Origin of the sequence: Pseudomonas sp. NFIX49 (assembly GCF_900115915.1) — a bacterium.
Lineage (GTDB): Bacteria > Pseudomonadota > Gammaproteobacteria > Pseudomonadales > Pseudomonadaceae > Aquipseudomonas > Aquipseudomonas pharyngis.
On the sequence record NZ_FOYE01000007.1, the window covers coordinates 56860 to 114530 of the forward strand.

General features: G+C 61.9%; 40 protein-coding genes and 2 pseudogenes (2 of these 42 only partly in view). 28 read left to right on the forward strand and 14 right to left on the reverse strand.

What is annotated here, in order from left to right:
- Window positions 1-721, forward strand: the 3' portion of a protein-coding gene (locus BMZ46_RS20420) for a GNAT family N-acetyltransferase (RefSeq protein ID WP_074690929.1). 197 nt of this gene lie to the left of the window's left edge; only the last 721 of its 918 coding nucleotides appear in the window; its start codon lies off the left edge, out of view; the stop codon is at window positions 719-721.
- Between the two features lie 40 nt (window positions 722-761).
- Here the strand turns inward: BMZ46_RS20420 and BMZ46_RS20425 are convergent, their stop codons facing one another.
- Complete coding sequence (locus BMZ46_RS20425; RefSeq protein ID WP_039768142.1) at window positions 762-1295, reverse strand: hypothetical protein; 534 nt, start codon at window positions 1293-1295, stop codon at window positions 762-764.
- Window positions 1296-1677: 382 nt separating this feature from the next.
- Here BMZ46_RS20425 and BMZ46_RS29865 point away from each other — a divergent pair.
- The 20 genes and pseudogenes from BMZ46_RS29865 to BMZ46_RS20520 all read left to right on the forward strand — a co-directional run.
- Window positions 1678-2808, forward strand: a pseudogene (locus tag BMZ46_RS29865) (cache and HAMP domain-containing protein); the annotation flags it as partial.
- Window positions 2809-3141: 333 nt separating this feature from the next.
- Window positions 3142-3669 (forward strand): annotated as a pseudogene (locus BMZ46_RS29870) (methyl-accepting chemotaxis protein); the annotation flags it as partial.
- 164 nt (window positions 3670-3833) lie between these two features.
- Window positions 3834-4280 carry a DUF411 domain-containing protein gene (locus tag BMZ46_RS20435; protein ID WP_007957572.1) on the forward strand — a complete coding sequence of 149 codons (447 nt, stop codon included), beginning with the start codon at window positions 3834-3836 and terminating at the stop codon, window positions 4278-4280.
- Window positions 4280-4714, forward strand: coding sequence for a YqaA family protein (locus tag BMZ46_RS20440; RefSeq protein ID WP_074690927.1), 435 nt, complete (start codon window positions 4280-4282; stop codon window positions 4712-4714). The genes BMZ46_RS20435 and BMZ46_RS20440 overlap by 1 nt, the downstream gene beginning before the upstream one ends.
- 85 nt (window positions 4715-4799) lie before the next feature.
- Window positions 4800-5825, forward strand: coding sequence for an alpha/beta fold hydrolase (locus BMZ46_RS20445; RefSeq protein ID WP_074690926.1), 1026 nt, complete (start codon window positions 4800-4802; stop codon window positions 5823-5825).
- A 13-nt stretch (window positions 5826-5838) separates the two neighbouring features.
- Window positions 5839-6792: a D-2-hydroxyacid dehydrogenase family protein gene (locus BMZ46_RS20450; protein WP_074690925.1), complete on the forward strand. Its 954-nt coding sequence runs from the start codon at window positions 5839-5841 to the stop codon at window positions 6790-6792.
- A gap of 529 nt (window positions 6793-7321) precedes the next feature.
- A complete protein-coding gene (gene glgA, locus BMZ46_RS20455) occupies window positions 7322-8908 on the forward strand; it encodes a glycogen synthase GlgA (protein WP_039768136.1) in 1587 nt (528 codons plus the stop codon).
- 18 nt (window positions 8909-8926) lie between these two features.
- A complete protein-coding gene (gene treZ / locus BMZ46_RS20460; protein WP_074690924.1) occupies window positions 8927-10729 on the forward strand; it encodes a malto-oligosyltrehalose trehalohydrolase in 1803 nt (600 codons plus the stop codon).
- A complete protein-coding gene (gene malQ / locus BMZ46_RS20465) occupies window positions 10726-12804 on the forward strand; it encodes a 4-alpha-glucanotransferase (protein ID WP_074690923.1) in 2079 nt (692 codons plus the stop codon). Before treZ ends, malQ begins: the two co-directional genes overlap by 4 nt.
- A complete protein-coding gene (locus BMZ46_RS20470; protein ID WP_074690922.1) occupies window positions 12801-15578 on the forward strand; it encodes a malto-oligosyltrehalose synthase in 2778 nt (925 codons plus the stop codon). Before malQ ends, BMZ46_RS20470 begins: the two co-directional genes overlap by 4 nt.
- Window positions 15579-15607: 29 nt before the next feature.
- A complete protein-coding gene (locus tag BMZ46_RS20475) occupies window positions 15608-15940 on the forward strand; it encodes a DUF2934 domain-containing protein (protein WP_074690921.1) in 333 nt (110 codons plus the stop codon).
- A 107-nt stretch (window positions 15941-16047) separates the two neighbouring features.
- Window positions 16048-18207: a glycogen debranching protein GlgX gene (gene glgX / locus BMZ46_RS20480; protein WP_074690920.1), complete on the forward strand. Its 2160-nt coding sequence runs from the start codon at window positions 16048-16050 to the stop codon at window positions 18205-18207.
- Window position 18208: 1 nt separating this feature from the next.
- Complete coding sequence (locus tag BMZ46_RS20485; protein ID WP_074690919.1) at window positions 18209-19207, forward strand: acyl-CoA dehydrogenase family protein; 999 nt, start codon at window positions 18209-18211, stop codon at window positions 19205-19207.
- Window positions 19204-19962 (forward strand): PIG-L deacetylase family protein, encoded by a 759-nt coding sequence (locus BMZ46_RS20490; protein WP_074690918.1) that lies wholly within the window; start codon window positions 19204-19206, stop codon window positions 19960-19962. The genes BMZ46_RS20485 and BMZ46_RS20490 overlap by 4 nt, the downstream gene beginning before the upstream one ends.
- On the forward strand, window positions 19959-20558 hold the full coding sequence (locus BMZ46_RS20495) for an SAM-dependent methyltransferase (protein ID WP_074690917.1): 600 nt from the start codon (window positions 19959-19961) through the stop codon (window positions 20556-20558). Before BMZ46_RS20490 ends, BMZ46_RS20495 begins: the two co-directional genes overlap by 4 nt.
- On the forward strand, window positions 20555-21214 hold the full coding sequence (locus BMZ46_RS20500; RefSeq protein WP_074690916.1) for a glycosyltransferase family 2 protein: 660 nt from the start codon (window positions 20555-20557) through the stop codon (window positions 21212-21214). The genes BMZ46_RS20495 and BMZ46_RS20500 overlap by 4 nt, the downstream gene beginning before the upstream one ends.
- A 183-nt stretch (window positions 21215-21397) precedes the next feature.
- Complete coding sequence (locus BMZ46_RS20505) at window positions 21398-22159, forward strand: PIG-L deacetylase family protein (protein WP_039768126.1); 762 nt, start codon at window positions 21398-21400, stop codon at window positions 22157-22159.
- A 91-nt stretch (window positions 22160-22250) separates the two neighbouring features.
- Window positions 22251-23048 carry an endonuclease/exonuclease/phosphatase family protein gene (locus tag BMZ46_RS20510; RefSeq protein ID WP_074690971.1) on the forward strand — a complete coding sequence of 266 codons (798 nt, stop codon included), beginning with the start codon at window positions 22251-22253 and terminating at the stop codon, window positions 23046-23048.
- A 121-nt stretch (window positions 23049-23169) separates the two neighbouring features.
- Entirely contained in the window at window positions 23170-25758 is a 2589-nt protein-coding gene (locus BMZ46_RS20515; RefSeq protein WP_074690915.1) for an autotransporter family protein, read from the forward strand.
- Between the two features lie 323 nt (window positions 25759-26081).
- Window positions 26082-27152 carry an autotransporter outer membrane beta-barrel domain-containing protein gene (locus BMZ46_RS20520; RefSeq protein WP_074690914.1) on the forward strand — a complete coding sequence of 357 codons (1071 nt, stop codon included), beginning with the start codon at window positions 26082-26084 and terminating at the stop codon, window positions 27150-27152.
- Window positions 27153-27399: 247 nt separating this feature from the next.
- On the opposite strand, the gene glgB is transcribed toward BMZ46_RS20520, so the two are convergent.
- From glgB to BMZ46_RS20535, 3 genes are all read right to left on the reverse strand, one after another.
- Window positions 27400-29640, reverse strand: a complete 2241-nt coding sequence (glgB, locus tag BMZ46_RS20525; RefSeq protein WP_074690913.1) for a 1,4-alpha-glucan branching protein GlgB — start codon at window positions 29638-29640, stop codon at window positions 27400-27402.
- 2 nt (window positions 29641-29642) lie between these two features.
- Entirely contained in the window at window positions 29643-32984 is a 3342-nt protein-coding gene (gene treS / locus BMZ46_RS20530) for a maltose alpha-D-glucosyltransferase (protein WP_039768123.1), read from the reverse strand.
- Between the two features lie 165 nt (window positions 32985-33149).
- On the reverse strand, window positions 33150-35147 hold the full coding sequence (locus tag BMZ46_RS20535) for an alpha-1,4-glucan--maltose-1-phosphate maltosyltransferase (RefSeq protein ID WP_074690912.1): 1998 nt from the start codon (window positions 35145-35147) through the stop codon (window positions 33150-33152).
- A gap of 218 nt (window positions 35148-35365) precedes the next feature.
- Between BMZ46_RS20535 and BMZ46_RS29380 the strand changes: the two genes are divergently transcribed.
- Window positions 35366-35524, forward strand: coding sequence for a hypothetical protein (locus tag BMZ46_RS29380; protein WP_165369575.1), 159 nt, complete (start codon window positions 35366-35368; stop codon window positions 35522-35524).
- Here BMZ46_RS29380 and BMZ46_RS20540 read toward each other — a convergent pair whose 3' ends face one another.
- Entirely contained in the window at window positions 35525-36061 is a 537-nt protein-coding gene (locus BMZ46_RS20540; protein ID WP_074690911.1) for an MgtC/SapB family protein, read from the reverse strand. It lies immediately after the preceding gene.
- 123 nt (window positions 36062-36184) lie between these two features.
- Here BMZ46_RS20540 and BMZ46_RS20545 point away from each other — a divergent pair, with 123 nt between their 5' ends.
- From BMZ46_RS20545 to mapR, 3 genes are all read left to right on the forward strand, one after another.
- Entirely contained in the window at window positions 36185-36433 is a 249-nt protein-coding gene (locus BMZ46_RS20545; RefSeq protein ID WP_007952135.1) for a DUF3203 family protein, read from the forward strand.
- A 195-nt stretch (window positions 36434-36628) separates the two neighbouring features.
- A complete protein-coding gene (ccoG, locus tag BMZ46_RS20550; RefSeq protein ID WP_074690910.1) occupies window positions 36629-38059 on the forward strand; it encodes a cytochrome c oxidase accessory protein CcoG in 1431 nt (476 codons plus the stop codon).
- A gap of 222 nt (window positions 38060-38281) precedes the next feature.
- Window positions 38282-39691, forward strand: a complete 1410-nt coding sequence (gene mapR, locus BMZ46_RS20555; RefSeq protein ID WP_039772397.1) for a GntR family transcriptional regulator MpaR — start codon at window positions 38282-38284, stop codon at window positions 39689-39691.
- Window positions 39692-39850: 159 nt separating this feature from the next.
- Here mapR and BMZ46_RS20560 read toward each other — a convergent pair whose 3' ends face one another.
- The 7 genes from BMZ46_RS20560 to tpx all read right to left on the reverse strand — a co-directional run bounded on the left by BMZ46_RS20560 (window position 39851) and on the right by tpx (window position 52844).
- Window positions 39851-40597, reverse strand: coding sequence for an SDR family oxidoreductase (locus BMZ46_RS20560; protein ID WP_039772394.1), 747 nt, complete (start codon window positions 40595-40597; stop codon window positions 39851-39853).
- Window positions 40598-40682: 85 nt separating this feature from the next.
- Window positions 40683-42764 (reverse strand): putative bifunctional diguanylate cyclase/phosphodiesterase, encoded by a 2082-nt coding sequence (locus BMZ46_RS20565; protein WP_074690909.1) that lies wholly within the window; start codon window positions 42762-42764, stop codon window positions 40683-40685.
- Between the two features lie 321 nt (window positions 42765-43085).
- Complete coding sequence (locus BMZ46_RS20570; RefSeq protein ID WP_074690908.1) at window positions 43086-44555, reverse strand: efflux transporter outer membrane subunit; 1470 nt, start codon at window positions 44553-44555, stop codon at window positions 43086-43088.
- The gene (locus BMZ46_RS20575; protein WP_074690907.1) at window positions 44552-47659 is read right to left on the reverse strand and encodes an efflux RND transporter permease subunit; all 3108 of its coding nucleotides are present in this window, start codon (window positions 47657-47659) and stop codon (window positions 44552-44554) included. The genes BMZ46_RS20570 and BMZ46_RS20575 overlap by 4 nt, the downstream gene beginning before the upstream one ends.
- A 112-nt stretch (window positions 47660-47771) precedes the next feature.
- Window positions 47772-50864 (reverse strand): MdtB/MuxB family multidrug efflux RND transporter permease subunit, encoded by a 3093-nt coding sequence (locus BMZ46_RS20580; RefSeq protein ID WP_039772386.1) that lies wholly within the window; start codon window positions 50862-50864, stop codon window positions 47772-47774.
- Complete coding sequence (locus tag BMZ46_RS20585) at window positions 50861-52168, reverse strand: MdtA/MuxA family multidrug efflux RND transporter periplasmic adaptor subunit (protein ID WP_074690906.1); 1308 nt, start codon at window positions 52166-52168, stop codon at window positions 50861-50863. Before BMZ46_RS20585 ends, BMZ46_RS20580 begins: the two co-directional genes overlap by 4 nt.
- Window positions 52169-52343: 175 nt before the next feature.
- A complete protein-coding gene (gene tpx, locus BMZ46_RS20590) occupies window positions 52344-52844 on the reverse strand; it encodes a thiol peroxidase (protein WP_074690905.1) in 501 nt (166 codons plus the stop codon).
- Window positions 52845-53114: 270 nt separating this feature from the next.
- On the opposite strand from tpx, the gene BMZ46_RS20595 reads away from it, so the two are divergent.
- The 3 genes from BMZ46_RS20595 to BMZ46_RS20605 all read left to right on the forward strand — a co-directional run bounded on the left by BMZ46_RS20595 (window position 53115) and on the right by BMZ46_RS20605 (window position 56328).
- The gene (locus tag BMZ46_RS20595; RefSeq protein ID WP_074690904.1) at window positions 53115-53540 is read left to right on the forward strand and encodes a YciI family protein; all 426 of its coding nucleotides are present in this window, start codon (window positions 53115-53117) and stop codon (window positions 53538-53540) included.
- Window positions 53541-53689: 149 nt separating this feature from the next.
- Complete coding sequence (locus BMZ46_RS20600) at window positions 53690-55336, forward strand: J domain-containing protein (RefSeq protein ID WP_074690903.1); 1647 nt, start codon at window positions 53690-53692, stop codon at window positions 55334-55336.
- Window positions 55333-56328 (forward strand): DUF3829 domain-containing protein, encoded by a 996-nt coding sequence (locus tag BMZ46_RS20605; RefSeq protein WP_074690902.1) that lies wholly within the window; start codon window positions 55333-55335, stop codon window positions 56326-56328. The genes BMZ46_RS20600 and BMZ46_RS20605 overlap by 4 nt, the downstream gene beginning before the upstream one ends.
- A 49-nt stretch (window positions 56329-56377) precedes the next feature.
- On the opposite strand, the gene BMZ46_RS20610 is transcribed toward BMZ46_RS20605, so the two are convergent.
- Both BMZ46_RS20610 and BMZ46_RS20615 read right to left on the reverse strand, forming a co-directional pair.
- Window positions 56378-57049, reverse strand: a complete 672-nt coding sequence (locus BMZ46_RS20610) for a DUF3313 domain-containing protein (RefSeq protein ID WP_064596259.1) — start codon at window positions 57047-57049, stop codon at window positions 56378-56380.
- Window positions 57050-57205: 156 nt separating this feature from the next.
- Window positions 57206-57671, reverse strand: the 3' end of a protein-coding gene (locus BMZ46_RS20615; protein ID WP_074690901.1) for a hypothetical protein. The gene runs 509 nt beyond the window's last position; only the last 466 of its 975 coding nucleotides appear in the window; its start codon lies beyond the right edge, outside the window; the stop codon is at window positions 57206-57208.

The following is a 57671-nucleotide window of genomic DNA, read 5'->3' on the forward strand; positions in this document are numbered from 1 at the left end:
GATTCGCGACAAGGAGTCGCGCATCGCCGAACTCGCATTGAGCGTGGTGGATCCACAGAGTCGTGGCCAGAAAGTTGCCACCCGACTGAGCCGGCAATTGCTGATTCATGCCCAGGCGCTCGGATGCCACGGCGTGACGATCAAGCAGATGACCCATCATCCCTACACGCAACGGATGGCCGCCCGTCTGGGGTTTCACAACACCGGGCTGCTACCCGATCATGCCCCTTCGCCCTTTGGCGAACCGGTGCCGGAGTCGTTGGTGCTCGGCTATCTCCAGATCGACGGATACCAGCGACCGTTGCCAAGCCTCGCATGGCCGGATGGCTGTCGCGAGTTCATGCAGCAGATGGTCGACAAGTTCGGGACACGGGACAACCCATCACCCTGGGTCGGCGACCCCATACAACTGGATCAGCGCTGGGGGCGCTATGACGGCTTATTGGAATCGCTTGACGACGGATTGCTCAAGCAACTGCAGCAGTTGCCGGACCATTGGCTGATTTCGATCAGGCTCAGACTCGCGCAGGGTTTCGACAGTGCCTGGCGCCAGTTGTCGACCATGGACTTCACCTTCACCGGGCTGGCGCCCGATGAAAAAGGCTCGGGATGGCTGGCGCTGTTTCATCGCGGGTTCCAGCCAGGAACGCTGACCTTGCACTGTCCGCGGATGCAACGTCTGCAGGCAGACATGCGGCGTCGGGAACTCAATGTGCCATGAACGACGAGGCCCGCTCCGTTAACCGGGCGGGCCTGCGTGATCACGCCTTGGCGCTGACACCCTTGTCGGTAGGAGGCTTGCGCTCCCCACCCTGACCATAAGTCTGCAGGTTCTGCAGCACATAAATGGCTTTCTTGTACTCGGGGATCAACGTATTGGCGTACTTGTTGCCCTTGAGATTGTTGTTCTGGATGGTATCCAGTTGCGTTGCGAAGTACTCCAGCGCATTGAACTTGGCGTCCGGATCCTTCTGAATGCCGAAGCGATCAAACTTGTCGCCGGCGTTGAGCAGAGTAATGGACGTGACTTCGGAAATCAGGCCACGGCTGCGCAGCATTGCACTGAGGCTGCCCAATTGTTTGGCCGAAACATTGGTGGGATCGAAACCCTTGATGTTCTTGTGCAGCCCCTGCTTGTCCATCTCGGCGATGCTGATTGCGTTGGGATCGTTGCCGACCATAGCCAGCATCTGCTTGACCTTCACGCTTTGGGAAACCGGTTTGCTCGAGCTTCCTGTGTCTCGAACCAGCAAACCCGCCTTGGGTTGCCAGGCACCGGTATAGCCGATAGTCATGAGCAGGCTCCTTGCGAGGAAAACATGAAAAATTCCTTGTTGGACGACTTTTGAGTTGCCCGGAGTATCGGCCGGCAAACTAATGGCACCAACTCCTTTCTGCACTTTTTTACAATTTTCGTACATTCACGATACAAACCGACAACAGCCCCGGAAATACGAGACCAGAGCGTTCATGACAATGTGATGAAAGTGGGTTTATCGCTCTAATGTTCGGGACAGTCAGTTCTCGTGTATCAGGCCGGATACGTTCCATCGGTCGGGATTGCATCTTTTAGGACGCAAGTACCTAAAGCTTCCCGACGTCGCGACGATACGTTAGGAAACCCGCGCTGTTTTTCCCCTCCCCACAATAAGAATCCCTGCTCAAGGACCGGTTTCCATGCCCGCATTCCGCACCATTCAGGCTCGCTACACGCTGTTTCTGGTTCTATTCATTCTGTTGTTGTCGGTGCTGACCGTGGTTGGCATCAGCCAGCTGGTCGCGCCCAAGCTGCGCCATACCGAAGAACAGGTGGTGCTCAATCGCATTGCTGAAGTGGCCGAGCAGATCCAGGGCGAACTGAACAAGGTCCAGGCGCAACAGCGCAGCATCACCCAGACCATCCCGCTGCTCGACAGCGCAGCCATCGACACCGTGTTGCCGGGGCTGGTGGATCAATACGGCGAGCTCAAAGTATTCGGCGGCGGCATCTGGCCGTTGCCCGGCCAGCGTGAGGCCGGACGCAACAAGTTCAGTACGTTCTGGCACCGTGATGCCTCCGGCAAACTGGCGGTAAACACCTTCTGGAACAGCGACGCGGCGCCCAACTATTACGACCAGAGCTGGTACAAGGGCGGCATGCAAACCCCGCGCGGCCAATGCGCCTGGGCCGCTGCCTATAAAGATGACGCCAGTGCCGAACCGCGCACCAACTGCGCCATGGCCATCCAGAAAAACGGCAGCGCCTGGGGCGTCTCGACCATCGACGTGACTCTCGGTTTCTTCAATGACCTGGTCGCGCGCAAGGAAAAAGACCTCAACGCCGAAATGCTGATCGTCGAGGCTGACGGCAAGATCATCAGCAACAGCTCGCGCATCAGCGGCCCGATCGTACTGAAGAACATCAGCGAACTGGCCGGCGGCTCGACCTTCGCCAGCCAGGTCAAGGCCGGGCTGCAAAACCGCGAGCAAGCGCAGCGCGTCGAATTCGACAACAACGGTGAAGCCAGCACCTTCTTCATGCGTCCGATCGAAGGCACGCCGTGGTTCCTCGCCACCGCGCTGCCGACCAAAATGCTCACCGCCCAGCGTGACGACGTGCTCAGCAGCCTGAGCCTGTTGCAGATTCCGCTGGTGATCCTGCTGGTGCTGTTGCAGGTCTACGCGATCCGCCAACTGGTCTCACGCATGAAAGCGCTGAAAGCCAATATCGATTCGCTGTCCAGCGGCGATGCCGACCTGACCCGGCGCATCACCATTCGCGCTGAAGATGAACTCGGTGCCATCGGGCACTCGGTCAATACCTTCATCGCCTACCTGCAGAACATGATCGGCGAAGTCACCCAGGCCACCGGCGCCATGGCCTCGAGCCTCGACAACCTGCAACGCACCTCGGCGCACACCAGCCAGATTCTGCTGCGCCACGCTTCGGAAACCGATCAGACCGTTACCGCGATCAACGAAATGAGTTCGACCGCCGAAAGCGTCGCGCAAAACGCCGCCGAAACCGCCGCCTTCACCCAGCGCGCCAATGAAAACGCCGACCGCTCGCGCGTGGTGGTTGGCGAAGCGTCAAGCAGCGTGGTGGCGTTGATCGACGAAGTGTCCAGCGCCACCCACAAGGTCGAAAGCATGCAGCAGGACGCCCAGCGCATCACCGAAATCCTCGGCGTGATCGGCGCCATTGCCGGCCAGACCAACCTGCTGGCGCTCAACGCGGCCATCGAAGCGGCCCGCGCCGGTGAACAGGGTCGCGGTTTTGCCGTGGTAGCGGACGAAGTACGAGCCCTCGCCGCCCGCACCCAGGCCAGCACCTCCGAAATCAACGAAATGTTGACCCGTCTGACCCAGGGCGTGAGCTCGTCGGTCAGCGCCATGGAAAACACCCAGGCCAGCTGCCAGTCGGCCGCCGATGCCACGGCGCGAGTCAACAGTGGCCTCGACGAGATGGCCGGCTCCGTCAGCCATATCAACAGCCTCAGCACCCAGATCGCCACCGCCGCCGAACAGCAAAGCGCGGTCACCGAGGAGATCAACCGCAGCATGGTGCAGATCCGCCACATGGTCGATGAACTGGTGGAAAGCGGCCAGGCCAGCGAACTCAACACCCGCCAGTTGCTGGAAGCCAACAGCCGGGTCAGTGCGATCATGGGGCGCTTCAAGGTTCGCTGACCGTTTTGTCATCTTGCGCTCAGTGGCCTGTCAGCTTTGATCTACGATCATGTTGGCAGGCCTGCCTTGTATCACTTGGAAACACTCCGTTGATGCCCGGCAGGAAAAACCGGTCAAAATGCCTTCCTTTTTTGACCGTTCCTCCTCTGAGCCGAGAGCCCTCCATGCGAAACCATCTGCGTCTGGCCGCCCTGAGCGCCCTGTTCATCTCCTCCCTGGCGCAAGCCGCCGACCTTATCCCGATCGAAGTCCACCGCGACGCCAACTGTGGCTGCTGCAAAAAGTGGATCAGCCATCTGGAAGCCAATGGCTTCAAGGTCGAAGACCACGTCGAAAGCGACATGAGCAGCTTCAAGCAGCAACACGGCGTACCGCCACGTCTGGCGTCCTGCCACACCGCCATCATCAACGGCAAATTCGTCGAGGGTCATGTACCGGCGGAACAGGTGCTGGCCCTGAGCAAGCGTGACGACCTGCTGGGCGTTGCCGCACCGGGCATGCCGATGGGCTCGCCGGGCATGGAAATGGACGGCATGAGTGATGCGTATCAAGTGATCGGCCTGAAGAAAGACGGCGCCGATGTGGTGGTGGCGGATTACCCGGCCCATTGATGACGGCGGGTTATCTCGGGCTGTTCCTGGCCGCGTTCGGTGCTGCGACGCTGTTGCCGCTGCAATCGGAAGCCGTGCTGGTCGGGCTGCTGGTCAGCGAGCGCTATTGGCTTTGGGGGCTGCTGGCCGTGGCGACGCTGGGCAATGTCCTCGGTTCACTGGTGAACTGGTGGCTGGGGCGTGGGCTGGAACGCTTTCAGGACCGGCGCTGGTTTCCGGTCAGCCCCAGGCATATGGAGCGAGCCCGCGTTCACTATCAGCGTTACGGTCACTGGTCGTTGCTGCTCAGCTGGTTGCCGGTCATCGGCGATCCGCTGACGCTGATCGCCGGCGTCATGCGCGAACCCCTCGGGCGATTTCTGTTGATCGTCACCCTCGCCAAAGGCGCCCGCTACGGGGTGCTGGCGATGCTCACCCTCGGCTGGCTCGGTTGAACGATCGGACCCGGGGATTGCCTGTGTTTAACGTCGCCCTAATCCGGCCGTTCCAGCATCGGCCGATTTCTTGTGGAGTTGTCCTATGTCCGTATCGCTGACCCGCTGGCTACCCGGCCTGCTCATGACCGCCGCCCTGCCCCTGCTCGCACACGCCGAGGGCCCTCAATACGGCCCGCAATTGCAGGGTTTCGAGTATCCCTACACCCTCAAGCACTTTGCCTTTCAGTCTCAGGGCAAGTCGCTGCAGATGGGTTACATGGACGTCGCCGCCCACGGCAAGGCCAATGGGCGCACCGTGGTGCTGATGCACGGCAAGAATTTCTGCGGCGCGACCTGGGACAGTTCGATCAAGGCCCTGAGCGAAGCCGGTTACCGGGTGGTCGCCCCGGATCAGATCGGTTTCTGCACCTCCAGCAAACCCGATCATTATCAGTACACCTTCCAGCAACTGGCGGCCAACACCCAGCAATTGCTCAAGGCGCTGGGCATCCAGAAGGCCACCCTGCTCGGCCACTCCACCGGCGGCATGCTCGCCACCCGTTACGCGCTGCAATACCCGGATCAGGTCGAGCAACTGGCGCTGGTCAACCCGATCGGCCTGGAAGACTGGAAAGCCCTTGGCGTGCCTTACCGCAGCGTCGATCAGTGGTATCAGCGCGAACTGAAAGTCACCGCCCAGGGCATTCGCGACTATGAACGCACGACCTATTACGACGGCCGCTGGAAACCCGAATTCGACCGCTGGGTGGACATGCTCGCCGGCCTGAGCAACGGTCCGGGCAAGACTCAGGTCGCATGGAACTCGGCGCTGATCTACGACATGATCTTCACCCAGCCGGTGTACTACGAGTTCAAGGACCTGAAGATGCCGACCCTGCTGCTGATCGGCACCTCCGACACCACCGCCATCGGCAAGGACATCGCGCCGCCCGAAGTGAAGGCGAAAATCGGTCACTACGAGGTGCTTGGCAAGCAGGTGGCGAAACTGATTCCTCAGTCCACGCTGGTGGAATTCCCCGGCATGGGCCACGCCCCGCAGATGGAAGAGCCGGCGAAGTTCCACGAGGCGCTGCTGGGCTGGCTGGACAAAACCAATCCCGTTCGTTGAAGAGGTAACGCTGATGGCGGTGCAGATTGCGGTGATCGATGACTGGCAGGACGTCGCGCGGGGCGTAGTCGACTGGTCGGTGCTCGACAGTCTCGGCGAAGTCACCTTCGTCCATGAGTACCCGGCGGACAACGCCACGCTGGCCGAACGTCTGGGCCGGTTCGAAGTGATCTGCGTGATGCGCGAACGCACACGCTTCGACGAAGACCTGCTCAAACGCTTGCCGAACCTGAAGCTGCTGGTCACCGGCGGCATGCGTAACGCGGCGCTGGATATGCCGGCCGCGGCCCGCCTCGGGATCAAGGTCTGCGGCACCGACAGCTACAAACACGCAGCGCCGGAACTGACCTGGGTGCTGATCATGGCCGCCAGCCGCAATCTGCTGAACGAGGCCAACGCCCTGCGCGCCGGCCAGTGGCAGCAAGGTCTGGGCGGCGACCTGCACGGCAAGACCCTGGGCATCCTCGGGCTCGGCAGCATCGGCCAGCGGGTGGCGCAGTTCGGTCAGGCGTTCGGCATGCGCGTCATCGCCTGGAGCGAAAACCTCACCGCCGAACGCGCCGAACAGGCTGGCGTCACCTATGTCAGCAAGCAGCAATTGTTTGAACAGGCTGACGTGCTGTCGGTGCACCTGGTGCTCAGCGATCGCAGCCGGGGCCTGGTCGATGCCCAGGCGCTGGACTGGATGAAGCCGACCGCCCTGCTGGTCAACACGGCGCGCGGGCCGATTGTCGACGAAGCGGCGCTGATCAAGGCCTTGCAGAAACAGCGTATCGGCGGTGCGGCCCTTGACGTGTTCGATCAGGAACCGCTGCCGGCACTGCACCCGTTTCGCACCCTCGACAATGTGCTGGCCACGCCTCATGTCGGCTACGTCAGCCGCCAGAACTATGAGTTGTTCTTTTCGCAGATGATCGAAGACATTCAAGGGTGGTCAGCCGGGGAACCTATCCGCCTGCTCAACTGAGTCATCTCGTCTTCGCGGGCAATCCCTGCCCGCGAAGCAGCACCCACTGTCTGCCCGCCAACACAACTGTCCGCACCGCAACAGTGCGCCCGCACTTTCCCGGCGCCCGAAATCGTGACCGGCCGGTCACCACTTTGCACCATCGACCCCACCAGACATGCACTTCGTCGGGGCGCCTCCCCTCCCGAAGCCACGGATTTCGTGAGCCTGCAACAGATTGTCGAACAATTCATCCAATCGCCCTGGCCCGCTCTAGGATCTGGCCTAGACTGGTTTTCGCGGGGTAAAACCGGCCAGTCACAAAGTCAAAAATTCGTCGAAACTTTTGCAGATCGCGGCGGGTCATCTGATAGGCAGGGCCAAAGCGACTGGTTCAAGTCTTGCAATGGCCCCCTCACCCATTCTGCTTGCACGTGTCGGGTAGCGTTTTGCTCACTCATGCGTGGCGTGTTTGCGCCCGGCCACAGGACCTGGCCATGGACATCGCATGTTCAAGACAAGAATCAGATCAAAAAGACGGGAGATTCATATGATCAGTGCGGCATTGGAAATTCAGGGAGAACGGGCTCATCAGCCGATGGGTGAATCGAGCACTTTAAGCGTTCCCGGCAGCCGATCGATCAGCGTCCCGATCACCAAGACACTGACGCCGATAGCCAGTCAGAACCCCAACAAGAAAAAAGTGTTGTTCGTGACCTCGGAAATCGCCGATCTGGTGAAAACCGGCGGTCTGGGAGACGTTTCTGCCGCCCTGCCCCGCGCGATGGCACATCTGCATGACGTGCGGGTGTTGATCCCGGGTTACCCGCAAGTGATGAACAGCGAGAATCCGATTCACATCATCGGTGAACTGGGTGGCCACGCCGCGCTGCCACCTTGCAAGATCGGGCGCATGGACATGCCCGACGGTCTGGTCATTTATGTCTTGATCTGCCCTGAACTCTACGCCCGTGACGGTGGCCCGTACGGCGCCAACAACGGCCGCGACTGGCCGGACAACCACATCCGTTTCGCCCGTCTGGGCCTGGCGGCTGCCGATATCGCCGCCAACCTCGCGCAAATCCACTGGTGCCCGGATCTGGTGCACGCCCACGACTGGCCGGCCGGTCTCGCGCCTGCCTATATGCACTGGCGCGGGCAACGCACGCCGACCCTGTTCACCATTCACAACCTGGCCTATCAAGGCGTGACCAGCCTGGGTTCGTGCCCGGAACTCGGGATTCCGGCCCATGCCCTGCAACAGGAAGGCATGGAGTTCTACGGCAAGATGTCGTTCCTCAAGGCCGGCATGGCCTATTCGAGCCATATCACCACGGTCAGCGCTACTTACGCGCAGGAAATCACCACACCGGATTTCGGCTGCGGTCTCGACGGTTTTCTCGCCGCCAAGACCCAGCAAGGTTTGCTCAGCGGCATCCCCAACGGCATCGATGAAAGCTGGGACGCCGCCACCGACCCGCACCTGTTCGCACCGTTCGCCATCGGCGACTGGGAAGGCAAAGCGGTCAACGCCGCCCACGTTCGCGAACTGTTCGGCCTGGAACAATCGGAAGGTCCGCTGTTTGCCGTGGTCTCGCGCCTGGTCTATCAAAAAGGCCTCGACCTGACCGAGGCGGTGTCGGAATACATCGTGCAGAACGGTGGCCAGATCGCAATCATCGGCCGTGGCGAGCCGGAAGAAGAACAAGCCATGCGCGAACTGGCGCTGCGCTTCCCCGGCCAGATCGGCGTGCGCATCGGCTTCAACGAAACCGACGCCCGGCGGATGTTCGCCGGCAGCGATTTTCTGCTGATGCCGTCGCGTTATGAGCCGTGCGGTCTGAGTCAGATGTACGCCCAGCGTTTCGGCTCGCTGCCAGTGGCGCGCAACACTGGCGGGCTGGCCGACACCATCGAAAACGGTGTCACCGGTTTCCTGTTCAACGAATCGACCGCGGACAGCTACCGCGAAGCCCTGAGCCGCGCGTTCAAGGTATTTGCCTTTCCCGAACTGCTCAACGCCATGCGCTGCCGGGCAATGGCCGCGCCATTCAACTGGTGCAAGGCGGTCGAACCCTACGCCGAACTCTACGAACAACTGGTGGCCAAGTCGCTGGGAAAAACGCACCACAAATAACCAGGGAGCTTTACAACAATGCCGTCACGGACACCTGAAAGCTGGCCCCACGGCGCGATCATGCTGGATGCCGACCACACACAATTTGCGCTGTGGGCGCCGGATGCGTTTTACGTCAGCGTCGAGCTGGGCAACGGCCAGTCGCTGCCCATGCTGCCCCAGGGCGATGGCTGGTTTGTCATCAAGACCCGCTGCCCTGCCGGCAGCCGCTACCGTTTCAACATCGACGGCGAACTGGAGGTGCCCGACCCGGCCTCCAGGGCGCAGGACGGTGATATCGACCGTCACAGCGTGGTGGTCGATCCCCACGCCTATCCATGGCAACACGTAACGTGGCGAGGTCGGCCGTGGAATGAAGCGGTGATCTACGAGTTGCATGTGGGTGCGCTAGGCGGATTCGATGAGGTCGAAAAGGATCTGGCCCGACTGGCCGCCCTGGGCATCACCGCTATCGAACTGATGCCGATCGCACAATTCCCCGGCTATCGCAACTGGGGGTATGACGGCGTACTGCATTTTGCGCCACAAGCCTCCTATGGCACTCCGGAACAACTCAAGCATCTGATCGACAGCGCCCATGGCCACGGTCTGGCGGTGATTCTCGACGTGGTCTACAACCATTTCGGCCCGGACGGCAACTACCTGCACCGCTACGCCAAGGGCTTTTTCCGCGAAGACAAACACACCCCGTGGGGCGCGGCCATCGACTTTCGCCGTCGCGAAGTGCGGGACTTCTTCATCGAAAATGCACTGATGTGGCTGCTGGAATACCGTTTCGACGGTTTGCGCCTGGATGCCGTCCATGCAATAGAAAGTCAGGACTTCCTGCCCGAACTGGCGCAGCGTATCCGCCAGCAGGTCGACCCCGCCCGTCATGTATGGTTGACCGTCGAGAACGAACTCAACCAATCGAGCCTGCTGGAAGAAAATTACGACGCCCAATGGAATGACGACGGCCATAACGCTTTGCATGTGTTATTGACGGGCGAAACCGATGCCTACTACGCCGACTACGCTCTGCAACCGACCGAACAACTGGCCCGCTGCCTGAGCCAGGGCTTCGTGTTTCAGGGGCATATCACCCGCCACGGCGAACCACGGGGCGAGCCCAGCGAGCATCTGCCGTCCACTGCCTTCGTACTGTTCCTGCAAAACCATGACCAGATCGGCAACCGTGCCTTCGGCGAGCGCCTGCATCAGTTGGCCGATCCGCGCGCGCTTGAGGCGGCGACGGTGCTGCTGTTGCTGTCGCCGATGATTCCGCTGATGTTCATGGGCGATGAATATGCCGCCGAGCAACCGTTTCTGTTCTTCACCAGCCACCACGGCGAACTGGCGAAACAGGTACGAGAAGGCCGTCGCAACGAGTTCGCTGCATTCAGTGCGTTCACCGACCCGCATAAGCGCGAACGGATACCCGACCCCAACGCCGAATCGACCTTCCACGCCTCGCGGCCAACGCGGTCCGGTAATGGCACACCGCGCCAGCAGGCAACGAATGAGCTCTATCGTCACCTGCTGCAATTGCGTCACCGCTACATCATCCCGAACCTGTCCGGCACCCAGGCCCTTGGCGCGCAGATGTTGGGCCGTGGTGCGGTCAGCGCACGCTGGCGACTGGGCGATGGCAGTGAGTTGCGAATCGACCTGAACCTCAGCGGGACGGCGGTGGTCAACCCTCCACGGACCGGCGCGGTGTGGCTGTTTCAACAGCCTCCCGCTGCCGAGATGTCGGATAAGGGCCTTCTGCCCCCGTATTGCGCGCTCGTCAGCCTCACGGCCGCAACCCCTTTGCCCCCCCTGGATGGAGAGCGCCTATGAGCGATGCGCAACTGGAAATTCTCGCCAGCCGAGCCGGCCTTGCCGTCGACTGGATCGACGCCAACGGTCGTCCGCAAAAAGTCGCCCCGGCCGTGCTTCGCAATGTGCTGATCGGTCTCGGCCACCCGGCCGGCACTGCCCAGGAAATCGACGCCAGCCTGCTTGAACTGCAACAGGTACAGGAAAATCGCCAACTGCCGCCATTGCTCACTGCCGATGTCGGCGTGGGCGTGGATCTGGCCCGCTATTTCGAACCAGAAACCCCTTGTGAGATTCACCTTGAGGATGGCTCGCGCTTGAGCCTGCGGCTTGATGCGGAGTCGATACTGCCCGGAGAGATTCCGGTCGGCTATCAGCAAGTGCACATCGCCGATCAGCAATTCACCCTGGCCGTGGCGCCGGAACGCTGCTTCAGCGTGGGCGACGCGGTGGACAGTCCGATCCCGCGCGCTTGGGGCCTGAGCGTGCAGCTTTATGGTTTGCGTCGCCCTGGCGATGGCGGTTTCGGCGATACCCAGGCCCTGGAAGAACTGGCCCGGGTGGCCGGCGAACGGGGTGCCGATGCACTGGCGATCAGCCCATTGCATGCGATGTTCAGCGCCGACACCGGGCGCTACAGCCCTTACTCGCCGTCCAGTCGGCTGTTTCTCAATCCGCTGTACGCCGCACCGGGGGCCATCCTCGGCGAGCGCGCGCTGCGTGATGCGATTGACGCCGCCGGCCTGACCGACCAGTTCAAGCAACTGGAAGACCTGAAACTGGTCGACTGGCCGAAAGCGGCCGAAGCCAAATTGAAACTTCTGCAAGCCTTGTACGACGGTTTCATCAACGGCGAACACCCGCTGCATGCCGACTTCTCCAGTTTCCGCGATGCCGGCGGTGAAGCGCTGGAAAACCACTGCCGCTTCGAAGCCATCCAGGAAATGCGCGCCGCCCGTGGCGAGAGCCTCGACTGGCGCGAATGGCCGGAACACTGGCACGACCCGCGCGGCGCAGCGCTCGGCGCATTTGCCGAGGAATACGCCGAGCGCATCAGCTACTTCGCGTTCTGCCAATGGTTGATCCACCGCTGCCTGGAGCGCGCCCAGACCGCCGCCCGCAGCGCCGGCATGGGCATCGGCCTGATCGCCGACCTGGCGGTGGGTGCCGACGGCGCCGGCAGCCAGGCCTGGAGTTTTCAGGACGAACTGCTTGCCTCGCTGACCGTCGGCGCGCCACCGGACATCCTCAATCGCTCCGGACAGGGCTGGGGTATTTCCGCGTTTTCCCCGGAAGGCCTGGTGCGCAACGGTTTTCGCGCGTTTATCGAGATGCTGCGCGCCAACTTCGCCCACGCCGGCGGCCTGCGCATCGACCATGTCATGGGCCTGCAACGGTTATGGGTCATCCCCAACGGTTCCGCCCCGGCAGACGGTGCGTACCTGTATTACCCGGTGGACGACTTGCTGCGTCTGCTGACCCTCGAATCCCATCGTCATCAAGCGATCGTGCTCGGTGAAGACCTCGGCACCGTGCCTGATGGCCTGCGGGAAAAACTGATCGCCCGCGCCATGCTCGGCATGCGCGTGCTGCTGTTCGAACAGGACAACACCCATTTCAAACCGATCCTCGACTGGCCGGACAACGCCCTCGCCACCACCAGCACCCACGATCTGCCGACGCTCAACGGCTGGTGGCATGGCCGCGACATCGACTGGAACGCGCGGCTCGGGCTGGTCGATGCCAACGGCGAAATCGACTGGCGCCGTTACCGCGAACGCGAGCGTGAAGGCCTGCGCAGTGCCTTGAGCCAGGACCCGCAGAACTTTCGCGAGGAATCCCACGAGGCCGATCAGGTGGTCGACGCCGCTGTGCGTTTCCTCGGCCACACCCGCGCTCCGCTGGTATTGCTGCCGCTGGAAGATGCGCTGGGTCTCGACGAACAGGCCAACCTGCCCGGCACCATCGACACCCACCCGAACTGGTCACGCCGCTTGCCGGCCACCAGTGAGACGCTGCTCGACGGTGTCGACGCCGCAAGACGCCTGGAACTATTGGCGTGTGCCCGCCTTCAGGCAGCCGAGCGTGACCAATGAGTGCATTGCCTATCCCGACCCTGCGCGCCACGGTCCGCCTGCAATTTCATCGCGGTTTTACCCTCGATCAGGCGGTACCGCTGGTGCCGTATTTCGCCCGACTCGGCATCAGCCACATTTATGCCTCGCCGCTGCTGGCCGCGCGCGCCGGCTCGATGCATGGCTACGACGTGGTCGACCCGACCCGGGTCAATCCGGAACTTGGCGGCGAGCCAGCGTTGCGTCGTCTGGTCGCCAGCCTGCGCGAGCACGGCATGGGGCTGATCCTCGACATCGTCTCCAATCACATGGCAGTCGGTGGCGGGGACAACCCGTGGTGGCTAGACCTGCTCGAATGGGGACGGCTCAGCCCCTACGGCGAGTTCTTCGACATTCAGTGGCACTCGCCCGACCCATTGATGGAAGGCCAGTTGCTGTTGCCGTTTCTCGGCAGTGACTATGGCGTCGCGTTGCAGGACGCGACTCTGCCGCTGGTGTTCAACGCCGAGAGCGGCACCTTTCACGTCAAGCATTACGAGCATCACTTCCCGATCTGCCCCGGCGACTACGGCGAACTGCTCAGGTCCGCTGACACACCGAACGAAGCCCTCAGGGCCCTCGCTGAACGTTTCAGCGCGCTCAGTTATCAGACCGACGCTCGCGCGCTGGCGATTCCGCTCAAGGAAGAACTTCAGCAACTCGCCAGCGACCCGCAGATTCGGCAGGCCATTGAGCGCAACCTGACGCACTACGATTCGAAGACCGAAGACGGTTTTCAGCGCCTGCACCAATTGCTGGAGCGGCAAAGTTATCGTCTGGCGAGCTGGCGCACGGCGGCGGATGACATCAACTGGCGGCGCTTCTTCGACATCAACGAACTCGGCGGTTTGCGGGTCGAGCGTCCGGCAGTGTTCGAGGCCACCCACGGCAAGATTTTTCAGTTGATCGGCGAGGGCCTGATCGACGGCCTGCGCATCGACCACATCGACGGTCTCGCCGACCCGCGCGGTTACTGCCGCAAACTGCGCCGCCGCCTCGACCATCTGGCACCGGGCCGGCACTTGCCGATCTACGTCGAGAAGATTCTCGGCGACGGCGAGACCCTGCCCACCGACTGGGCCGTGGATGGCAGCACCGGTTACGAGTTCATGAACCAGCTGTCGCTGCTGCAACACGACCCGGACGGCGAACATGTGCTCGGTGACTTGTGGCAACGCCGTACCGAGCGCCCCGCCGCGTTCATCGAAGAAGCCCAACTGGCGCGCCAGCAGATCCTCAACGGCTCGCTGGCCAGCGATTGCGAAAGCGTCGCCCAGGCCCTGCTGCAAGTGGCACGCGACGACCTGATGACCCGCGACCTCACGCTCGGCTCGATCCGGCGGGTGCTACAGGCGCTGATCGTGCACTTCCCGGTCTATCGCACCTACATTACCCCGATGGGCCGCTCGGCCCGGGACGAGGTGTTTTTCCAGCAGGCCATGGACGGTGCACGGCAGACATTGAGCGAAGCCGATTGGCCAGTGCTGGACTCCGTAGCCGGTTGGCTCGGTGGTCAGCCATGGCGGCGCAAACCCCGTGGGCGCTCGCGCAAAATCCTGCGCCATGCCTGCGTGCGCTTTCAACAGCTCACTTCGCCGGCCGCCGCCAAAGCGGTGGAAGACACCGCGCTGTATCGTTCGGCGGTGCTGCTGTCGCGCAATGACGTCGGCTACAACACCGAGCAGTTCAGTGCGCCGGTCAGCGACTTTCACGCGGTGAACCTGCAACGTCTGGAGAGCTTTCCCGACAATCTGTTGGCCACCGCCACCCACGACCACAAACGCGGGGAAGACACCCGCGCGCGGCTGGCCGTGCTCAGCGAGCGCAGCCATTGGTACGCCGAACAGATCGAGCTGTGGCGCGCCCTCGCCCGACCGCTGCGCAATGACGATCAGCTGCCGTCGTCTGCGGACGAACTGATCCTTTATCAGGCGCTGCTCGGCAGTTGGCCGCTGGAGTTGCGTGACGACGATCAGGCGGGCTTCGCCGATTACGCCAAACGTGTCTGGCAGTGGCAGCAGAAAGCCCTGCGCGAAGCCAAGCTGCAAAGCAGCTGGAGCGCGCCGAACGAAGCCTACGAAAACGCAGCCCAGGCGTTCACCGAACAACTGCTGCTGGCTCCTGAAGGCGAACTGCTGCGCGGGGCGCTGGCCAAGACCGTCAGCAGCATCGCTGCTGCCGGCGCCCTCAACGGTCTGGCGCAAACCTTGCTGCGCATGACCGTGCCGGGAGTACCGGATCTGTATCAAGGCAACGAGTTCTGGGACTTCAGCATGGTCGACCCGGACAACCGCCGGCCAGTGGACTACGTCGCCAGGCAACAGGCGCTGGAGGCATCGGGGCCGGTCCAGGAACTGTTGGCGAACTGGCGCGACGGGCGAATCAAGCAAGCTTTGATCGCCGAGGTGCTGCGCCTGCGCGCCGACCACACCGAGTTGTTTCGCCAGGGTTCGTACCAGGCCCTCGAGGTGCTGGGCAGCCAGGCGCACAACGTGCTCGCGTTTGCCCGCGAGCATGGGGAGCGACGGATCATTGTGATCGTGCCGATCCGTTGCGCAACATTGCTGGAAAACAGTGCTGTGCCGATGGTTGACGCGCTGCGCTGGGGCGATACAAGGGTGGTTTTACCGTTCGACGCCTCTGACGAAAATCCGAAGGGACTTTTTTCGAGCACCGCAGTCACAAAAAACAGGGAGCTGCAGGTCAGCGCCGCGCTGGGGGATTTCCCGGTCAATCTGCTTATCCAACACGTCTAGCAGCATGAGTTCAGTTCAGGAGCATTGCGATGAGTACCGACGATAAACGCATCCGCGAATTCGCCTATCAGATCTGGGAATCCGAAGGAAAACCCGAGGGCCAGGAAGCCCGCCACTGGGAGATGGCGCGCAAGCTCGCCGAAGCCGAGGCGCTGGCACCGAAAAAATCGCCCAAGGCTGCCGGCAGTAAAACCGCCGGCAAGACCGCCACCAGCAAAGCAGTCGATGGCAAGGCACCCGCTTCCAAACCCAAGGCCACGACGGCCAAGGCCAAGCCTGCCAGTGCCGCGAAAGTGATTCCCCCGGGCGAAAAAGCCACCGAGAAAAAGCCCCGCACGCCGCGCAAGCCGCCTGCGGTCTGACGCCCCCCTATCATTGATTTGAATAACCGTGTGGCGAGTTCGCTCGCCACCGAGGGCTTACTCGTCCTCGAAAAACACCTACCCCCCGATTTTTTGCAGGAGCACCTATGACCCGTCCAAAGAAAGCCGAGCCCGCCGCGCACGCCGAACCCTCGCGCATCCGTGAAGGCCTGCCCTTCCCGCTCGGCGCGACCTGGGATGGTCTGGGGGTGAATTTTGCGCTGTTTTCCGCCAACGCCACCCGGGTCGAGCTGTGCATTTTCGACGATGCCGGCGAAGTTGAGCTCGAACGCATCGAGCTGCCGGAATACACCGACGAGATCTACCACGGCTATCTGCCCGATGCGCATCCGGGACTGATTTACGGCTACCGGGTCTACGGACCCTATGACCCGGCCAACGGCCACCGCTTCAACCACAACAAGTTGCTGATCGACCCCTATGCCAAGCAATTGGTGGGCGAGTTGAAATGGTCCGAAGCGCTGTTCGGCTACACCATCGGCCACCCGGACGCCGACCTCAGTTTCGACGAACGCGACAGCGCGCCCTTCGTCCCCAAGTGCAAGGTCATCGACCCGGCCCACACCTGGGGCCACGACCAGCGCGTCAGCGTGCCGTGGGACAAGACCATCATTTACGAGACCCACGTGCGCGGCATCAGCATGCGCCACCCTTCGGTGCCGGAGAATGTGCGCGGCACGTTTGCCGGGTTGATGGTCGACGATGTGCTGGAGCACATCCGCAAACTCGGGGTGTCGACCGTCGAACTGTTGCCGATCCATGCCTTCGTCAATGACCAGCACTTGCTGCACAAGGGCATGACCAATTACTGGGGCTACAACAGCATCGCGTTCTTCGCCCCGGATCCGCGCTATCTGGCCAGCGGCAAGATTGCCGAGTTCAAGGAAATGGTCGCGCACCTGCACGACGCCAATCTCGAAGTGATTCTCGACGTGGTCTACAACCACACCGCCGAAGGCAACGAGCAAGGCCCGACCCTGTCGATGCGCGGGATCGACAACGCCTCGTACTACCGTTTGATGCCGGACGACAAGCGCTTCTACATCAACGATTCCGGCACCGGCAACACCCTGGATCTGAGCCATCCGTGCGTGCTGCAAATGGTCACCGACTCGCTGCGCTACTGGGCCAGTGAAATGCACGTCGACGGCTTCCGTTTCGATCTGGCGACCATCCTCGGTCGCTATCACGACGGCTTTGATGAACGTCACAGTTTCCTCGTGGCCTGCCGCCAGGATCCGGTGCTGCGTCAGGTGAAAATGATCGCCGAGCCCTGGGACTGTGGCCCCGGCGGTTATCAGGTCGGCAATTTCCCGCCGGGCTGGGTCGAGTGGAACGACAAGTTCCGCGACACCGTGCGTGCCTTCTGGAAAGGCGACGACGGCCAACTCGCCGACTTCGCCAGCCGCATGACCGCCTCCGGGGAAATGTTCAACCAGCGCGGTCGCCGGCCTTATTCGTCGGTCAACTTTGTCACTGCTCACGACGGTTTTACCCTCAACGATCTGGTGTCGTACAACGACAAGCACAACGAGGCCAACGACGAAAACAATCAGGACGGCAGCAACAACAACCTGTCCTGGAACCACGGCGTCGAAGGCCCTACCGACGATCCGGAAATCAATGCACTGCGCCACCGGCAGATGCGCAATTTCTTCGCCACCCTGCTGCTGTCCCAAGGCACGCCGATGCTGGTGGCCGGTGACGAATTCGCTCGTACCCAGGATGGCAACAACAATGCCTACTGCCAGGACAGCGAGATCGGCTGGGTCAACTGGGACCTGAGCGAGGACGGCAAGGCGCTGCTGAAATTCGTCAAACGCCTGATCAAGTTGCGCCTGGCGTATCCGATCCTGCGACGCGGGCGGTTCCTGGTCGGCGAATACAACGAGGACATCGGCGTCAAGGACGTGACCTGGCTTGCGCCGGACGCCACGGAAATGACCACCGAACACTGGCATAACGCGCAGAATCGCTGCATGGGCATGTTGCTTGACGGTCGCGCCCAGGAAACCGGGATCCGCCGCAAGGGTGGCGACGCCACGTTGCTGCTGGTGGTCAACGCCCATCACGACATCGTCAACTTCACCTTGCCGGAAGTGCCTGAAGGCAGTTTCTGGACGTGCATGATCGATACCAACCAGCCATCGATCCGTGGCCAGGAGCGTTTTGAGTTCGGTCACGAGTACTCGGTCACCGGACGCTCGCTGCTGCTGTTTGAACTGCAACGCGAAGAAGAGGACTGACATGGACTTGCCCGTCTATCTCTCACGGCACGCGCCGGACTACCGTGACACTGCCGCCCTCGGCCTGTGTCTGCGGCAACTGGTCGAGGCCGGCCTCGATCGCCTGCCGTTACCCGGCAGCGGTCGTACGCTGGAGCGCTGGCAACGGCTGTCCGAGGTCGGTGGGCACGATCTGGGGCTGTGCAAACTCTACGAAGGCCATACCGATGCATTGGCAATCATCGAACAACTCGGTGGCTCGCCGACGCCCGGCAGCACGTGGGGCATGTGGGCAGCCGAACCACCGCAGGCGCGGGTTCGGGTCAGCCGTTCCGGGCAAATGGTGCGGTTGAATGGACGCAAGGCCTGGTGCTCCGGGGCGGCGGTGCTCAGTCATGCCCTGCTGACGGCGTGGGATGAGGACGATCGTCAGCAATTGGTAGCCGTGGCCCTCGACCAACCGGGCGTGACCGTCACCGATCAAGGCTGGCAAGCGGTCGGCATGGCCGCCACCGGCAGCGTCGAGGTGCTGTTCGATGAGGTCGAGGCCCAGGCGATCGGCGATCCTGGCGACTACCTGCAACGTCCGGGTTTCTGGCATGGCGGGATCGGGATCGCCGCGTGCTGGTACGGCGCCGCGAGGGAAATCGGTGAACAGCTGCGCCAGCAATGTGCCCGACGTGAAGAACCTCATTCGCTGGCCAGTCTCGGTGCCGTCGACAGCGCCTTGCACGCCGCAGCTCAAGCGCTGCGCGTCAGTGCGCTGGACATCGACAGCAATCCCCACGCCAACGCCGAGTTGCTGGCCCGCCGTGTACGCGCCGTGGTCGAAGATGCCGCCGAACAGGTCATTCGCGAGACAGGTCGGGCGCTCGGTGCCGGGCCGTTCTGCAAGGATCCACACTTTGCCCACCTGGCGGCCGACCTGCCGGTGTATCTGCGCCAGAGCCATGCCGAACGGGATCTGGCAGTACTGGGCCAACTGGCTGCGCAGCAACAGCGCGAGGGTTGGGCCCTATGAAGCGCAATCCGATCATCGGTGAAGGAACCTCCTTGCATGAGTGGCAGGGCTCGCGTCACCTGGCAGCGGTGGAGAGCATCGACATTTTCGACCTGGTTCCGCCGGGATCCCGGGCCGTGGTGATCGCACCGCACCCGGATGATGAAGTGCTCGGTTGCGGCGGGCTGTTGCAACAGCTCGCAGCGGCGGGCCGCACCCTGCAACTGATTTCGGTCACCGATGGCAGTGCCAGTCACCCTGGCTCGGAGCGCTGGCCGGTGGAGCGCCTGAGTGTGGTGCGCCCGCAGGAATCCGCCGAAGCCCTGCGTCGCCTTGGCCTGCCCATGCATCAGGTGCAATGGCTGCGCGGCGGATTCCCCGACACTCAGGTCGCCGCGCGCGAGTCGATGCTGTGTGACTACTTGACCCGCTACCTGCAACCCGACGACGTGATCTTCACCACCTGGCGCGAAGACGGCCACAGCGACCATGAGGCCGTCGGCCGCGCCAGCGTCGAAGCAGCGTACCGCGTGGGTGCGATTTGCCACGAGCTGCCGGTCTGGACCTGGCACTGGGCGACGCCGGAAGACGCCATCGTGCCCTGGGAGCGGGCGCGCAAGATTCTGCTGAACCCGGCGCAGGTCGCGCGCAAGCGTCACGCAGTGCATGCGTTCGCAAGTCAGCTGGAAGGCGATCCCGACGCAGGCCTGGCACCGGTGCTCGCGCCCTATGTCATCGACCGTTTGCTGCAACCGTTCGAGGTGGTCTTTCTATGAGTGTCGAGGATCGCTACTTCGAAGGCCTGTTCGCCGGCAATAACGACCCCTGGGGATTTCGCCAGCGCTGGTACGAGCAGCGCAAACGCCTTGTCACCCTGGCGGCCCTGCCCCGCCCGCATTACAAGGCGATCTTCGAGCCCGGTTGTGCCAACGGCGAACTGAGTGCCGCGCTGGCCGAGCGCTGCGATCGGCTGTTGTGCTGCGACACCAGCGCCGCCGCAGCCAATCTGGCGCGTACCCGGCTGAGCCTGTTCGACCACGCCGAGGTGCGGCAGGGTCGCCTCCCTGTTGACTGGCCTGAGGAAAAATTCGACCTGATCGTATTCAGCGAAATCGGCTACTACCTTGATCGACAGGATCTGACAGAGGTCATCCGTCGCATCAGCGATTCGTTGACGGCAGACGGTCAATTGCTGGCCTGTCACTGGCGCCCGCCCATCGATGGCTGCCCGCTCAATGCTCGCCAGGTCCATGACCTGATTCACGAACAGCTGCACATGCCACGACTGGTCCTGCATCAGGAGGCAGATTTCCTGCTGGAAGTCTGGAGTCGCGAACCGCGTTCGGTGGCCGCGCTGGAGGGGTTGCGATGATTGGCATCCTGATCCCGGCACACAACGAAGAAGAGTGGGTCGATGAATGCCTGCAGGCCGCCCTGCGCGCCGCCGGGCATCCGATGCTGGCAGGTGAACCGGTGGAGATCCTGGTAGTGCTCGACAGTTGCACCGACCGTTCGGCGCAGATCGTCAGCCAGTACCCTGTGCGGGCGCTGAGCATCGAGGCACGCAATGTCGGCCAGGCCCGGGCCATCGGTGCGCAACAGCTGCTTGATCGGGGTGCTCGCTGGATTTCCTGCACCGACGCCGACAGCCGCGTCGCCGAAGACTGGCTCGTGGAACAACTGGGATTGGGCACCGATGCCGTGTGCGGCACGGTGACGGTCGAGCGCTGGCATGACACCTTCGATGAAGCCGCGCAGATTCGCTATCACGGTCATTACCAGGCCTGCGAAGGACACCGGCACATCCATGGCGCCAATCTGGGTGTCAGCGCACAAGCCTACGTCCGCGCCGGCGGCTTCGAGCCGTTGTCCTGCGATGAAGACGTGCAGCTGGTGCGTCAGCTCGAACGTTCAGGGGCCAGCATCGCCTGGAGTCATCGGCCACAGGTCATTACCAGCGCCCGTCTGGACAGTCGCGCACGCGGCGGTTTTGGCGACTATCTGCGACAGTTGGCACAGACTGAATAAAAAAAAGCGGATCAGATTGATCTGTGACGCGACGAACCGCCCGTCTTGAGCAATACTCTGCTGCGCAGCAATCCAGGGTTCGGAGCGCTGCAGGGCTATCCACCAGCCTTCACGGGTCGTACACGCCTGGCAGCATCACGGCGCGGACGACTGAGGGCGTGACACAACAAGGACGTATCACTCATGAAACCGTTATCCCTCAGCGAAAACGGCCTGCCGGCGCAGATCTGGAACAGCGCCCCGCAGCTCGACAACATTCCCGTCATCAATACCCACACCTTGGTGCCACCCGGCGCCCGTGCCGTGGTCATCGCCCCGCACCCCGGTGATGAAGTGGTGACCTGCGGCGGTTTGCTGCAACTGCTTTCCAGCCTCGGTCATCCCTTGCAACTGCTGTCGATCACCGATGGCAGCGCCAGTCATCCGGGCTCGCGCCAGTGGTCGGAAAAACGCCTGAGCGTGTTCCGTCCGCAGGAAAGCGTCGAAGCCCTGCGCCGCCTCGGTTTGCCGATGCACAGCCTGAAATGGGTGCGCGGTGGTTTCACTGACAACGCCCTGCACGATCAGGAATCTCAATTGACCGAATTCATCGCCCGCTACCTGCGCCCCGGTGATGTGGTCTTCAGCACCTGGTGCGAAGATGGCACCGCTGATCATGAAGTGGTCGGTCGGGCCAGTGCGAAGGCTGCACAACTGGCCGGCGCAACCTACCATGATGTCCCGGTCTGGGCCTGGCACTGGCCGGAACGCGATCAGGGACAGATTCCGTGGCATCGCGCACGCAAGCTGCGCCTCGACACCTGGACCGTTGCGCGCAAGAGCCACGCCACCCACGCCTACGCCAGCCAGCTCAATGGCGAACCGGCGATCGGTATCGCGCCGCTGCTGCCCAAGTCAATTCTGGAGCGTATGCGCCTGCCCTACGAGATCGTCTTCGTCGATTGACTGTCCATCGGGCGCGGGCAGCCAGTCAAAGTGAACTGCCCGCGCCCGGATCAGTCGCATGAACAGGCAGTCATGATTCAGAGGAGTGAACGTGTCCAGCGATCCCAAGCGTCATGTCGTCGACGCGCAGATTTCCACCCCGTCCTCCATCCATCGCTTGCGGGTGCTGACGGTCAACACGCACAAGGGTTTCACCGCGCTCAATCGACGTTTCATCCTTCCGGAACTGCGTGAAGCGGTGCGCAGCACCTCAGCCGATCTGGTGTTTCTGCAGGAAGTGGTGGGCGAACACGAGCGGCATTCCAGCCGCTACCACGAATGGCCGCAGACCTCGCAGTACGAATTCCTCGCCGACAGCATGTGGAGTGACTTTGCCTACGGCCGTAATGCGGTGTACCCCGATGGTCATCACGGCAATGCCCTGTTGTCGAAATACCCGATCCGCGAATACCGCAACCTCGACGTCTCGATTACCGGCCCTGAACGGCGCGGGTTGTTGCATTGCGTACTGGATGTGCCGGGGCATGCCGAAGTGCATGCCATCTGCGTACACCTGAGCCTGCTCGAAAGCCATCGGCAATTGCAGTTGCAGCTGCTTTGTCAGTTGCTCGAATCCCTGCCCGACGACGCGCCAGTGATCATCGCCGGCGACTTCAATGACTGGCAGTTGCAGGGTAACGTTGCCCTCGCCCGCCGAGACTACCTGCACGAAGCCTTCGAACGCCATCACGGCCGCCCGGCCAAGACTTATCCCGCGCGTTTCCCGTTGCTGCGACTGGATCGGATCTACCTGCGCAATGCCAGCAGCCACGACCCGCAGATCCTCGGCAACAAACCGTGGACGCATCTTTCGGATCATTTGCCGCTGGCAGTGGAAGTTCACATCTAGGGCATAGACGCCATTTAACAGCCAATTCGCCCTCAACCCCTGTCAGTTCTGACAGTAGGCAGCTCATGAATCCCTTGCTAGGTTGAAACCGTTGCGCCGAACGCCGACGTGTGGAGACCTCATGAACACTTCCAGCGCCTTACCTGTCCGCCATCGCTTGCTGGCATTTTCGATCTGGCTATTGCTGGACTCCCCGGAGTCGGCGCTCGCCCTGTGTGCCTTCAGCCCGACACCGGGTGACGATCAATACACCTGCGACAGTCCTGGCAGCGCGCCTCTGTCCGATCTGTCGGGCAACAACAGTCTGAGCTTTCCCGTCAGCGGTACCGGCAATATTCCCGGCAACGTCACGTTCGGCGCCGGGACCGATCGCGTGCTCATGCAGTCCGGGACAATCACCGGTGATCTGGATATGGGCGACGGCGCCAATGTGTTGCAGATCGACAATGGCGTCATCACGGGTGAGGTTCATCAGCACAACGGCGTGGACACCTTCATCATGTACGCAGGCACTGTTGGCTCACTGGCACAGGGCGATGGCTTCGACAGTTTCAAGATGACCGGTGGCACCATCATCGGGGCCTTTGAAGACGGCGATTTTGCGCAAATGAGCGGGGGCACGATCGGCCGCGTCGACATGAAGCTCGATGAAAATGTCTTCGAGTTATCGGGGGGCCGGATCATCAGCAATCTGGTGACGGGTTTCGACGATGACACGATTCGAATCTCCGGCGGGCTGATCGGCGGCAACCTGAGTGTCAGTGGAGGCAATGACACCATCACGATCACCGGTGGTGAGATCGTCGGTGAAATTCGTGCCAGTACCGGTGACGACAGATTGCTGTGGGATGGCGGCGGCATTGTCCGCTCGGCGCTCTTGATGGGTGGTGGCAACGACAGCGCGACCCTGCGTAACCTGGATGACGGCGTGCTGGCGCTGACACCGAACGTTGACGGCGGCGCAGGCAACGACGTGCTGACCTTCGACAACACTCGCACTGGATTGCCGGCGCGCTTCAGCAATTGGGAAACCGTGAACCTGACCAACGCCTCGCAACTGGACCTTGGCTCGGGCACCTTGCTGCTCGGCGATGGCGCCAGCGGCACCGGCGTGCTGAACGTCGACGCCAGCAGCGGCGTGTTTTCGACTCAGGGCGCGGTATCACCCGCCGTGGCCGGGCAAGCGGTGACCTTTAACAACGCCGGCGTGATCGACTTGACCCGCAACAACGGCCGCACCGATGACACATTGACGATCAACGGCAACTACGTCGGCAATGGCGGACAGTTGTTGTTGCAAAGCTTTGTCGGTGGCGACGGCACCCCCAGTGACAAACTGGTTGTCAACAACGGCAGTTTGAGCGGCACATCGGCCATCACCGTGAGCAACCTCGGCGGATCGGGTGGGCTGACGCTGGAAAACGGCATCCAATTGGTGCAGGCCCAGGGCACTGCCGCGAGCAACAATTCCGCCTTCGTCCTCAACGGCCCGGTGTCGGCGGGTGCCTATGATTACTACCTGTTCAAGGGCGGGGTCACCGCCGGCACTGAAAACAGCTGGTATTTGCGCTCGGCTGTCGTGGCGCCTCAGGTGGCGAGCGTGCCCAATCCCGATCCGACGCAGCCTCCGCTTCTGGTGCCAGTGGTGCCTGTGCCGGTGGCGGCCGCGATCATTCCGGCCTACGGGCGAGCGGATCTGTCCTTGGCCGTTCAGCCGGTGCTTCCCGTCGCTGTGGCCGGTGCGCCACCGATCACGCTCTATCGTCCGGAAGTTCCCACCTGGTCGGTCCTCCCACCCGCAGCTGCCCAATTGACCCTCAGCGCACTCGGGACTTTCCACGATCGTCAGGGCGAGCAACGTCTGTTAAGCGAAACGGGGGCTTTCAGCGCCGGTTGGGGCCGGGTCTACGGCAAGAACCTCGACCAGACCTGGGCCGGCACCGTCACGCCACGGCTGGACGGCTCACTCAATGGGTTTCAGGTCGGCAACGATCTGTACAGCTCGCAGACCTCGGGTGGCCAAACCCAGCGCATCGGCCTGTTCGTCGGCCATAGCCGGATCAGGGGCGCTGTGGACGGCTTCAACGGAGGCTTCGAACACAACAGCGCGGGCAAGATCAAGCTGGAAGGCGACAGTTATGGCCTGTACTGGACGCTCACCGATCCGCACGGCGGGTACATCGATACGGTGGTGATGGGCACGCGTTTCGATGGCGACAGCCGTTCCGACCGAGGGCTGAAACTGGACAACCGAGGCCATGCCCTGACGCTTTCCATCGAAACCGGTTACCCGTTCGCCTTGAACGACACCTGGGTGATAGAGCCGCAAGCGCAGGTGATCCACCAGAAAATCTCGCTCGACAGCCAGGACGACGGCATCTCTCGGGTATCGTTCGATTCGGACAGTGCATGGACCGGTCGCCTCGGCGCACGGCTCAAGGGCCGTTATCAGCTCAATGGGCTGCCGGTGGAGCCGTACCTGCGGGCCAATCTGTGGCACACCTTTTCCGGCACCGATTCGGTGACATTCGACGACACCACGACCATCGACAGTGAACAGAAATCGTCGACGGCGGATATCGGGCTCGGCATCGTGCTGACGCTCGACCGCGCCGTGAGTGTCTACGCCAGCACCGACTATAGCAGCAATATTGACAGTAACGACCTGCGGGGCCTGGCAGGGAATCTGGGAATTCGCATCAGTTGGTAGGCCGATAGCAGGCTAAGCAAGCGCTCTGTTTCGCGGCTCGAAGCGTGTTTTTCCGTGCAAACAACAACTTAGATATGTGCAGAAAAACAAACGGTTGCGACCTCTAAATTAGCCACACCGCTCATCGTCCAATTTCTTGACGCAAGGGCTGGGGTCTTCTTAGCTCTACCTTACTACCCCCGGAAATACTACTCGGGGCGAACCCCAGGTTACTCGTCAAAACGGGCGGCCACGGGTTCGCCACGCTCCATTCGGTCGCCCCTCGTTCGGGGTAGGAGAGACGCCAAGGCGAGATACCACATGCGCTAGCAAGGTAGAACTCCATGAAAACCTCACTCACCTCACAAGAGATCAAAGTCACGTTCTGCACTGTTTCAAGTTCTATCTTGCTGTGCTCGTCCATGGAGGCGCAGGCGGGTCCTGTGGCGGACGAGGCGACGCCCTGGTATCGCCAGGACATTCCCGTCATGACCCTCCCCGCCACGGTCGTGACTCCGGGCCCGCAACGGCTCAGCCCACAGCCGGACCTGCGCGGTACAAAGCTGATTACCGAAGACCTCGCCCCCTCGGCCTGGGAGCAGCTTTACGGTCCGACGTCCCGTCAGGCGCAAACCGACGTCCTCAGCCCGGGCTTCGCCATACCCGGCACCGGTGACTTCAAGGGACCCGCCGTGCTGACCTTGAAAAGCAGCAGCGGCCACACCCAGCAAGTCGGCCTGATCGGCGGTGTGAATCAGATCAGGGGCAATGGCAACGGCCTGATCACCAGCCGCGCCCTCGCCGACCCGACCACCGACACCCTCAACCTGCAAGGCCAGAGCCTGGGCGCTTACTACAGCCTGATTGGCCCACAAGGCTGGCACGTCGATCTGTCGGCCAGTGGCGGCCGAGTCAGCGGTTTCAGCCGTAACGAGCAAGGCGCACGCCTGGCCACCGAAGGCAGCGCGATGACGCTTTCGGTGGAAGGCGGATTCCCGATCGGTCTGGGGGAAAACTGGGTCGTTGAACCGCAGGCGCAATTGATCAATCAGCGCATCACCCTCGACACGCCCTATGCGGGCTCGGGCAATGCGTCTTCCAGCGACATTTCATCGTGGAGCGGTCGGGTCGGTGCGCGTTTGAAAGGTAGCTATGACCTGAACGGTTTGCCCGTCGAGCCCTACGTGCGCACGAACTTGTGGCACACGGTGTATACCGGCAACACGGTGACGCTGGATCAGGTGGACAAGATCAGCAGCAGCCGCAAGTCCTCGACGGTGGAAGTCGGCCTGGGGCTGGTGGCGAGAATGACGCCGATGGTGAGCCTGTACGTCAGCGCCGATTACAGCAGCGACGTGGACGACAACGACTTGAACGGGTTGATTGGCAGCCTGGGGATCCGGATGCGCTGGTAACTTCTTCTGCATGATCGTTCCCACGCTCTGCGTGGGAATGCAGCCCGGGACGCTCCGCGTCCCTTCCAGAGCCGAACGCGGAGCGTCCGTTGAGGCATTCCCACGCCCGGCGTCACAGATCGTTCCCACGCTCTGCGTGGGAATGCAGCCCGGGACGCTCCGCGTCCCTTCCAGAGCTGGAACGCGGAGCGTCCCTTGAGGCATTCCCACGCAGAGCGTGGGAACGATCTACGTCGGGGGCGATCCGTTACGCGCTTGGGCCTTCAGGCTTGAGGATCAACACCGCCAGCGGCGGCAGGTTCAGCTCCAGCGACAACGCCTGGCCGTGACTCGCCACCTCTTCGGTGAACGCCCCGCCACCATTCCCATAGTTGGAACCGGCGTAGGTGTCGGCATCACTGTTGAGCAATTCCTTCCAGCGTCCGGCAAACGGCACACCGACCCGGTATGACTGGCGCGGCACCGGGGTGAAGTTGGCCACCACCAGCACTGGCGTGCCGTCCTTGCTCCAGCGCAACCAGGCATAAACGCTGTTGATCGCATCATCGCCGATCAACCACTGAAAGCCTTGCGGCGCATCGTCCTGCTCGTGCAGCGCCGGCTCTTCGCGGTAGAGCCGGTTGAGGTCGCCAACCAGTTTCTGCACGCCTTGGTGTTCCGAATATTGCAGCAGATACCAGTCCAGTTGCTGGTCGTGGTTCCACTCGCGCCACTGACCGAACTCGCAGCCCATGAACAGCAACTTCTTGCCCGGATGGGTCCACATGAAGCTCAGGTAGGCGCGCAGGTTGGCGAATTTCTGCCAGCGGTCGCCGGGCATCTTGTCGATCAGCGAATGCTTGCCGTGAACCACTTCGTCGTGGGAAATCGGCAGGATGAACCGCTCGGACCAGGCGTAGACCAGACCAAAACTCAACTCGTTGTGGTGATGGGCGCGGTATACCGGATCCTGCTGAATGTAATGCAGCGAGTCGTGCATCCAGCCCATGTTCCATTTATAGGCAAACCCGAGCCCGCCCTGTTGGGTGCTCTGGCTGACGCCCGGCCACGCCGTGGACTCCTCGGCGATCACCAGCGCGCCCGGTGCTTCCAGTGCCACCACGTCGTTCAAGTGCCGCAGGAAGTCGATGGCTTCCAGGTTCTCGCGACCGCCATGACGATTGGGCACCCACTCGCCGGCCTTGCGCGAATAATCGCGATAGAGCATCGACGCAACCGCATCGACCCGCAGCCCATCAACGTGGAAATGCTTCAACCAGTGCAGCGCCGACGCCAGCATGTAGCCGTGCACTTCGGTGCGGCCCAGGTTGTAGATCAGCGTGTCCCAGTCCTGATGAAAACCTTCTTGCGGGTTGCCGTACTCATACAACGCCGTGCCATCGAACTGCGCCAGACCGTGGGTATCGGTGGGGAAATGCGCCGGCACCCAGTCGAGAATCACACCGATGCCGGCCTGATGGCAGGCATTGACGAAATCGCCGAACTGCTCGGGCGTGCCGTATCGCGCACTGGGAGCGAACTGCGACAGCAACTGATAGCCCCAGGAACCGCCGAACGGGTGCTCCATGATCGGCATCAGTTCAATGTGGGTGAAGCCCAGCTCCTTCACGTAGGGGATCAAGCGCTCGGCCAGTTCCGGCCAGGTGTACTGACGCGCCACTTCGCCGAGATCATCGAGTTCGCACTGCCAGGATCCGGCGTGCAACTCATAGATCGACAGCGGCGCGCTGTGCTGCTGGCGCTCGTGGCGGCTGCTCATCCAGTCCTGATCCTGCCAGTCGATCTGCAACGGCGCGGCGACTTTTGACGCAGTGTCCGGCGGCAGGCTGGTGGCCAGTGCCATCGGGTCGGCCTTCAGCGGCAGAATGCCGTGAGCGCCGAGGATTTCGTACTTGTACAGTTCCCCCGCCTGCAGGCGCGGAATGAACAATTCCCACACGCCAGAAGGATGCCGCAGGCGCATCGGATGCCGTCGGCCATCCCAGACGTTGAAGTCACCGACCACCGACACCCGCCGGGCATTCGGCGCCCACACGGCAAAGCGCACACCGTCGACGCCATCGACGGTTTTCAGCTGCGCGCCGAGGCAGCTGCTGAGGTCGCGGTGATTGCCTTCGGCGAACAGATACAAGTCCATTTCACCGAGCAACTGACCAAAGCTGTAGGGATCTTCCGCGACCTGTTCACCACCGGCCCAGCGGGTGCGCAACAGGTACGGCCGTGCGCCCTCGAAATGCCCGACGAACAGCCCCGGCGTTTCGGTAGCCTCCAGCGGACCGAGCTCTTCGCCACTGTTTTTATCGACAACAGAAACACTCAACGCGCCGGGCAGATACGCCCGGATAAACTGCCCGCCGGCGCCATCGCCGTGGGGGCCAAGAATGGAAAACGGGTCGTGGTGTTCTGCGCGCACCAAGGCATCAATGTCTTTTGCAGTGGGCAGCAATCTTTCTTTAGCGTGACCCTGTTCCCTGTTCGAGAAACTCATGACTACTCTCCACCAAGATCGGAAAAGGGTTTGAGCCCCGTCAATAACCCATACAGGCCGTGCAGCGGCACGGGCAGCCAGGTGGGGCGATTTTCGGCTTCATAGGCCACTTCGTAGGCCGCTTTCTCCAGACCGAACAACGCCAGTGCGGCGTCGGCACCTTCAGGATCTTGCCAGGCATGATCAAGACTAGCTGCCGCTTGGCGATATGCCTGGAGAAAGGCTTCCCGGGCTTCACGCAGGTAACGCTCCGTGACCCGCCGACGCGCGGCTTCGGCCTCGGGGCTGTTGTCGACGTTGTGCACATTCAGCGCCATCGCGGCGGCATAGTCGAAGGAGCGCAGGACTCCGCTGACGTCCTTGTACGGACTGTGCTTGCCACGGCGCTCGGCCAGTGGCCGCGCCGGTTCGCCTTCGAAATCGATCAGGTACGCGTCGCCCTTGATCACCAGCACCTGCCCCAAATGCAGGTCGCCGTGCACACGAATCCGCAGACCGCCGGCGGATTGCTTGGCCAGTTCCTGAACGTGGGCAAGGATGGTTTTCTTGTTGTCGAGCAATCGAGCAACAAGCTTCTGATCCGCCGCATCGAGTTCGCCCTGATGCTGTTTGAGCAGCTTCAGCGCATGCTCGACCTGCCCCGCGACGTCCTTGCCGGTCGTTTGGGCATCCTTGGCCGAACTGACTTGCGGCGCGAAGTCCTTGTTGTCGCTCGGCGCTGCCAGTACCTGATGCATTTCCCCCAGACGCTGGCCGAGCATGCCGGCGAAATCCTTCAGTTCGCCCAAGGCGTTGTAGTGCTGCGCCTGCTCGGACACGGCGTCAGCCAGTTCGTCGCGCAGCGCCCGTTCGAGGTTGTTCTGCGTCCATTCCCAGGCGTCGCCCTGATTGCTCAGATAGCCCTGTGCAATCATCAATAGATTGTCTTCACCATCGGCGCCGCGGCGAATCACCGAACCTAGCAGCGGTGAGATATTGGCAAATCCGGCTGCGGTCAGGTAAGCGCTCATCTCCAGTTCCGGGTGTACGCCAGAAGCGACTTTTCGGATCAGCTTAAGTACCAGACTGTTGCCGATCACCACTGAGCTGTTGGATTGCTCGGCGGACAGATAGCGCACTTCGGATTCCGCGCCGAGGCCGAGTTTTTCCAGTTGCGGCGTCGCCTCGAAACGGATCTCGCCATCACTGGACTCCAGCACCGTACCGCCCTGCATGCCTTGCAGCACCGCGCGAACAAATGCTTCAAGACTGAACGCATCGGTAATCAACCCGACCTGACGAACCCGGCGCACTCGGGCCAGGGCCAGTTGTTGCGGCAACGCCGGCCCGACCTGATCTTCGGCAATGAAGCCGAACGGCAATTGATAACGGCTGGTCTGCCCGCCGCTCTGCACTTCGATTTCGCTGAACAACACCGGATGCTGCGCATCGCCGAAGCGCACGCCGTAGGCCAGTTTCACCTGGTCGATGGCCGCGTCCTTGCCGGCGAACCAGCGGCGGTTCTGCAGCCAGCTCGGCAGGATCGCCTGCTCGAGGGTGGCCCGGGACGGTGCTTCGAGCAGTTCTTCCATGCGTTTTTTCAGCACCAGCGTGGTGAAGTCCGGCAGGCTCTGCGCAGGTTCCACGTGCCAGCTCGGCATCTGGTTTTCCGCCGCCAGGCCGAACCAGTAGAAACCGTAGGGCGGCAGGGTCAGCAGGAAACTCAACTGGCCGATGGGCGGGAACGCGTTACCACCGAGCATTTCCACCGGCACCATGCCGACGTAGGCCGACAGGTCGAGTTCCACCGCTTGTGCACTGCGTGACACGTTGGCTACGCACAGAATGATTTCGTGCTTGCCGTCCGGCCCGGTGTATTCGCGGGTGTAGGCCAGCACGCGACGGTTGGCCGGCGACAACATCTTCAAGGTGCCACGACCGAACGCCTTGGATTGCTTGCGCACGGTCAGCAGGCGTCGGGTCCAGTTCAGCAGCGAATGCGGATCGCCGGCCTGGGTTTCGACGTTGACCGACTGATAGCCGTATTGCGGGTCCATGATCGGCGGCAACACCAGACTGGCCGGGTCGGCGCGAGAGAAGCCGCCGTTGCGGTCGATCGACCATTGCATCGGCGTACGCACGCCGTCGCGGTCGCCGAGGTAGATGTTGTCGCCCATGCCGATCTCATCGCCGTAATACAGGGTCGGCGTGCCGGGCATCGACAGCAGCAGGCTGTTGAGCAGCTCGATGCGGCGGCGGTCACGTTCCATCAACGGCGCCAGACGCCGGCGGATGCCGAGGTTGATCCGTGCGCGACGGTCGGCCGCGTAGTAATTCCACAGGTAGTCCCGTTCCTTGTCGGTGACCATCTCCAGCGTCAGTTCATCGTGATTGCGCAGGAAGATCGCCCATTGGCAATTGGCCGGGATCTCCGGGGTCTGGCGCAGGATGTCGGTGATCGGGAAGCGATCTTCCTGGGCCAGCGCCATGTACATGCGCGGCATCAGCGGAAAGTGGAACGCCATGTGGCATTCGTCGCCATTCACGCCTTCGGCGTCGGTGTCGCCGAAGTACAACTGAGTGTCTTCCGGCCATTGGTTGGCTTCGGCCAGCAGCATGCGATCCGGGTAGTTGGCGTCGATTTCGGCGCGGATCTGCTTGAGGACGTCGTGGGTTTCCGGGAGGTTTTCGTTGTTGGTGCCATCGCGCTCGATCAGGTACGGAATCGCATCCAGTCGCAGGCCGTCGATGCCCATGTCCAGCCAGTAACGCATGACCGACAGCACGGCTTTCATGACTTGCGGGTTGTCGAAATTCAGATCCGGCTGGTGCGAATAGAAGCGGTGCCAGAAGTATTGGCCCGCCACCGGATCCCAGGTCCAGTTGGACTTTTCGGTGTCGAGGAAAATTATCCGGGTGCCGTCGTATTTTTGATCGTCATCCGACCACACATAGAAATCCCGCGCTGCCGAGCCGGGCTTGGCCTTGCGCGCCCGCTGAAACCACGGATGCTGATCGGAGGTGTGGTTAATGACCAGCTCTGTGATCACCCGCAGGCCACGCTTGTGTGCTTCGGCGATGAAGCGCTTGGCGTCGGCCATCGTCCCGTAATCGCTGTGGACGCCCCGGTATTCGGCGATGTCGTAACCGTCGTCGCGGCGTGGCGAGGGGTAGAACGGCAACAGCCAGATGGTGTTGACGCCAAGATCGGCGATGTAATCGAGTTTGGCGATCAGGCCTGGAAAGTCGCCGATCCCGTCGTTATTCGAGTCGAAAAAGGATTTGACGTGAACTTGATAGATGACCGCATCCTTGTACCAGAGCGGATCCTTGATAAAGGTGGCTGCCTTGGGTTTCTTCGCCATGTGAAACTCCTGTTGAATTCATTGAAGCCGAAGCTGCTTCTGATCGTTCCCACGCTCCGCGTGGGAATGCCGCCATGGACGCTCTGCGTCCGCTTTGGGACGCGGAGCGTCCCGGTATGGATTCCCACGCGGAGCGTGGGAACGATCAGGAACCGATCAAGTCGATCAGGAAGAAGTGATCCGCCAGATTCCAAACGGCTGATATGCCGGGTCGATCCGCATGAACTGGTACTTGCCGTGCCAGTCCCAGCGATGGCCGTTCATCAGGTCTTCGCCGTGGGTGGTGGCATCGTCCGGCAGGCCCATTTCCCACAGCGGCAGCTCGAAATTCGCCTCCTGTACGTTATGCGGATCCAGGCTGACGGCCACCAGAATGAAGTTGCTGCCGTCCGCACTGCGCTTGCCGAAATACAGAATGTTGTCGTTCCAGGCGTTGTAGATCTTCAGGCCCAGATGGCTGTGCAGCGCCGGGTTCTGGCGGCGGATGCGGTTGAGCTGGGCGATCTCGGCAATGATGTTGCCGGGCTGGTTGAAGTCGCGGACGCGGATCTCGTACTTCTCGGAATCGAGGTATTCCTCCTTGCCCGGCACCGGCGCCGATTCGCACAGTTCAAACCCCGAGTACATGCCCCACAGGCCCGAACCCATGGTCGCCAGCGCCGCGCGAATGAGGAATCCGGGACGTCCCGACTCATGCAGGAACGCCGGGTTGATGTCCGGGGTGTTGACGAAGAAATTCGGCCGGTAGCATTCGCGCCACGGTGATTCATTGAGTTCGGTGAAGTAGGTCGCCAGTTCGGCCTTGGTGTTGCGCCAGGTGAAATAGGTGTAGCTCTGGGTGTACCCGACCTTGCCCAGCCGCGCCATCATCGCCGGGGTGGTGAAAGCCTCGGCGAGGAAGATCACTTCCGGGTACAGCGTGCGGACATCAGCGATCAACCATTGCCAGAACGGCAACGGTTTGGTGTGCGGGTTATCGACGCGAAAGATCTTCACGCCCTCCTGCACCCAGCCGACCACAATGTCGCGCAACTCGACCCACAGGCTCGGAATCGCTTCCGGTGCGTAGAAGTCGACGTTGACGATGTCCTGGTATTTCTTCGGCGGGTTCTCCGCGTATTTGATCGTGCCGTCCGGACGCCAGTTGAACCAGCCCGGATGCTGCTTCAGCCACGGGTGATCCTGGGAACACTGGATCGCGAAGTCGAGAGCGATTTCCAGACCATGCTCGGCAGCGGCGGCCACCAGCCGACGGAAGTCCTCACGGGTGCCGAGTTGCGAGTGAATCGCTTCGTGGCCGCCCTCCTCGCTGCCGATCGCATACGGGCTGCCGGGATCATCCGGGCCGGCGGTCAGGGAGTTGTTGCGCCCCTTGCGATGGCTGCGACCAATCGGGTGGATCGGCGTGAAATACAACACGTCGAAGCCCATGTCCTGAATCATCGGCAGGCGCGAGTGCACGTCATTGAAGGTGCCGTGGCGGGCGGGATCGTCGGTGATCGAGCGGGGAAACAGTTCGTACCAACTGGCGAATTCCGCCAATTCGCGCTCGACGTCCACCGGGAATTCCGCACTGAGGCTCAAGTAGGCGCGGTGATCGGCCTCGGCCATCAGTTGCGCACTGCGCGAGTGCAGAAACAACGCGACCTGCTCGGTTTCGAGCAGGCCGGACAATTCGTGGTGCAGAGCGGCCAGTTGTTCGCTGAGCTGACCTTCGCTGCGCTCGGCGGCCTGCTGCACCATGGTGCGTCCCTCTTGCAGCTCGAGGCTGACCGGGACGCCAGCGGTGTGCTTTTTCTCCAGTTCGTACTGAAAACTGGCGAACTGGTCGATCCAGGCTTCGATCAGGAACAGATAACGGCCCATGCGCTGCGGCTGAAACACACCGCGCCAGCCATTGTTGCCCTGATCGCTCATGACTTCGGTCTGCCAGGTCTCGTCACCCTCTTCGCGCCAGCGGATGCGCACCGCCAGTTTGTCGTGACCGTCGGCGAACACCTTGCTGGTGACCACGATCTCCCGACCAGCGATTGCCTTGACGGCAAATTGTCCGCCGTCGAGAGTCGGCATGGTGTTTTCAATGACGATGCGCGGCAACAGCAAGGCCTGCGACAGCGGCATGTGCGGGTTGTAGCTCTGTTCGGAAGGTTTTTCAGCAGTCATTGAGCATCTCTCCTTAACGCCCCAAGGACGCTCGTTTGCCTGTTTGGCGGTCACGGCCGGGCCTGCGCCCGATGATGAACTCTCTCAGGTTCCGAGCGACTGACGCCGGGAAAAGTTCACAGGGATTTGCCGCGCTACAAAATCGGATCGATTTCGCAGTGAAGTGGTCAATCCACTTAAGCACGTCCCACGCCAAGTGCCACACGGAGGTTCACCCGATGACTATTCCGATTCCCGCTGAAACACCCGATCCGAACATCGACAAACCGACCCTGCCCGAAACCGAACCGCAACCGATCCCTGAACAGGAGCCGCCTGGCACCACGCCACCGCCCAAGGAAGAACCGCCGACGACCATGCCGCCGGTAATCGTCTGATCAGCGTAGGTCGTTGTGGTCTTTCTCGATGCGGTCCTTCTCGATGTGATCCTTTTCGAAGACCCTGACGATCCGCGGCATGACACTGAAGATCCCCAACGCGAGCAACGTACTGAGCACCGCCGTCGCCTCGCGGCCCAGACCGGCCGCGACGCCGATGGCGGCGGTCATCCACAAACCGGCGGCGGTGGTCAGGCCCTTGACGTGGCCTTCGTCGCCTTCGTGGTTCTTGAGGATGGTGCCGGCGCCGAGAAAGCCGATCCCGGCAATCACGCCCTGCACCACCCGGCTCATGGCATCGGCTTGGGATCCGGACAATTGCGGTACCAGCACGAACAACGCCGCGCCAAGGGCTACCAGCATGTGCGTTCGCACCCCGGCAGCCTTGCCCTTGTGCTCGCGCTCAAACCCGAGAATCCCGCCCAATATGGCCGCCATCAACAGGCGCACGGTGATCCGGGTCAGCTGCGACGCATCGCCGATGTCGGCGAATTCCGCTTGCATGGTTTCCCACACTTCATGCCACCAGGCGTTCATCGTCCAGTCCTTGTTATGAGTTGATAAAGGATGGACAGCGCCGACCATTAATCGGTTGCGTAGAACGATCTGCAGAACCGCGCACCCTAACGATTCAGACTCCCGTGAAAAAAGGACAACCCCATGCCCCTTCGTATCGATGAAAGCAATCCGGAATCGAAAGTCTGTTTTTTCACCGTTGAAAACGGTGAGGAAATCCGGATCTGCGACACGCTGGAAGTCAGGACCGATAGCGAAAAAGCCATGTCGTTCGTCGAAGTGGAAGGACGGCGCATCTACGTCACCGAGGCCGAAGCTGATGCGTTGACCGTCGCAGGCGCCCGGGATGGGCGCAAACACCTGAAGGCCGACGACAGTGATTCGGTGATTTGACTGACCTCGATCAACAACCGGCGCAGGCGTCTGGGATAGGCATTTGCGCCTTGGCCTGCGGGCTGCTTCAAGTTGTCGCAGGCGTGGCAGAACAGCCCATCTGATACGCTTTTTATTGAAATACCTGAGTCTGTTATGCAAACAGATCGGCGCTCATAGTTCCCTGGCCTGATGGAGGCTGATGAGCGAACGACCATGAGCGAACGAATCCCCGTCCGAACCGTAGAAGCATCTCCCCGGATAAAAAAAGTCCCGGCGCGCCCAATGAAGGCGAAACACGCCACCAGCGACAATCAGATTTTCACCCGCAGCTTCACCGGCCTGTTCCGCACCTTGCGCATGAGTGGTGCGGGGTTTCTGTTCCTGTTGTTTTTCGGCACGGTGTGGCTGAACTGGGGCGGTCGTCAGGCAGTGCTCTGGGACCTTTCCGAAAGCAAATTCCACATCTTTGGCGCGACGTTCTGGCCGCAGGATTTCATTCTGCTCTCGGCGCTGCTGATCATCGCCGCGTTCGGCCTGTTCGCGATTACCGTGTTCGCCGGCCGGGTCTGGTGTGGCTACACCTGCCCGCAGAGTTCGTGGACGTGGATCTTCATGTGGTGCGAGAAGATCACCGAAGGCGAGCGCAACCAGCGGATCAAGTTGCAGGCGGCGCCCTGGAGCTTGAACAAACTGGCGCGGCGTGCGGCCAAGCACACGCTGTGGCTGGCGATCAGTGTGCTGACCGGTCTGACCTTCGTCGGCTACTTCACCCCGATCCGGCCGCTGGCCGAAGAACTGCTGACCCTGCAGATCGGCGGCGTCAGTCTGTTCTGGGTGCTGTTCTTTACCGCTGCCACCTACATCAATGCCGGCTGGCTGCGTGAAGCGGTGTGCATGCACATGTGCCCGTATGCGCGATTCCAGAGCGTGATGTTCGACAAGGACACCCTGACCATTTCCTACGACGCCGCCCGTGGCGAAAACCGGGGCCCGCGCAAGCGCGAGGTGAAACCGGCCGAAGCCGGCCTCGGCGATTGCATCGACTGCCAGTTGTGCGTGCAGGTCTGCCCGACCGGCATCGACATCCGCGACGGCCTGCAAATGGAATGCATCGGCTGCGCGGCGTGCATCGACGCCTGCGACTCGATCATGGACAAGATGAATTACCCCCGTGGCCTGATTCGCTATACCTCCGAGCGCGAGTTGCAGGGTGGCAAGACGCATCTGCTGCGTCCAAGGCTGATCGGCTACGTCGCGGTGCTGGTGGTGATGATCGGCGCCCTCGCCCTGGCGTTGGTCGAGCGGCCGATGGTCTCGCTGGACGTGACCAAGGACCGTGGCCTGTTCCGTGAAAACGCTCAGGGCCAGATCGAAAACATCTACACCCTCAAGGTCATCAACAAAACCCAGCAGCGGCAGGACTACCACCTGACGCTGGTGGACGGTGAAGGCTTCGAGCTGCAAGGCAAGACCGAACTGAGCCTGGCGCCGGGCGAGATCGTCGATGTGCCGGTGTCGGTGGCGATGACCTCCGAACGCCCGGCCAGCAGCTCGCAGACCTTGAGCTTCAGGATTGCCGACAGTGATGAGCCGGGGATTTATAGCGTGGCGAAGAGCCGGTTTGTTGCGCCGATGAATCGCTGATCCCTTAGAATCTCCCCCCTCACCCCAGCCCTCTCCCCCGAGGGGGCGAGGGGGAAAGGGAGCAAATCTCAGTTGCTTGCAAACCCGAGTTCGACTCCGGACTTTCAAGTCGGCGTAACTCAAACAAACAACTCGTTCAGTCCCCTCTCCCTCCGGGAGAGGGCTAGGGTGAGGGGGCTTTTCCCTGACACTCTACACATTCAACCAGCACCAAGGCCCCCGATGAAACGCTACGAAAAATTCGCCGACGACATCGCTGAACTGATCCGCTCCGGCGTCCTCGGCCCCGGTCAGCGGGTGCCGTCGGTGCGCTACGCGAGCCAGACCTACGGCGTCAGCCCGTCCACGGTGTTCCAGGCCTACTACCTGCTGGAGCGTCGCGGCCTGATCCGCGCCCGGCCGCGCTCCGGCTACTTCGTCAACACCCACGCCCCGAGCCCGTTCTCGGAGCCGGTGATCAGCAGCCAGGTCAACGAGTCCACCAAGGTCGACGTCAGCGAGCTGGTGTTCTCGGTGCTCGAATCAATCAAAGACCCGAGCACCGTGCCGTTCGGCTCAGCGTTCCCCAGCCCGACCCTGTTCCCGCTGCAACGCCTGTCCCGTTCACTGGCCAGCGCCGCCCGGGAAATGGACCCGCGCATGGTGGTCACCGACATGTCGCCGGGCAACCCGCAACTGCGTCGGCAAATCGCCCTGCGTTACATGGTCGGCGGCCTGATGCTGCCGATGGAAGAACTGCTGATCACCAACGGCGCCCTCGAAGCACTGAACCTGTGCCTGCAAGCTGTGACCGAACCCGGCGATCTGGTGGCCATCGAAGCCCCGGCGTTCTATGCCAGCCTGCAAGTACTCGAACGCCTGAAGCTCAAAGCCGTGGAAATCCCTGTGCACCCGCGCGACGGCATCGACCTCGGCGTGCTTGCCCAGACACTGGAACGGCACCCGATCAAGGCCTGCTGGTGCATGACCAGTTTCCAGAACCCGATGGGCGCGACCATGCCCGAGGCCAAGAAACAGGAACTGGTGGAACTGCTGAAACAGCATCAGGTGCCGCTGATCGAAGACGACGTCTACGCCGAACTCTATTACGGCCAGCAGGCGCCGAAACCCGCCAAAGCCTTCGACACCGAAGGGCTGGTGATGCACTGCGGCTCGTTCGCCAAGAGCCTGGCCCCCGGCTACCGCATCGGCTGGGTCGCCGCCGGCCGCTACGCACAGAAAATCGAACGACTGAAACTGATGACCTCGCTGTGCGCCTCGATGCCGGCACAAGCGGCCATCGCCGACTACCTGCAACACGGCGGCTACGACCGTCACCTGCGCAAACTGCGCTATGCCCTGGAAGAACAGCAAAGCGCCATGCTCGCCGCCATCGCCCGCTACTTCCCGGCGCAGACGCGTGTGAGCCAACCGGCCGGCGGTTATTTTCTGTGGCTGGAACTGCCACCGCAGATGGATTCGTTGAAGTTGTTTCAGATGGCGTTGGCGCAGGGGATCAGCATTGCGCCGGGGCCGATTTTTTCGCCGACCCAGCGCTTCAGGAATTGCATTCGATTGAACTACGGCAGCCCGTGGACCGAGGATGCGGAGAAAGCGATGGAGACGCTGGGGCGGATTGTGCGGTCGTTTTGAAAGACCGCTGATCGTTCCCACGCAACCAGTTCAACGCCTAGACGATGATCGTTCCCACGCTCTGCGTGGGAATGCCTCAAGGGACGCTCCGCGTTCCAGCTCTGGAAGGGACGCGGAGCGTCCTGGGCTGCATTCCCACGCGGAGCGTGGGAACGATCATTAACGGCCGCCGCCGAGATCGACGAAAGTCCCCGTGGCATACGAAGCCTTGTCCGACAGCAACCAGACAATCGCCTCCGCCACTTCATCCGGCCGCCCGCCCCGGGCCATCGGAATCGCCGACTCCAGCTTGCTGACCCGATCCGGGTCGCCGCTCAAGGCGTGGAAGTCGGTATAGATGTAACCCGGACGCACCGCATTCACCCGAATCCCCTCGCCCGCCACTTCCTTGGACAGACCGATGGTGAACGTATCCAGCGCGCCTTTGGACGCCGCGTAATCGACATATTCATTCGGCGAGCCCAGCCGCGCGGCGACCGAGGAGACGTTGACGATGCTGCCACCCTGCCCGCCGTGTTTGGGCGACATGCGCAGGATCGCGTGCTTGGCGCAGAGGATCGGCGCCAGCACATTGGTTTTCATGATTTTGAGAATGCGGAATTCGGACATTTCGTCGACCCGGGATTTTTGCCCCACGGTGCCGGCGTTGTTGACCAGGGCGGTGACACGGCCCAGTTCGGTGTCGACCCGGTGAAACAGCGCAATCACTTCGTCTTCGATACTGACGTCGGCACGCACGGCGATGGCTGTGGCGCCGCGCTCACGCACCTGGTCCAGCACGTGGTGAGCGGCCTGTTCGTCGGTCTGGTAATTGATGCAGATCCGATAGCCTTGCTCGGCAGCCAACAGCGCGGTGGCGGCGCCGATTCCACGACCACCGCCGGTGATCACAATGACTTTATCCATGCTGGCCTTTCCCCCGATGCACACGTAACAGTCGGGGCAAGAATAACCGTCATTGCAGGGTTTTGCATGACCTGCGATTAGCGGCTCAGCTCACCGCCAATGGTTTGCCGCGCACGATGTCCTGCAGGAAGCGATCCGCCGGCATCGGGTGACCGAGCAGATAACCTTGCAGCGAATCGCAGCCCAGTTGCGTCAGGAAATCCTGCTGCGAATCGGTTTCCACGCCTTCAGCCACGATGCGCAGCCCCAGCGCCTGACCGAGGGCGACGATCGCCGAGACGATGGCCGCGTCATCGCTGTCGTGTTCCAGGTCACGGACGAAACCGCGATCGATCTTCAGCTCGTTGGCCGGCAGACGCTTGAGGTACATCAGGCTCGAATAACCGGTGCCGAAGTCGTCGATGGACAGGTCGACGCCCATGTCGGACAGTTCCTGCAACACCGTCATGCTCGCATCGGCGTCACTCATGGCGGTGGTTTCGGTGATTTCCAGGGTCAGGCTGTTGGCCGGTAAATGGTGGGTGGCCAGGGCCTTGGCCACGCTGCTTACCAGCCCTGCATGGCAGAACTGCAACGCCGACAGGTTCACCGCAATCCGCCAGTCGGTGTAGCCCAGCACGTACCACTCGCGCATCTGCCGGCAGGCCTCATTGAGCACCCACTCGCCAATCGGAATGATCAGCCCGGTCTTCTCCGCCAGATCGATGAACTTGTCCGGCATCAGCATGCCCTGGGTCGGATGTTCCCAGCGCAACAAGGCTTCGGCACCGACCGGACGACCGTCGGCCGCATGAAATTTGGGTTGGTAATGCAGGCTGAACTCGCCATGCTCCAGCGCCGCCCGCAAGTCCTGCAGCAATTGCAGTTGCTTGCGCGCGTTGCTGTTCATCGAAACGTCGAAGAAGCTGTAACCGTTCTTGCCGCCGCCCTTGGCGTGGTACATCGCGGCGTCAGCGTTCATCAGCAGTTCCTGGGCGCTCTCCCCGTTGCCGGGGTACAGGGCAATGCCGACGCTGGCGGAAATCTGCAACTCATGCTCGGCGACCCGGAACGACCGGGCGATCAAGCCGACCTGACGCGCCGCCAGACCCAGCGCATCGTTGGGTTCGGTCAGGCGCACCAGCAGGACAAACTCATCGCCACCGATCCGCGCCAGCGTGTCGAGGCTGCGCAAATCTTCGCGCAGACGCACCGCCACTTCGCGCAGCAACTGATCGCCCATGTGGTGACCGAAAGCGTCGTTGACCGGTTTGAAGCCGTCCAGATCGATGAACATCAGCGCAAAACAGCCGCCCTGCTCGTTGACCTTTTTCATCGCCTGATTGATCCGGTCGTCCAGCAGCATGCGGTTGGGCAGGCCGGTCAGGGTGTCGTGCAACGCCAGTTGGGTGAGCTCACGGTTGGCCACGGTCAACGAATGGGCCAGATCAGCGGTGCGGGCTTCGAGGCGGGCGTCGAGAATCGAGGTCAGCAGCGCAATGGCCAGCACCGCCAGCGTGGTGATCAGCACCAGATTGTCGAGGCCGTTGCCGTTCAGACCGCTGAGTGCCGCGCCGCAGAAACTGCCCTCGGGAAACCGCGCCGCCGCCATGCCGGTGTAGTGCATGCCGACAATCGCCACGCCCATGACAATCGCCGCCCCGGCCCGAAACAGCCGCACGTAAGGCGAATGCTGACGCAGGCGAAAGGCGATCCACAGCGCTGCCGCCGAAGCGCCGACAGCGATCAACAACGAGGCGCCGAACAGTGTCGGATCGTAGTCGATGCCCGGCTGCATGCGCATCGCGGCCATGCCGGTGTAATGCATGGCGCTGATGCCGGCGCCCATGATCAACGCGCCAAAGGCCAGTTGCCAGGCCGGCAGTTTCGGCTGGCTGACCAGCCACAGGGCAAAACCGCAGGACAGCACGGCGATCAGCAATGAAAGCGCCGTGATCGAAATGTCGTAACCGAGGCTGATCGGCAGCTTGAACGCCAGCATGCCAATGAAGTGCATCGACCAGACGCCGATGCCCATGGCAAACGCCCCGCCGGCCGTCCATAAATGCACGGCGCGGCCCTTGGCAGTGGCAATGCGCCCGGTGAGATCGAGCGCGGTGTAGGAAGCGAGGATCGCCACACACAGCGAAATGAAAACCAGCGTGAAGGAATAGCTACCGATGAGCATGGGAATTCTCGTGACCACCCCGCCGTACTGCGTCCGTTCTCCGCGGGGCCAAATGCGCCGATTGTACTGATTGCGCAGAAGAACGCACTGACAAAGTAATCAAATGGCCATCAACCCGATGAAACGCTTGTTTGATCGTCTGACAAGGCTCTAGCCCGGTCGCCAGGGCACAGAACAGATCGTTCCCGTTAAAGCGACAGATCGTTCCCACGCTCTGCGTGGGAATGCCTCAACGGACGCTCCGCGTTCGGCTCTGGAAGGGACGCGGAGCGTCCCGGGCTGCATTCCCACGCGGAGCGTGGGAACGATCATGACTTCACGTCAGCGGTTATCAGTGGTTTCCAGCTCCCCGTCCCAGCCACCGCCCAGCGCCGCGATCAACTGCACACTGGCAATCAAACGGCTCTGCAGGATATTCAGGACAGTGCGTTCATTACTCAACGCCGTGGCCTGCACCGTCACCACATCGAGATAAGCAATCACCCCGGCCTTGTACTGGTTTTCGGTCAGACGCAACGAATCCCGTGCCGCATCGAGGGCTTCTTGGCGCACAACCGCTTCGTCTTCGTACACCTTCAACTGCACCAGGTAGTTTTCCACCTCGCGGAAACCGTCGAGCACGGTCTGGCGGTATTTGGCCACGGTCTGGTCGTACACCGCTTCGGTGCGGTCGACTTCGGCCGAACGGATGCCGCCGTCAAATAGCGGCAGGGTCATTTTCGGCCCGACCGACCAGAAGCGGTTCGGCAGGCTGATCAGGTTCTGCGAGGTACTGCTGCTGTAACCACCGCTCATGCTCAGGCTGAAGTCGGGGTAATACGCGGCCTTGGCCACGCCGATGTTGGCGTTGGCGGCGATCACCGAGCGCTCCGCCGAGGCGATGTCCGGACGGCGCTCGAGCAACTGCGACGGCAGGCTCAGCGGAATTTGCGGCAGCTTGGGAATGTCCTGGGTCTCGGCAATATTGAATTCGGCCGGCGGCTGGCCGGTCAGTACCGCGATGGCATTTTCGAACTGCGCCCGTTGCCAGATCAGGTCCACCAGATCGCCCTGGGTGGTTTTCAGCTGGGTCTGCGCCTGCGCCACCGCGTCCCGCCCGGAAACCCCGGCGTTGTACTGGTTCATGGTCATTTTCAGCGAGCGCTCGTAAGCGGCCACTGTCGATTCGAGCAGGCGTTTCTGCTGATCGATCACCCGCAATTGCAGGTAGTTCTGCACCAGCTCGGATTGCTGGCTCAAACGCATCGCCGCCAGATCGGCATAGCTCGCCTGGGCGCTAGCCTCATTGGCTTCCAGGCCGCGACGCAACTTGCCCCAGACATCCGCTTCCCAACTCACGCCCAGTTGCGCGTTGTAGGTGTCACGAATACCGCTGGAGGAACTGCTTAGGCTTGAACTGCTGCTGCCGGTGCCCTGGCTGGAGCGGGTCTTGCCGGCACTCAGATCAATACTCGGATAAAACGCTCCGCGCGCGCTGCGCACCAAGGCCTGGGCCTGACGGTACTGGGCCTCGGACTGGGCGACGGTCTGGTTGGAGCTGTTGAGTTTCTCGATCAGCTGGTTGAGCTGACGGTCGCCATACAGTTCCCACCAGGCACCGCGCGCCAGGGAATCGCTCGGGTTGGCCTGACGCCAGCCTTCGGCTTCCTTGTACTGGGCGATTTCGGCGGTCTGCGGGCGCTGGTAGTCCGGGCCGACGGCGCAGGCACTGAGCATCGCCACGCACAGCGACAGGCTCAGCAGGCGCGAGCCGCGGACAGTGGCCAGATTGATAAGCGAACGGTCAGTCATAGCGGAGTTTCCAGAGCGGCATCGGTGCGCACGCCACGCCATTTGTTGAAACGATGGCGCAACTTGTCGAGATAGAGGTAAACCACAGGCGTGGTGTAAAGGGTCAGCACCTGGCTGAAAATCAGCCCGCCGATGATGGTCAGGCCCAGCGGCTGGCGCATTTCCGCGCCTTCGGCCCGGCTCAGCAGCAACGGCAAGGCGCCGAGGATCGCCGCCAGCGTGGTCATCAGGATCGGCCGCAAACGTTGCAGACAGGCGCTGCGGATCGACTCCAGCGGCGCCATGCCCTGATGACGCTCCAGTTGCAGCGCCAGGTCGATCATCAGGATCGCGTTCTTCTTCACCACACCGATCAGCAGGAACAGCCCGAGCAGCGAGATCAGGCTGAACTCGCCGCCCAGCACATAGATCGACAGCAACGCGCCGACCCCGGCCGACGGCAGCGTCGACAGAATCGTCAGCGGGTGAATGTAGCTCTCATACAGCACGCCCAGCACCAGATACACCGCCAGCAGCGCACCGAGGATCATGAACGGCTGGCTCTTCTGGGTGGCGGCGAATGCATCGGCGGTGCCGGCCATTTTCACGATCACGTCTTCCGGCAGACCAAGCCTGGCAATCGCCCGCTCGATGGCGGCACTGCCCTGCTCCACCGTCACGCCTTCGGCCATGTCGAAGGAAATGCTCTCGGAAGCAAACTGGCCTTCGTGGCTGACCCGGTCGTCTTCCAGGCTGTTTTCATAGTGAGCGAAGGTCGACAGCGGAATTCGTGCACCGTCGGCGGTGATCACCTGGACCTGCTTGAGCGTCACCGGATCCTGGGCGTATTTCGGATTGACCTCCATCACCACCTGATACTGGTTGAGGCTGTCGTAGATCGTGGAAATCTGCCGCTGGCTGTAAGCGTTGTTGAGCACCGCCGTGACCATTTCCATGTCCACGCCCAGGCGCTTGGCCTGATCGCGGTCGACGATCAATGTCACCTGCTGCGCACCCGCGCCTTCGCGGGCATCGATGGCGGTCAGCTCGGGCAAGGCCCGCAGCGCGGTGACCACTTTCGGGTACCACTCGCGCAGCTCACCCAGATCACCGCTTTGCAGAATGTAGCTGTACTGCGAAGTGGTCTGCTCGCGGCCGCCGCCAAATTGCAGGTCCTGGTCGGCCATCAGCATCAGCTGCGCACCGGCCACCTTGGGCATTTCCTTGCGCAGGCGCTCAATGACCTTCTGCGCCGAGATATTGCGCTCCTTGATCGGTTTCAGGCGCACCAGCATGAAGGCGTTGTTGGTGCCGTTGGTGCCACCGATGAACCCGGCGACACTCTCGACCGCTGCGTCCTTGAGCACGGCGCGGCGGAAGGTCTCCATTTTCGGCTGCATCACACTGAACGACAGACCGTCGTCACCGCGCACGAAACCGATCAACTGGCCGGTGTCCTGCTGCGGCATGAAGGTTTTCGGCACCACCACGTACAGGGCAACGTTCACCCCGACGGTGATGATCAGGCTCAGCAAGGTCAGGCGCCGATGACGCAACACCCAATCGAGGCTGGTGGCGTATTTGCCGACCATCCAGTCGTTGGTGCGGCGGCTCCAGCGTTGCAGGCGGTTTTCCTCGCCCGGTGTATGGGGTTTGAGCCAGCGGGCGCAGAGCATCGGGGTCAGCGTCAAAGAAACCACCAGCGACACCACGATGGCCGCGGCCAGGGTGATGGAGAACTCGCGGAACAGGCTTTCGATGATCCCGCCCATGAACAGGATCGACAGGAACACCGCCACCAGCGAGACGTTCATCGACAGCAAGGTAAACCCGACTTCCTTGGCCCCGAGGTACGCGGCCTTCATCGGTTTGACGCCTTCGTCGATGTGCCGGGAAATGTTCTCCAGCACCACGATGGCGTCGTCCACCACCAGCCCGGTGGCGAGAATCAGCGCCATCAGCGACAGGTTGTTCAGCGAGAAGCCGTAGAGGTACATCACCGCAAAGGTGCCGACCAGCGACACCGGCACCGCCAACGTCGGAATCAGGGACGCACGGAAGTTACCGAGGAACAGGAACACCACCAGAATCACCAGCGCCACGGCGATCAGCAGGGTCATTTCCGCTTCGTGCAGGGTGGCCTTGATCACCGGCGAGCGATCCATCGCCAGGTTCAGTTTGACGCTGGCCGGCAGCACCGCCTGCAACGCCGGCAACTGCGCCTTGATCTCGTTGACCGTCTCGATGATGTTGGCGCCGGCCTGGCGGTTGATCACCAGCAACACAGCCGCGTCGTCGTTGAAGAAACCGCTGTTGTAGCGGTCTTCCACGCCGTCGCTGACCTTGGCCACGTCTTTCAGACGCAGGGCCGCGCCGCCGTTGTAGTGGATGATCAGCGATTCGTAATCCTTGGCTTTCTCCAACTGGTCGTTGGCCTGGATCTGCCACAGGCGCTGGTCGTCTTCGACCGAGCCCTTGGGCCGACGCACGTTCGCTTCGGCGATGGTCTTGCGCACATCGTCCAGCGCCACGCCGTACTGGTTCAGTGCCTGGGGCTCGAGTTCGATGCGCACCGCCGGCAAAGAGCTGCCGCCGATCTGCACTTCACCGACGCCCTGCACCTGGGACAGACTCTGGGACAGGATGGTCGACGCCAGGTCATAGAGCTGGCCTTTTTCCAGCACGTCCGAGGTCAGCGACAGCACCATGATCGGTGCCTGCGACGGGTTGACCTTCTTGTAGGTCGGCATGCTGCGCATCCCGCTCGGCAGCAGGTTGCGCGAGGCGTTGATCGCCGCCTGCACTTCGCGCGCCGCGCCGTTGATGTCGCGGTCGAGGTCGAATTGCAGAATCACCCGGGTCGAGCCCTGGCTGGAACGGCTGCTCATGGTGTTGACGCCGGCGATGGCGCCGAACGAGCGCTCCAGCGGCGTGGCCACGGTGGACGCCATGACCTCCGGACTGGCGCCGGGCAGGCTGGCCTGCACCACGATCACCGGGAAGTCCATTTGCGGCAGCGGCGACACCGGCAGCAGGCCGAAGCTCACACCGCCCAGCAGCATGATCGCCAATGAAAGCAGCATGGTTGCCACGGGGCGCTTGATGAAAGGACCCGAAAGATTCATAGGTGGCAACCACTAGCGGCAAGCTGCAAGCCGCAAGCTAAAAACCTGTTCCGAGTCCGCTTTTCTCTTGCAGCTCGAAGCTTGACGCTTGCAGCTGTATTCACGTCGCCCTTCACGCAACCTCTCCTGTGCCGGACTTCGCCCAACGCCGTCCCAACCGATCAAAAGCCAGGTAAATCACGGGCGTCGTGAATAAGGTCAGCACCTGACTCACCAGCAACCCGCCGACCATCACCAGACCCAGCGGTTGACGCAATTCAGCACCGGAACCGGTGGCCAGCATCAGCGGCACTGCGCCGAACAGCGCCGCCAGCGTCGTCATCAGAATCGGCCGGAAGCGCAACAGCGCGGCCTGATAAATCGCCTGCTCCGGCGCCATGCCCTGAGTGCGTTCGGCGTCGAGGGCGAAGTCGATCATCATGATCGCGTTCTTCTTCACGATACCGATCAGCAGGATGATGCCGATGATCGCGATCATCCCCAGATCATTGCCGCTGAGCAGCAACGCCAGCAACGCCCCGACCGCCGCCGACGGCAAGGTCGACAGAATGGTGATCGGGTGAATGTAGCTCTCGTAAAGCACGCCGAGCACGATGTACATGGTCACCACCGCCGCCAGAATCAGCAGCAAGGTGCTCGACAGCGACGCCTGGAACGCTTCAGCCGCGCCCTGGAACTGGGTCTGCACGCCGATCGGCATGCCGATGTCCTTCTGCACCTGCTCGATGATGTCCACCGCATGCCCCAGCGCCACGCCGGGCGCGAGGTTGAACGACATCATCACCGCCGGGAACTGGCCGATGTGGGTGATCGCCAGTTGCGCCTGCCGCTCCTCGACATGGGCCAGGCTCGACAACCGCACCTGACCGCCATCGGTGGTCTTGACGTGAATCTGATCCAGCGCCTGCGGGCCGATCTTCTCCCCGGCCTGAGCCTGCAGCACCACGCGGTACTGGCTGGCCTGGGTGTAGATGGTCGAGATCTGCCGCTGGCCGAACGCGTCGTACAGCGCGTCGGTGATATTCGAGACCGACACACCCAGCCGTGAGGCGGCGTCGCGGTCGATCACCAGGAACACCTGCAAACCCTTGTCCTGCAAGTCGCTGGCGACGTCGGTCAGTTCCGGGCGCTGGGCCAGGGCCTCGACCAGACGGCCGCTCCACAGGCTGAGCAATTCGGAATCCGGCGACGACATGCTGAACTGGTACTGAGTACGGCTGACGCGGTCTTCGATAGTCAGGTCCTGCACCGGCTGCATGAACAGACGGATGCCGACAAGCTTGTCCAACTGCGGTTGCAGGCGGGCAATCACTTCGGTCGCCGTCAGATCACGCTGGCCGTGGGGCTTGAGGTTGATCAGCAACCGACCGCTGTTGAGCGTGGCGTTGTCGCCGTCGACCCCAATGTAGGACGACAGGCTTTCTACCGCCGGATCTTCCAGAATCACCTTGGCCAGCGCCTGCTGACGCTCGCCCATCGCTGCGAAGGAAATCGACTGCGGTGCTTCGGAAATACCCTGGATCACCCCGGTGTCCTGCACAGGAAAGAAGCCCTTGGGCACCACCATATAAAGGAACACGGTCAGGGCCAGCGTGCCGATGGCCACCAGCAGGGTCAGCGGCTGGTGCTTGAGCACCCACTGCAACTTGCGGCCGTAAGCGGCGATCATCCAGTCGATGAACGCACCACTGGCGCGGTAGAAACGGCCCTGCTCATGTGCTTCCGGCTCACGCTTGAGCAGACGCGCGCACATCATCGGCGTCAGGGTCAGCGAGACCACCAGGGAAATCAGGATCGCTACCGCCAGGGTGATGGCGAATTCGCGGAACAACCGCCCCACGACGTCGGCCATGAACAGCAGCGGAATCAGTACCGCGATCAGCGACAGGGTCAGGGAAATCAGGGTGAAACCGATCTGCTTCGCGCCCTTGAGCGCCGCCTGCATCGGGCTGTCACCCTCCTCGATGAAACGCGCGATGTTCTCCAGCATCACGATCGCATCGTCGACCACGAAACCGGTGGCGATGGTCAGTGCCATCAGCGTCAGGTTGTTGACCGAGAAGCCGGCGAGGTACATCACGCCGAACGTACCGATCAGCGACAGCGGCACGGCCACCGACGGAATGATCGTGGCACTGGCGCGCCGCAGGAACAGGAACGTCACCATCACTACCAGTGCGATGGCGATCAGCAATTCATGTTGCACGTCGGTGACCGAGGCACGGATGGTCTGGGTGCGGTCGGTCAGCACGACGACGTCGAGACCGGCCGGCAGGTTGTCGGTGATGCTCGGCAGCAGCGCCTTGATCCGGTCGACCACTTCGATCACGTTGGCGCCCGGCTGACGCTGAATGTTCAACAGAACGGCCTGATTCTGGTTGGCCCATGCCGCCAGACGCTCGTTCTCGGCGCCGTCGACAATCTGCGCGACATCCTTGAGCCGCAGCGGCGCACCGTTGGCGTAGGCCAGGATCAGGTTGGCGTAATCCTTGGGCGACGTCAGCTGGTCGTTGGCGTCGAGCATCGACACCCGGGTCGGGCCGTCGAAGTTGCCCTTGGGCTGGTTGACGTTGGACGCACTGATCAGCGTGCGCACGTCCGACAGATTCAGGCCATTGGCCGCTAGGGCCTCGGGATTGACCTTGATCCGCACCGCCTGACGCTGGCCGCCGGCAATGCTGACCATGCCGACGCCGCTGATCTGGGCGATCTTCTGCGCCATGCGCGTGTCGACCAGGTCATTGAGTTTGGGCAGCAACATGGTTTTCGAGGTGATGGCCAGGGTCAGCACCGGGGTGTCCGCCGGGTTGACCTTGTTGTACACCGGCGGCGCCGGCAAGTCGGTCGGCAACAGGTTGGTCGCGGCGTTGATCGCGGCCTGCACCTGCTGTTCGGCGACGTCCATGTTGATGTCGAGGCTGAAACGCAGGGTCAGCACCGAGGCACCGCCGGAACTGGTCGAGGCCATTTGCGTCAGGCCCGGCATCTGCCCGAACTGGCGCTCAAGCGGCGCGGTGACGGCACTGGTCATCACGTCCGGACTGGCGCCCGGATAAAGGGTCATGACCCGGATGGTCGGGTAATCGACCTGCGGCAAGGCCGAAACCGGCAGCAGGCGATAGGCGATCAGACCGGCCAGCACGATGGCCAGCATGCTCAGCGTGGTGGCGACCGGGCGAAGGATGAACAGACGCGAAATGTTCATGCGCCCTTCTTGGCCTTGTCAGTGACGGCGGCGTCAGGCGCAGTGGCGGCGGACTTGCCTTGCAGGTGCTCGGTCGGGGTGGTCGGCACATCCTTGCTGTCGTTGACCACTTCCACTTCGCTGCCTTCCTTCAGACGGTCGGTGCCTTCCAGCACCACCCGGTCGCCGGCGGCAAGACCTTCGGTGACCACCGTGTTTTCGCCGTCGCTGGCACCGATCTTCAATTGGCGGATGGTGACTTTCTTGTCGCCGTCCAGCGCGTAAACGAAGGTGCCGTTGGTGCCGAACTGGATGGCGGCGGACGGCGCCAGCACCACACCTTTCAAGGTGTCGGCCAGCAGGTGAACGTTGACGAACTGGTTGGGGAACAGCGACTGATCGCGGTTCTCGTAGCGCGCCTTGAATTTCAGGGTACCGGTGGTCACGTCGATCTGGTTGTCGAGGCTTTGCAGCACACCGGTGGCTTGCAGTTTGGTGTCGCCACGATCCCAGGCCTCCGCCGGCAGTTTGGCGCCGCTGCGGTAGCGGGCGAGCACGGTTTCCAGGCTGTTTTCCGGCAGGGTGAAGGCGACGCTGATCGGTTGGGTCTGGGTGATCACCGCCAGGGAGGTCGTGTCGTTGGCCGCCACGAGGTTGCCGACGTCAAGCTGACGCAGGCCGACGCGACCGGCAATCGGTGCGCGGATCTTGGTGAATTCGAGATTGAGCTTGGCGTCGTTGACCGCCGCCTGATTGGTTTTCACGGTGCCGAGGTATTGGCCGACCAGCGCTTCGGCGGTGTCCAGCGTCTGCTTGGCGATGCTGTCTTCCTTGTACAGGCCGCGATAGCGCTCGACATCGACCTGGGCGTTCTTCAACTGCGCCTGATTCTGCAGCAAGGTGCCTTCCGCCTGGAGCAAGGCGTTCTGGTACGGACGCGGGTCGATCTCCGCCAGCAGGTCACCGGCCTTGACCATTTGCCCTTCCTCGAAATAAATCTTCACCAGTTCGCCACCGACCCGGCTGCGCACATTGATGGTGTTGAGCGCCGTCACCGTACCGAGGGCCTTGTAGTACAGCGGGAAGTCCCCGGTGACCGCCGGCGCCACGCGTACCGGAATCGGCCCGGCCGCCCCGCCGAAGCCCGGACGCATCATCCCCGAACGGCCGGTATGGCCGGCCTGCGCCTTCTCGCCGCCCTCCTTGTGGGTCGAACCGGCGGGCCAGAATTTCCAGCACAGACCGGCAATGACCAGCAGGACAAGCAGGCTCAGCAGCCAGCGACGGGAGTTTCGGGAAGACGATTGCATGGAGTGATTAACCATTGGGCGCGTGGGCTTCTTTTACGGGAGGCTGAACGATAAGCACTGGCCGGGATTTAGCAAAGCAGCTTTACCGGCAATTTACCTTCCACTTACGTTTCAAGGTGTGAGGCAAAACACTGATACACAAATGAAAACGGCCTGGACAGAGCCAGGCCGTTAACAATTGTAAAAGCGCTTACTTGAGAACGGACAGCGCCGCTTCGTAGTCAGGCTCTTCGGCAATTTCCTTGACCAGTTCGCTGTGCAGGACGTTGTCGTTTTCGTCCAGAACAACCACCGCACGGGCGGTCAGGCCTTTCAGCGGGCCGTCAGCGATGGCCACGCCGTAGTTCTCGAGGAACTCGGTGCCGCGCAGGGTCGACAGGTTTTGTACGTTTTCCAGGCCTTCGGCGCCGCAAAAACGAGCCTGGGCGAACGGCAGGTCAGCCGAGATGCACAGCACCACGGTGTTGCTGATGTCGTTGGCCTGAGCGTTGAACTTGCGCACGGAGGTGGCGCAGGTCGGGGTGTCGACGCTTGGGAAGATGTTCAGCACTTTGCGCTTGCCGGCGAAGTCTTTCAGGGTGACGTCGGACAGATTGCCGGCTACCAGGGAAAAGGCTGGCGCCTTGGAACCGGCTTGTGGCAGTTGGCCGTTGACTTGAACCGGGTTGCCTTTGAGAGTGACTTGAGCCATGAACGGAGTCCTTCTTAACGTTGTTGGGAAAGCATGCAAGAGGCGGAAGTTAACCACGAAATTGTCCGACGACCTATGCCTGGACTGAAATTGTCATGTGCTGGCACGCAAAACTGGATACACATTCTCCAGTAGCCCCACATCCCCGCTCTCAAAGAGGGTGATGCTTGTTAAAACGCAAGTCTGCGTCTTTTCTTTAACGACCTGTCGATTAAGACCCCGGCCGTTCGACTAAGCCATGAATCCCTCACTTACCTGCGGAGAAACACCATGCGCTTCATGATCATTGTCAAAGCCAGCCACGACTCCGAAGCCGGCGTGATGCCCAGCGAGCAATTGTTGACGGACATGGGCAACTACAACGAGGAACTGGCCAAGGCCGGCATTCTGGTTTCTGCCGACGGCCTTCACCCCAGCAGCAAAGGCGCCCGTGTGCGCTTCAGCGGTGAAAACCGCAGCGTGATCGACGGCCCGTTTGCCGAGACCAAAGAGCTGATCGCCGGTTACTGGATCTGGGACGTCAAGTCCAAAGAGGAAGCCATCGAGTGGGTCAAGCGTTGCCCGAACCCCATGCCGGGCACTGAATCGGAAATCGAGATTCGCCAAGTGTTCAGCGCGGAAGATTTCGGCGCCGAGTTCACCCCGGAACTGCGCGAGCAGGAAGAACGCATACGCGAGCAAGCCAAAAAACACTGAAGCCCCGAATCGAGCACGTCAGCATTTTCCGTAAGGCCGGTGACGACTGAGCGAGACACGGGGACTTTTCGACGCGAAACAGGTAGGGTGCGCAACATCACAATGCCACCACTGGATCGCGTCGCGTTTTTTATGGAGTTGTCATCGCAATGAGTTGCTGGACCGTCCTTGGCCTGTCGGCCGACGCCGATGTGCGCACTATCAAACGCCAATATGCCGTCCTGCTCAAACAGACCCGCCCCGACGATGATCCCGAGGGTTTCCAGCGGCTGCGCGATGCCTATGAGCAGGCGCTTGCGTACAAGGAATGGCAGCAGTATCACGAGCAGAATCAGGATGAAGAGCAGGAACAGGGTATTGAAGAATCCTGGGACCTGAGCGGCCTGACCGTGGTCGAGGTCGATGCTCTGCAACTGGCGACCCGTTCGCTGGATGGACTCAGCGTTGAAGAGCTGAATCATCGCCATGCCGTCACCCTCGAACAGGGTTGCGCACATTTCTTCGAAGACACGGTGCTGCATCATTGCATTGAACACCCTGAGACTTCGCAGACGCTGGTGGACTGGGCCATCCCGACTTTCTTCTGGTTCAGCGCCTGGCAACGCCTCGAACTCGACCACATATCGATAGACCTGTTGCTGGATCGACAACGCGCGCGCATTGTGCAACCGATGCACGATGCCCTTGAACGCGAAGACGTTGAAGGTTTCCTCCAGGCCTACGAGCGTTGCGGGGAGCACAACTGGCTCGCGATTGCACTGCAACAGGAATGGTTCAACCGGATGCTCAGCCATTTACTGCTGGATGCCCCGGTCTGGTCTCCCGAGATTTTCGAACGGGTGCGCAACAATCAAGGCTGGCACGGCTGCACGGGAAATCCCTGCCCTGACGGCGAATGGCAACGCCTGCTGGCTCGCCAGAATGCGCCGCTTTTCCTGGCTCACCAGCAACAACTGGCCACGGAGCCCGCCGCCACCCCCGAACACCGCGCCGCCCGCCTGCTGCTGGGCACCGGCTCGTTCAGCGCCCGCCGTGCACTCGCCCGCCGCCTGCGCGAAGAAGACTGGGCGCAGTGCCGGAAACTGAGTTCAGAACTGTACGCCAATCACCCAAATGTGTGCGCGCAGATGCCCGGCGGCACGGCGTTTTTCTGGCAAAGCTGGGAACTGAGCTTCAATGACTGGCCGACGTATGTGGGCGTGGTGCTGGCCTGCCTGATTGGCGCGTTCACCCATTACATTCCGTTGGGTGTGCGCCTCAGTGGGTTGATCAATATCGTCATGATCTCGACCGTGGTGTTTGGCGTGATCGTGGCCGGGCTCAATTGGCTGGTGCACAACGTTGCTCATCGCGTATGGCGGCTGGATGACCGGCTCAGCGCCGCTCTTTGCCCCGGAGTTTTCAAAGACTCGCCGCCGTTCGGCGTGCTGCGCGACCTGGTGCCCGGCGCATTGATGGTGGCCGGGCTCGGCTGGTTTTTCGGCCCGATTGCCGGCGGGGTGTACGCCGCGACCCTGGCGACCTTCGGACTGGTGCGCCGCTGGCAGTCCAGGCCGCGGGTGTCCTGGGAAGAAAGCCGACCTGCCGTGAAAGTCGGCGTGACGATCCTCGGAATTCTGGTGCTGGCCCTCGTGCTCGGCGTGTTCAAAGTGGTCGCCAGCCAAGGCACGGTCAATCGCAATCAGGGTCTGCAACCCTGGACCGAACGCCTGTGCAGCCGCTTGCCGGCCACCACCGCCGAATGCAGCGCACCGGCCACCGTTGAACAGTGGTACGGCAAGGAGGCGCGCCCATGACCACGAGAGTGATGTTTTGCGTCGGTATTTTCTTCGCGCTGGTGGTGATGGCGCTGACAAGTGCGACCCACCCTTTCCTGCAACTCGATCTCTGGCTGGACGGGCGCGATGCGCCGGTCACCGCTCAGGCCAATGCCCTGAGCCCGGTGATTGCCTGCGTCAACCGGATCGACGTGCAATGGCGAGCGGCCTACGACCGCTACAAGAACCCTCAACCGCCCGTGCCTCGCGACCAGCTCTGGTTGAAGAGCCTCAAGGATTTCGACGACAGCGACGCGTTCAATGTGCGAGACATTCAGCGCGATGTCTGCGGTCAGGGCCTCACGGAAAAACTCGAACTGCTGGAATGGCAGCCTGAACTGGCGCGACAGGCCAACGAGTACGTCCGGGCGCTGAGTCACGTTACGACCACCATTGCACCCACGCGGTTTTACCGGGAGGCGAGTTTCACCTCCGGGTCGCAACAGCCCTCCCCTGGAGAACTGGCTGCGATCGAGCGCGTTTCACAGGAGTACATCGACGCCTCGACGGCTCTGCGGCAAAGCCTGCTGCCGCTCGACGCTGCGCAGCGTCCCGAACAGCTCAAGCTGATCGAGGCTCGTCTGGGCAGGGACATTCACTGGGACTTGCTGGCGTACATGATTCAGGCGCGGGAGACCGTCGACGTGCTCGACGAAGCGATGAAAAATCGCACTCTGACCCCAAAATTGCTGGCCGACACCACCGCGAAGTTGCAACAGGCGTGGAACCGTCGCGAACCCTGGCTCGCACCGCGCACGGGTGGATTCCAGAACAAGACTGATGCCGCACGGGATCTGTGGCTGCGCATCGGCGAGCCGGGGCAAAACTATCTCGAAGCATTGAACACCCTGCAAGCCGACTGGCAGAACCACGCCAAGCCCGAGCGTTTGAGCGAGGACTACTACGCCGTGACCCGCCGTTACGACGGCTTGCTCAGCCATTACAACCGCCTGGCCCGCGCCAGCTTCTGACGTAGTGCACACGCCGGATCGTCCTCAGAGGCGACCCGGCGTGCCGGTCTTACTTGGCCTTGAGCTTGAGGTAGGACTGGTGCAGATCCGCCGCCCAGCCATCGATCACGCTTTTCACGTCATCGGCCTTCATCACCTGCGAATCGTTTTCCAGCGGTTTGCCGGTGCCTTTGCGCACCACCTGCGCCGCCACTTTGTTAGTGCCGCCATCGAGGAACACCGCTTCGGTCGCCAGGGTGGTTTCCTGATCGCGAATGCCGCTGGCGGTGCTGACCGCTGCCGCTACCAACGCCACCGGAATCACCTCATACGCGTGCAAGCCTTCGGTCTTGCTGCTGACGGCGGTGATGGCCGCGCGCACCACAATCACACCCGGCCCGGGGCCCGAGGCCAGCGGCAGGGATTTGCCCAGTTCGCGCTTGAGCGCCTGATCGTAATAGCTGGTGATGCCGTTGAGAGTCTGCTGCGGAATCTTCACGGTGGGTTGCGGTTTGGGATAGAGCTGGGTCGGTTCGACGTAGAAGCTGGTGAATTTGCCGATGTCGACTTTCGGGTCAATCCAGCGCATCACTTCAGCCCCCGACGGGGATTTGGCCTCCCTCAGCTGGCTGTAGTCCTTGAGGAAGCCTGAGTACTCGTCGGGTGCGACGGTTTTGCTGGAGCAGCCCACCACGCCCAGCGTGGCAATGCACAGGGTGCTCATCATTACGGCTAGCTTCATGCTGTAACTCCTGTCGGAAGGCCGAATTTATTGCGTCGGGGGAGTTACAGGTATAGCTAAATTCGCGCCGTTTGCGATCAGAAACCCCAACATTGCGCAACGTCGGGTCCGGACCTTTGAAAGGTCCGGACCATCACGGGTGCTCAAGGCTTTCTTCTACCAGCTCGAAGTCTCCCCACTGCGCAACGCCATCTCCCGCCGGCTGTTGGCCCGCATCGCCTTGATCAGCGACACCGTGCCCACCAGCAAAATCGCCGCACCGAACAGAAAATCAATGTTGTACAGCTGGAAATCCTGCACCGGCCCCACCAGCACCGTGCGCACCACGCCAATCCCCACCAGCGTTGCAAGGAAGTCGATCCCCGGCTCATCGCGGTAGAACACCAGCAGCAACGGCAGGCACAGCACCAGCAGCATCAACAGCACCACGACCTTGAACGAGCCTTTGCGCTCGACGCTGAACGCGCATTCGTGGGGGCCGTAGGCCTTGTAGTCCTCGTCGCGGATCATCGAGTTTTTCTCGTTGATGTAGTCGGCGCGGTTGTACTTCTGGATCGGCGTGAAGGTGTTGGACATCTCCATCAGCGTGGTGATGTTCTTGAAGCGCAGGTCGATGCGCTCG

Coding starts and splice junctions, on each gene's coding strand:
- BMZ46_RS20470 (WP_074690922.1), top strand. CDS start 12,801: ATGAGTGCATTGCCTATCCCGACCCTGCGCGCCACGGTCCGCCTGCAA.
- BMZ46_RS20580 (WP_039772386.1), bottom strand. CDS start 50,864: ATGAACATTTCGCGTCTGTTCATCCTTCGCCCGGTCGCCACCACGCTG.
- malQ (WP_074690923.1), top strand. CDS start 10,726: ATGAGCGATGCGCAACTGGAAATTCTCGCCAGCCGAGCCGGCCTTGCC.
- BMZ46_RS20445 (WP_074690926.1), top strand. CDS start 4,800: ATGTCCGTATCGCTGACCCGCTGGCTACCCGGCCTGCTCATGACCGCC.
- BMZ46_RS20520 (WP_074690914.1), top strand. CDS start 26,082: ATGAAAACCTCACTCACCTCACAAGAGATCAAAGTCACGTTCTGCACT.
- BMZ46_RS20435 (WP_007957572.1), top strand. CDS start 3,834: ATGCGAAACCATCTGCGTCTGGCCGCCCTGAGCGCCCTGTTCATCTCC.
- BMZ46_RS20595 (WP_074690904.1), top strand. CDS start 53,115: ATGCGCTTCATGATCATTGTCAAAGCCAGCCACGACTCCGAAGCCGGC.
- BMZ46_RS20515 (WP_074690915.1), top strand. CDS start 23,170: ATGAACACTTCCAGCGCCTTACCTGTCCGCCATCGCTTGCTGGCATTT.
- BMZ46_RS20560 (WP_039772394.1), bottom strand. CDS start 40,597: ATGGATAAAGTCATTGTGATCACCGGCGGTGGTCGTGGAATCGGCGCC.
- BMZ46_RS20475 (WP_074690921.1), top strand. CDS start 15,608: ATGAGTACCGACGATAAACGCATCCGCGAATTCGCCTATCAGATCTGG.
- BMZ46_RS20565 (WP_074690909.1), bottom strand. CDS start 42,764: ATGCTCATCGGTAGCTATTCCTTCACGCTGGTTTTCATTTCGCTGTGT.
- BMZ46_RS20495 (WP_074690917.1), top strand. CDS start 19,959: ATGAGTGTCGAGGATCGCTACTTCGAAGGCCTGTTCGCCGGCAATAAC.
- BMZ46_RS20505 (WP_039768126.1), top strand. CDS start 21,398: ATGAAACCGTTATCCCTCAGCGAAAACGGCCTGCCGGCGCAGATCTGG.
- BMZ46_RS20585 (WP_074690906.1), bottom strand. CDS start 52,168: ATGGTTAATCACTCCATGCAATCGTCTTCCCGAAACTCCCGTCGCTGG.
- BMZ46_RS20540 (WP_074690911.1), bottom strand. CDS start 36,061: ATGAACGCCTGGTGGCATGAAGTGTGGGAAACCATGCAAGCGGAATTC.
- mapR (WP_039772397.1), top strand. CDS start 38,282: ATGAAACGCTACGAAAAATTCGCCGACGACATCGCTGAACTGATCCGC.
- BMZ46_RS20440 (WP_074690927.1), top strand. CDS start 4,280: ATGACGGCGGGTTATCTCGGGCTGTTCCTGGCCGCGTTCGGTGCTGCG.
- glgX (WP_074690920.1), top strand. CDS start 16,048: ATGACCCGTCCAAAGAAAGCCGAGCCCGCCGCGCACGCCGAACCCTCG.
- BMZ46_RS20605 (WP_074690902.1), top strand. CDS start 55,333: ATGACCACGAGAGTGATGTTTTGCGTCGGTATTTTCTTCGCGCTGGTG.
- treS (WP_039768123.1), bottom strand. CDS start 32,984: ATGGCGAAGAAACCCAAGGCAGCCACCTTTATCAAGGATCCGCTCTGG.
- BMZ46_RS20485 (WP_074690919.1), top strand. CDS start 18,209: ATGGACTTGCCCGTCTATCTCTCACGGCACGCGCCGGACTACCGTGAC.
- BMZ46_RS20450 (WP_074690925.1), top strand. CDS start 5,839: ATGGCGGTGCAGATTGCGGTGATCGATGACTGGCAGGACGTCGCGCGG.
- BMZ46_RS20575 (WP_074690907.1), bottom strand. CDS start 47,659: ATGAATCTTTCGGGTCCTTTCATCAAGCGCCCCGTGGCAACCATGCTG.
- BMZ46_RS20490 (WP_074690918.1), top strand. CDS start 19,204: ATGAAGCGCAATCCGATCATCGGTGAAGGAACCTCCTTGCATGAGTGG.
- glgA (WP_039768136.1), top strand. CDS start 7,322: ATGATCAGTGCGGCATTGGAAATTCAGGGAGAACGGGCTCATCAGCCG.
- tpx (WP_074690905.1), bottom strand. CDS start 52,844: ATGGCTCAAGTCACTCTCAAAGGCAACCCGGTTCAAGTCAACGGCCAA.
- ccoG (WP_074690910.1), top strand. CDS start 36,629: ATGAGCGAACGAATCCCCGTCCGAACCGTAGAAGCATCTCCCCGGATA.
- BMZ46_RS29380 (WP_165369575.1), top strand. CDS start 35,366: ATGACTATTCCGATTCCCGCTGAAACACCCGATCCGAACATCGACAAA.
- treZ (WP_074690924.1), top strand. CDS start 8,927: ATGCCGTCACGGACACCTGAAAGCTGGCCCCACGGCGCGATCATGCTG.
- BMZ46_RS20425 (WP_039768142.1), bottom strand. CDS start 1,295: ATGACTATCGGCTATACCGGTGCCTGGCAACCCAAGGCGGGTTTGCTG.
- BMZ46_RS20600 (WP_074690903.1), top strand. CDS start 53,690: ATGAGTTGCTGGACCGTCCTTGGCCTGTCGGCCGACGCCGATGTGCGC.
- BMZ46_RS20535 (WP_074690912.1), bottom strand. CDS start 35,147: ATGACTGCTGAAAAACCTTCCGAACAGAGCTACAACCCGCACATGCCG.
- BMZ46_RS20570 (WP_074690908.1), bottom strand. CDS start 44,555: ATGACTGACCGTTCGCTTATCAATCTGGCCACTGTCCGCGGCTCGCGC.
- glgB (WP_074690913.1), bottom strand. CDS start 29,640: ATGAGTTTCTCGAACAGGGAACAGGGTCACGCTAAAGAAAGATTGCTG.
- BMZ46_RS20500 (WP_074690916.1), top strand. CDS start 20,555: ATGATTGGCATCCTGATCCCGGCACACAACGAAGAAGAGTGGGTCGAT.
- BMZ46_RS20610 (WP_064596259.1), bottom strand. CDS start 57,049: ATGAAGCTAGCCGTAATGATGAGCACCCTGTGCATTGCCACGCTGGGC.
- BMZ46_RS20545 (WP_007952135.1), top strand. CDS start 36,185: ATGCCCCTTCGTATCGATGAAAGCAATCCGGAATCGAAAGTCTGTTTT.